Annotated in this window: 66 protein-coding genes and 2 pseudogenes (2 of these 68 running past the window's edge); 32 read left to right on the top strand and 36 right to left on the bottom strand. The window is 30.1% G+C overall.

What is annotated here, in order from left to right; genetic code table 11:
• On the bottom strand, positions 1-1,070 hold the 5' portion of the coding sequence (gene aspS, locus AJN58_RS03705) for an aspartate--tRNA ligase (protein ID WP_070233238.1). The gene continues 682 nt to the left of window position 1, outside the view; 1,070 of the gene's 1,752 nt are visible here — the first part of the coding sequence; its start codon is at positions 1,068-1,070; its stop codon lies beyond the left edge, outside the window.
• Between the two features lie 90 nt (positions 1,071-1,160).
• Between aspS and AJN58_RS03700 the strand changes: the two genes are divergently transcribed.
• From AJN58_RS03700 to mrdA, 12 genes are all read left to right on the top strand, one after another.
• Positions 1,161-2,021, top strand: coding sequence for an NAD(+) kinase (locus tag AJN58_RS03700; protein ID WP_070233167.1), 861 nt, complete (start codon positions 1,161-1,163; stop codon positions 2,019-2,021).
• A complete protein-coding gene (locus AJN58_RS03695; RefSeq protein WP_070233169.1) occupies positions 2,021-3,544 on the top strand; it encodes an AAA family ATPase in 1,524 nt (507 codons plus the stop codon). Before AJN58_RS03700 ends, AJN58_RS03695 begins: the two co-directional genes overlap by 1 nt.
• A 103-nt stretch (positions 3,545-3,647) precedes the next feature.
• The gene (gene cbrR, locus AJN58_RS03690; protein ID WP_070233171.1) at positions 3,648-4,892 is read left to right on the top strand and encodes a bile resistance response regulator CbrR; all 1,245 of its coding nucleotides are present in this window, start codon (positions 3,648-3,650) and stop codon (positions 4,890-4,892) included.
• Positions 4,883-5,698: a TatD family hydrolase gene (locus tag AJN58_RS03685; protein WP_002861342.1), complete on the top strand. Its 816-nt coding sequence runs from the start codon at positions 4,883-4,885 to the stop codon at positions 5,696-5,698. The genes cbrR and AJN58_RS03685 overlap by 10 nt, the downstream gene beginning before the upstream one ends.
• On the top strand, positions 5,698-6,816 hold the full coding sequence (locus tag AJN58_RS03680) for a lytic transglycosylase domain-containing protein (RefSeq protein WP_004305487.1): 1,119 nt from the start codon (positions 5,698-5,700) through the stop codon (positions 6,814-6,816). The genes AJN58_RS03685 and AJN58_RS03680 overlap by 1 nt, the downstream gene beginning before the upstream one ends.
• Positions 6,776-7,603 carry a septal ring lytic transglycosylase RlpA family protein gene (locus tag AJN58_RS03675; protein ID WP_070233173.1) on the top strand — a complete coding sequence of 276 codons (828 nt, stop codon included), beginning with the start codon at positions 6,776-6,778 and terminating at the stop codon, positions 7,601-7,603. The genes AJN58_RS03680 and AJN58_RS03675 overlap by 41 nt, the downstream gene beginning before the upstream one ends.
• A gap of 5 nt (positions 7,604-7,608) precedes the next feature.
• On the top strand, positions 7,609-8,097 hold the full coding sequence (locus AJN58_RS03670) for an HAD-IIIA family hydrolase (RefSeq protein ID WP_002866504.1): 489 nt from the start codon (positions 7,609-7,611) through the stop codon (positions 8,095-8,097).
• Entirely contained in the window at positions 8,088-8,603 is a 516-nt protein-coding gene (locus AJN58_RS03665; RefSeq protein ID WP_070233175.1) for a hypothetical protein, read from the top strand. The genes AJN58_RS03670 and AJN58_RS03665 overlap by 10 nt, the downstream gene beginning before the upstream one ends.
• The gene (locus AJN58_RS03660; protein ID WP_002852252.1) at positions 8,585-9,046 is read left to right on the top strand and encodes an LptA/OstA family protein; all 462 of its coding nucleotides are present in this window, start codon (positions 8,585-8,587) and stop codon (positions 9,044-9,046) included. Before AJN58_RS03665 ends, AJN58_RS03660 begins: the two co-directional genes overlap by 19 nt.
• Positions 9,043-9,639, top strand: coding sequence for a ribosome biogenesis GTP-binding protein YihA/YsxC (yihA, locus tag AJN58_RS03655; RefSeq protein WP_002893924.1), 597 nt, complete (start codon positions 9,043-9,045; stop codon positions 9,637-9,639). The genes AJN58_RS03660 and yihA overlap by 4 nt, the downstream gene beginning before the upstream one ends.
• On the top strand, positions 9,636-10,130 hold the full coding sequence (locus AJN58_RS03650; protein ID WP_002855248.1) for a membrane protein: 495 nt from the start codon (positions 9,636-9,638) through the stop codon (positions 10,128-10,130). The genes yihA and AJN58_RS03650 overlap by 4 nt, the downstream gene beginning before the upstream one ends.
• Entirely contained in the window at positions 10,131-11,936 is a 1,806-nt protein-coding gene (gene mrdA / locus AJN58_RS03645) for a penicillin-binding protein 2 (protein ID WP_070233177.1), read from the top strand.
• A 120-nt stretch (positions 11,937-12,056) separates the two neighbouring features.
• Here the strand turns inward: mrdA and AJN58_RS03640 are convergent, their stop codons facing one another.
• From AJN58_RS03640 to AJN58_RS03595, 10 genes and pseudogenes are all read right to left on the bottom strand, one after another.
• Entirely contained in the window at positions 12,057-13,847 is a 1,791-nt protein-coding gene (locus AJN58_RS03640; protein WP_070233179.1) for an aminopeptidase P family protein, read from the bottom strand.
• A gap of 15 nt (positions 13,848-13,862) precedes the next feature.
• A pseudogene (locus AJN58_RS03635) lies at positions 13,863-15,415 on the bottom strand (peptide MFS transporter).
• A 172-nt stretch (positions 15,416-15,587) separates the two neighbouring features.
• Positions 15,588-17,105: pseudogene (locus AJN58_RS10480) on the bottom strand (peptide MFS transporter).
• Between the two features lie 126 nt (positions 17,106-17,231).
• Positions 17,232-17,780 (bottom strand): hypothetical protein, encoded by a 549-nt coding sequence (locus AJN58_RS03625; RefSeq protein ID WP_002855032.1) that lies wholly within the window; start codon positions 17,778-17,780, stop codon positions 17,232-17,234.
• Positions 17,773-18,879: a hypothetical protein gene (locus tag AJN58_RS03620; protein ID WP_074468912.1), complete on the bottom strand. Its 1,107-nt coding sequence runs from the start codon at positions 18,877-18,879 to the stop codon at positions 17,773-17,775. Before AJN58_RS03620 ends, AJN58_RS03625 begins: the two co-directional genes overlap by 8 nt.
• Entirely contained in the window at positions 18,866-19,741 is an 876-nt protein-coding gene (gene era / locus AJN58_RS03615; protein ID WP_070233182.1) for a GTPase Era, read from the bottom strand. Before era ends, AJN58_RS03620 begins: the two co-directional genes overlap by 14 nt.
• Positions 19,738-21,057, bottom strand: coding sequence for an ATP-dependent protease ATPase subunit HslU (gene hslU, locus AJN58_RS03610; protein WP_002861360.1), 1,320 nt, complete (start codon positions 21,055-21,057; stop codon positions 19,738-19,740). The genes era and hslU overlap by 4 nt, the downstream gene beginning before the upstream one ends.
• On the bottom strand, positions 21,054-21,596 hold the full coding sequence (hslV, locus tag AJN58_RS03605; RefSeq protein ID WP_002776411.1) for an ATP-dependent protease subunit HslV: 543 nt from the start codon (positions 21,594-21,596) through the stop codon (positions 21,054-21,056). The genes hslU and hslV overlap by 4 nt, the downstream gene beginning before the upstream one ends.
• Complete coding sequence (rplI, locus tag AJN58_RS03600) at positions 21,596-22,039, bottom strand: 50S ribosomal protein L9 (RefSeq protein WP_070210743.1); 444 nt, start codon at positions 22,037-22,039, stop codon at positions 21,596-21,598. The genes hslV and rplI overlap by 1 nt, the downstream gene beginning before the upstream one ends.
• Before the next feature lie 12 nt (positions 22,040-22,051).
• Positions 22,052-23,272 carry an argininosuccinate synthase gene (locus tag AJN58_RS03595; RefSeq protein WP_070233185.1) on the bottom strand — a complete coding sequence of 407 codons (1,221 nt, stop codon included), beginning with the start codon at positions 23,270-23,272 and terminating at the stop codon, positions 22,052-22,054.
• A gap of 154 nt (positions 23,273-23,426) precedes the next feature.
• Here AJN58_RS03595 and AJN58_RS03590 point away from each other — a divergent pair, with 154 nt between their 5' ends.
• From AJN58_RS03590 to AJN58_RS03560, 7 genes are all read left to right on the top strand, one after another.
• Entirely contained in the window at positions 23,427-23,672 is a 246-nt protein-coding gene (locus AJN58_RS03590; protein ID WP_070210754.1) for an RNA-binding S4 domain-containing protein, read from the top strand.
• Complete coding sequence (gene tsaE / locus AJN58_RS03585; RefSeq protein WP_044778954.1) at positions 23,669-24,076, top strand: tRNA (adenosine(37)-N6)-threonylcarbamoyltransferase complex ATPase subunit type 1 TsaE; 408 nt, start codon at positions 23,669-23,671, stop codon at positions 24,074-24,076. Before AJN58_RS03590 ends, tsaE begins: the two co-directional genes overlap by 4 nt.
• Complete coding sequence (gene lptB / locus AJN58_RS03580; RefSeq protein ID WP_070233240.1) at positions 24,069-24,797, top strand: LPS export ABC transporter ATP-binding protein; 729 nt, start codon at positions 24,069-24,071, stop codon at positions 24,795-24,797. Before tsaE ends, lptB begins: the two co-directional genes overlap by 8 nt.
• Positions 24,797-26,047: an RNA polymerase factor sigma-54 gene (locus tag AJN58_RS03575; protein WP_004316775.1), complete on the top strand. Its 1,251-nt coding sequence runs from the start codon at positions 24,797-24,799 to the stop codon at positions 26,045-26,047. Before lptB ends, AJN58_RS03575 begins: the two co-directional genes overlap by 1 nt.
• Before the next feature lie 165 nt (positions 26,048-26,212).
• Positions 26,213-27,637: an anaerobic C4-dicarboxylate transporter gene (locus AJN58_RS03570; protein ID WP_070233187.1), complete on the top strand. Its 1,425-nt coding sequence runs from the start codon at positions 26,213-26,215 to the stop codon at positions 27,635-27,637.
• Between the two features lie 245 nt (positions 27,638-27,882).
• The gene (locus AJN58_RS03565) at positions 27,883-28,932 is read left to right on the top strand and encodes a DNA cytosine methyltransferase (protein WP_002875392.1); all 1,050 of its coding nucleotides are present in this window, start codon (positions 27,883-27,885) and stop codon (positions 28,930-28,932) included.
• Positions 28,925-30,955 (top strand): ATP-binding protein, encoded by a 2,031-nt coding sequence (locus AJN58_RS03560; protein WP_070280514.1) that lies wholly within the window; start codon positions 28,925-28,927, stop codon positions 30,953-30,955. The genes AJN58_RS03565 and AJN58_RS03560 overlap by 8 nt, the downstream gene beginning before the upstream one ends.
• A gap of 65 nt (positions 30,956-31,020) precedes the next feature.
• Here AJN58_RS03560 and AJN58_RS03555 read toward each other — a convergent pair whose 3' ends face one another.
• From AJN58_RS03555 to AJN58_RS03540, 4 genes are read right to left on the bottom strand one after another with little or no spacing between them, the layout of a single operon-like run.
• Positions 31,021-31,989: a phage late control D family protein gene (locus tag AJN58_RS03555; RefSeq protein ID WP_002870152.1), complete on the bottom strand. Its 969-nt coding sequence runs from the start codon at positions 31,987-31,989 to the stop codon at positions 31,021-31,023.
• On the bottom strand, positions 31,983-32,174 hold the full coding sequence (locus tag AJN58_RS03550) for a tail protein X (protein WP_002910020.1): 192 nt from the start codon (positions 32,172-32,174) through the stop codon (positions 31,983-31,985). Before AJN58_RS03550 ends, AJN58_RS03555 begins: the two co-directional genes overlap by 7 nt.
• On the bottom strand, positions 32,167-32,541 hold the full coding sequence (locus tag AJN58_RS03545) for a phage tail protein (protein ID WP_002789966.1): 375 nt from the start codon (positions 32,539-32,541) through the stop codon (positions 32,167-32,169). The genes AJN58_RS03550 and AJN58_RS03545 overlap by 8 nt, the downstream gene beginning before the upstream one ends.
• 1 nt (position 32,542) lies before the next feature.
• A complete protein-coding gene (locus tag AJN58_RS03540) occupies positions 32,543-34,507 on the bottom strand; it encodes a phage tail tape measure protein (RefSeq protein ID WP_052858104.1) in 1,965 nt (654 codons plus the stop codon).
• A gap of 29 nt (positions 34,508-34,536) precedes the next feature.
• On the opposite strand from AJN58_RS03540, the gene AJN58_RS03535 reads away from it, so the two are divergent.
• Positions 34,537-34,767 carry a hypothetical protein gene (locus AJN58_RS03535; RefSeq protein ID WP_002789978.1) on the top strand — a complete coding sequence of 77 codons (231 nt, stop codon included), beginning with the start codon at positions 34,537-34,539 and terminating at the stop codon, positions 34,765-34,767.
• 107 nt (positions 34,768-34,874) lie between these two features.
• Here the strand turns inward: AJN58_RS03535 and AJN58_RS03530 are convergent, their stop codons facing one another.
• From AJN58_RS03530 to AJN58_RS03475, 12 genes are all read right to left on the bottom strand, one after another.
• Positions 34,875-35,111 carry a phage tail assembly protein gene (locus AJN58_RS03530; protein WP_002789979.1) on the bottom strand — a complete coding sequence of 79 codons (237 nt, stop codon included), beginning with the start codon at positions 35,109-35,111 and terminating at the stop codon, positions 34,875-34,877.
• A 10-nt stretch (positions 35,112-35,121) separates the two neighbouring features.
• Positions 35,122-35,637, bottom strand: a complete 516-nt coding sequence (locus AJN58_RS03525) for a phage major tail tube protein (protein WP_002865794.1) — start codon at positions 35,635-35,637, stop codon at positions 35,122-35,124.
• A gap of 146 nt (positions 35,638-35,783) precedes the next feature.
• On the bottom strand, positions 35,784-36,974 hold the full coding sequence (locus tag AJN58_RS03520; protein ID WP_070291986.1) for a phage tail sheath family protein: 1,191 nt from the start codon (positions 36,972-36,974) through the stop codon (positions 35,784-35,786).
• A gap of 18 nt (positions 36,975-36,992) precedes the next feature.
• Positions 36,993-38,000, bottom strand: a complete 1,008-nt coding sequence (locus AJN58_RS03515) for a hypothetical protein (RefSeq protein WP_052805454.1) — start codon at positions 37,998-38,000, stop codon at positions 36,993-36,995.
• A 123-nt stretch (positions 38,001-38,123) separates the two neighbouring features.
• On the bottom strand, positions 38,124-38,495 hold the full coding sequence (locus tag AJN58_RS03510; RefSeq protein ID WP_052790186.1) for a DUF1353 domain-containing protein: 372 nt from the start codon (positions 38,493-38,495) through the stop codon (positions 38,124-38,126).
• Positions 38,492-38,998 (bottom strand): DUF4376 domain-containing protein, encoded by a 507-nt coding sequence (locus AJN58_RS03505; RefSeq protein WP_002875277.1) that lies wholly within the window; start codon positions 38,996-38,998, stop codon positions 38,492-38,494. Before AJN58_RS03505 ends, AJN58_RS03510 begins: the two co-directional genes overlap by 4 nt.
• Before the next feature lie 24 nt (positions 38,999-39,022).
• Positions 39,023-40,054 (bottom strand): phage tail protein, encoded by a 1,032-nt coding sequence (locus AJN58_RS03500; protein ID WP_052797177.1) that lies wholly within the window; start codon positions 40,052-40,054, stop codon positions 39,023-39,025.
• Between the two features lie 131 nt (positions 40,055-40,185).
• A complete protein-coding gene (locus tag AJN58_RS03495; RefSeq protein ID WP_002855112.1) occupies positions 40,186-40,806 on the bottom strand; it encodes a phage tail protein I in 621 nt (206 codons plus the stop codon).
• 97 nt (positions 40,807-40,903) lie between these two features.
• Positions 40,904-42,070, bottom strand: coding sequence for a baseplate J/gp47 family protein (locus AJN58_RS03490; RefSeq protein WP_070291983.1), 1,167 nt, complete (start codon positions 42,068-42,070; stop codon positions 40,904-40,906).
• On the bottom strand, positions 42,067-42,357 hold the full coding sequence (locus AJN58_RS03485) for a GPW/gp25 family protein (RefSeq protein ID WP_020836806.1): 291 nt from the start codon (positions 42,355-42,357) through the stop codon (positions 42,067-42,069). Before AJN58_RS03485 ends, AJN58_RS03490 begins: the two co-directional genes overlap by 4 nt.
• Positions 42,354-42,986, bottom strand: a complete 633-nt coding sequence (locus AJN58_RS03480) for a phage baseplate assembly protein V (protein WP_070291981.1) — start codon at positions 42,984-42,986, stop codon at positions 42,354-42,356. The genes AJN58_RS03485 and AJN58_RS03480 overlap by 4 nt, the downstream gene beginning before the upstream one ends.
• Positions 42,983-43,447 carry a DUF1804 family protein gene (locus tag AJN58_RS03475; protein ID WP_002865847.1) on the bottom strand — a complete coding sequence of 155 codons (465 nt, stop codon included), beginning with the start codon at positions 43,445-43,447 and terminating at the stop codon, positions 42,983-42,985. Before AJN58_RS03475 ends, AJN58_RS03480 begins: the two co-directional genes overlap by 4 nt.
• 130 nt (positions 43,448-43,577) lie before the next feature.
• Here AJN58_RS03475 and AJN58_RS03470 point away from each other — a divergent pair, with 130 nt between their 5' ends.
• The 12 genes from AJN58_RS03470 (at position 43,578) to AJN58_RS03415 (ending at position 52,294) form a co-directional block, all read left to right on the top strand.
• Positions 43,578-44,609 (top strand): phage protease, encoded by a 1,032-nt coding sequence (locus tag AJN58_RS03470; RefSeq protein ID WP_070276120.1) that lies wholly within the window; start codon positions 43,578-43,580, stop codon positions 44,607-44,609.
• On the top strand, positions 44,609-45,496 hold the full coding sequence (locus AJN58_RS03465; protein ID WP_070276121.1) for a Mu-like prophage major head subunit gpT family protein: 888 nt from the start codon (positions 44,609-44,611) through the stop codon (positions 45,494-45,496). Before AJN58_RS03470 ends, AJN58_RS03465 begins: the two co-directional genes overlap by 1 nt.
• The gene (locus tag AJN58_RS03460; protein ID WP_014517220.1) at positions 45,496-45,807 is read left to right on the top strand and encodes a hypothetical protein; all 312 of its coding nucleotides are present in this window, start codon (positions 45,496-45,498) and stop codon (positions 45,805-45,807) included. The genes AJN58_RS03465 and AJN58_RS03460 overlap by 1 nt, the downstream gene beginning before the upstream one ends.
• Positions 45,804-46,157 carry a hypothetical protein gene (locus tag AJN58_RS03455; protein ID WP_002790896.1) on the top strand — a complete coding sequence of 118 codons (354 nt, stop codon included), beginning with the start codon at positions 45,804-45,806 and terminating at the stop codon, positions 46,155-46,157. The genes AJN58_RS03460 and AJN58_RS03455 overlap by 4 nt, the downstream gene beginning before the upstream one ends.
• A gap of 127 nt (positions 46,158-46,284) precedes the next feature.
• Positions 46,285-46,650 (top strand): hypothetical protein, encoded by a 366-nt coding sequence (locus AJN58_RS03450; RefSeq protein ID WP_002790266.1) that lies wholly within the window; start codon positions 46,285-46,287, stop codon positions 46,648-46,650.
• On the top strand, positions 46,640-47,029 hold the full coding sequence (locus AJN58_RS03445) for a YcbK family protein (RefSeq protein ID WP_002922136.1): 390 nt from the start codon (positions 46,640-46,642) through the stop codon (positions 47,027-47,029). Before AJN58_RS03450 ends, AJN58_RS03445 begins: the two co-directional genes overlap by 11 nt.
• A gap of 10 nt (positions 47,030-47,039) precedes the next feature.
• Positions 47,040-47,381 (top strand): hypothetical protein, encoded by a 342-nt coding sequence (locus tag AJN58_RS03440; RefSeq protein WP_002854893.1) that lies wholly within the window; start codon positions 47,040-47,042, stop codon positions 47,379-47,381.
• Positions 47,378-47,626 carry a hypothetical protein gene (locus AJN58_RS03435; protein ID WP_070280988.1) on the top strand — a complete coding sequence of 83 codons (249 nt, stop codon included), beginning with the start codon at positions 47,378-47,380 and terminating at the stop codon, positions 47,624-47,626. The genes AJN58_RS03440 and AJN58_RS03435 overlap by 4 nt, the downstream gene beginning before the upstream one ends.
• 111 nt (positions 47,627-47,737) lie before the next feature.
• Positions 47,738-48,052: a phage holin family protein gene (locus AJN58_RS03430; RefSeq protein WP_002790261.1), complete on the top strand. Its 315-nt coding sequence runs from the start codon at positions 47,738-47,740 to the stop codon at positions 48,050-48,052.
• Between the two features lie 89 nt (positions 48,053-48,141).
• Entirely contained in the window at positions 48,142-49,668 is a 1,527-nt protein-coding gene (gene terL, locus AJN58_RS03425) for a phage terminase large subunit (RefSeq protein WP_002865465.1), read from the top strand.
• Positions 49,665-51,047, top strand: a complete 1,383-nt coding sequence (locus AJN58_RS03420) for a DUF935 family protein (protein WP_002909830.1) — start codon at positions 49,665-49,667, stop codon at positions 51,045-51,047. The genes terL and AJN58_RS03420 overlap by 4 nt, the downstream gene beginning before the upstream one ends.
• A 116-nt stretch (positions 51,048-51,163) precedes the next feature.
• The gene (locus AJN58_RS03415) at positions 51,164-52,294 is read left to right on the top strand and encodes a phage minor head protein (protein WP_070291979.1); all 1,131 of its coding nucleotides are present in this window, start codon (positions 51,164-51,166) and stop codon (positions 52,292-52,294) included.
• Between the two features lie 132 nt (positions 52,295-52,426).
• Here AJN58_RS03415 and AJN58_RS03410 read toward each other — a convergent pair whose 3' ends face one another.
• The 9 genes from AJN58_RS03410 to AJN58_RS03370 form a co-directional block, all read right to left on the bottom strand.
• The gene (locus AJN58_RS03410; RefSeq protein ID WP_052780838.1) at positions 52,427-52,948 is read right to left on the bottom strand and encodes a PH domain-containing protein; all 522 of its coding nucleotides are present in this window, start codon (positions 52,946-52,948) and stop codon (positions 52,427-52,429) included.
• Positions 52,949-52,986: 38 nt separating this feature from the next.
• The gene (locus tag AJN58_RS03405; RefSeq protein WP_029588834.1) at positions 52,987-53,466 is read right to left on the bottom strand and encodes a phage virion morphogenesis protein; all 480 of its coding nucleotides are present in this window, start codon (positions 53,464-53,466) and stop codon (positions 52,987-52,989) included.
• Positions 53,453-53,644: a hypothetical protein gene (locus tag AJN58_RS03400; RefSeq protein WP_002790256.1), complete on the bottom strand. Its 192-nt coding sequence runs from the start codon at positions 53,642-53,644 to the stop codon at positions 53,453-53,455. Before AJN58_RS03400 ends, AJN58_RS03405 begins: the two co-directional genes overlap by 14 nt.
• 51 nt (positions 53,645-53,695) lie before the next feature.
• Positions 53,696-54,124 carry a hypothetical protein gene (locus AJN58_RS03395; RefSeq protein WP_002909839.1) on the bottom strand — a complete coding sequence of 143 codons (429 nt, stop codon included), beginning with the start codon at positions 54,122-54,124 and terminating at the stop codon, positions 53,696-53,698.
• Positions 54,121-54,300 carry a hypothetical protein gene (locus AJN58_RS03390; RefSeq protein ID WP_002864977.1) on the bottom strand — a complete coding sequence of 60 codons (180 nt, stop codon included), beginning with the start codon at positions 54,298-54,300 and terminating at the stop codon, positions 54,121-54,123. The genes AJN58_RS03395 and AJN58_RS03390 overlap by 4 nt, the downstream gene beginning before the upstream one ends.
• 113 nt (positions 54,301-54,413) lie before the next feature.
• On the bottom strand, positions 54,414-54,866 hold the full coding sequence (locus AJN58_RS03385; protein ID WP_052780837.1) for a YopX family protein: 453 nt from the start codon (positions 54,864-54,866) through the stop codon (positions 54,414-54,416).
• A complete protein-coding gene (locus tag AJN58_RS03380; protein WP_070291977.1) occupies positions 54,863-55,135 on the bottom strand; it encodes a hypothetical protein in 273 nt (90 codons plus the stop codon). Before AJN58_RS03380 ends, AJN58_RS03385 begins: the two co-directional genes overlap by 4 nt.
• Before the next feature lie 71 nt (positions 55,136-55,206).
• A complete protein-coding gene (locus AJN58_RS03375; protein WP_002872701.1) occupies positions 55,207-55,692 on the bottom strand; it encodes a host-nuclease inhibitor Gam family protein in 486 nt (161 codons plus the stop codon).
• A 106-nt stretch (positions 55,693-55,798) separates the two neighbouring features.
• Positions 55,799-55,905: the final stretch of a DUF4406 domain-containing protein gene (locus tag AJN58_RS03370; protein WP_070291975.1), read on the bottom strand. The gene runs 235 nt beyond the window's last position; 107 of the gene's 342 nt are visible here — the last part of the coding sequence; its start codon lies beyond the right edge, outside the window; the stop codon is at positions 55,799-55,801.

Here is a 55,905-nt window from a genome sequence, read left to right as displayed (position 1 = left end):
TGTATGAAAGCTAAGCCCTGAGCGCCAAATTTACGCACAAATTCTTCAAATCTTTGCATTTGTCTTTTTGAAAAAATAGTATCGCCTTTTGGAACGCGTATGGCTTTGATGCGATTTTTCTTTGTATCTTTGGCGATATTTGCAAAAATTTCATTATTTGACTTAGCAAAAATATCAATCACATCAATAAATTTAAGATCGAATCTTAAATCCGGCTTATCAGAGCCATAATTCTCCATAGCGTCTTTGTATTGCATTTGTCTAAAAGGGGTTTGAATTTCTTTGCCGCAAGCTTTGAAAATATCTTTTAAAAAAGTTTCGGCTACATTGATCACATCTTTTTGTTCGCAAAAACTCATTTCAACATCAATTTGTGTGAATTCAGGTTGGCGATCAGCTCTTAAATCTTCATCTCTAAAACATTTTGCGATTTGAAAATAACGATCAAAACCGCTACACATTAAAAGTTGTTTGAAAAGCTGAGGGCTTTGTGGAAGAGCGTAAAATTCACCCTGATGCACACGAGAAGGTACGAGATAATCTCTTGCGCCTTCAGGGGTAGCTTTGGTAAGAATAGGGGTTTCAACTTCTAAAAATCCCATATTTGCCAAAGAATTTCTAGCTGCTATACAAGCTTTAGAACGCAGGGCAAAATTTTCATAAAGTTTAGGATTTCTTAAATCTAAAAAGCGATATTTTAAACGTAATTCTTCATTTACACTTTCATCAGCGATAGCAAAAGGAGGCACGGCACTTTCATTTTCTATGGTAAGTTTAGAAACAACTACTTCGATTTCTCCTGTTTTTAATTTAGGATTTACAAGTCCTTCACCACGTGGACGAATAGTACCTTCTGTAATAAGTACAAATTCATTTCTTGCATTGGAAGCGATTTCATGAGCTTCTTTACTATCATTTGGATCGCAAACAAGTTGGATAATACCACTTCTATCTCTTAAATCTATAAAAATAACTCCACCATGATCGCGGTAGCTATTTACCCAACCGCAAAGTTTAACGCTTTGACCAACATGGGAAATTCCCAAGTCTGTATTATAATGACTTCGCAAATTTATTCCTTGAAAAAGATTTTTTAAGATAATGAGCAAAATTATAGTATTTTTATTCTTTTGCTTTGCTAAGATTTGATATAATTTTTTATGCAAAATAAAATAGATCATAAAAATATTAAAAAAATTGGACTTGTTACACGACCCAATGTGAGTTTAGATAAGGAAATTTTAAAACTTCAATCGATTTTATCTATATATAAAGTTGAACTTGTATTATTTAAAGAAAGTTCTGAAATTTTAGATTTGCCAAAGTATGGATTGGATGATTTGTTTAAAATATCTGATTTTGTTATTTCTTTAGGTGGAGATGGGACTTTGATTTCTTTATGCCGTAAAGCTTGTGAATACGATAAAGCAGTTTTAGGAATTCATGCTGGACATTTAGGTTTTTTAACAGATTTTAAAGTTGATGAAGCTGAAAATTTTTTTCAAGCTTTTTTTCAAGGAGAATTTAGAATAGAAAAGCCTTATTTGTTAAGTGTTTTTTTAGAAGATAGGCAAGGAAAAATTTTAGAAAAATTGGCTTTTAATGATGTGGTTATTAGTAAAAATAATCAAGCTTCTATGGCTCATATAGAAGTTTTTAGAAAAGAAAAGAAATTTAATGAATATTTTGGAGATGGGCTTATTATTGCAACTCCTGCGGGTTCAACAGCTTATAATTTAAGTGCAAATGGGCCCATAGTTTATACTTTAGCTCAAGCTTTTATCTTAACTCCTGTTTGTTCTCATTCTTTAACACAACGCCCTATTGTCTTACCAAAAGGTTTTGAAATAGAGATTATGGCAAAGGATTGCATACTTTGTATTGATGGGCAAGAAAATTATAAAATGAATAATTTTAAAAGTATAAAAGTGGGTTTAAGTGATAAAAATGTGGCTTTAATTCACCCAAAAAATAGAGATTATTTTCAAATTTTAAAAGAAAAATTACACTGGGGAAATTGATGATAAATAGAATTTTTATGAAAGAAAATCTTGGTTTTAAAAAGGCTGAGCTTGAAATTTCTAAAGGACTTACCGTTTTTACAGGGTTAAGTGGAGCTGGAAAATCGGTCTTGTTTAAAGGAATTTTATCCGCATTTTCTTTGAGTGAAAGTGAGGCTAAAATTGTCGAAATAGAACTAGATGATAAATTAGATTTAGAAAGTTTTGGCATAGAAAGCGAAGAGGAGAATGTTTTTAAGCTTTTAAAAGAAAAAAACACAAAATATTTTATTAACAATCAAAGCATAGCGAAAAAAAGTTTGCAAAATTTAAGTAAAACTTTTATTAAGTATTTAAGCGCAAAGGAAAATAACGAATTTGGAAATGAAAAATTTTTAAATCTCTTAGATGCCTTGGAAATGCAAGAAAATACAAATTTTGTTTCCTTTTTAGAAGATTTTAAAAAAGATTTTAATGCTTATAGTCAAATTTCTAATGAGCTTAATGCAATTTTAGAAGAAGAAAAAAAAGTAGAAGAATTAAAAGAATTAGCTAGAGTACAAATTGAAAAAATTTCAAGCATTAATCCTAAAATAGGCGAGTATGAAGAGCTTTTAATACTTAAAAAGAAGCTTTCTAAAAAAGATAAATTAGAAGAAGCTTGGAGTAAGGCAGAGCGTATTTTTGAGCTTGAAAAAGTTGTTATTGAAGCTTTAAATTTAAGCGAAGTTGATGCGAGTTTTTTTAGTGAATGTTTAAATGAATTGCGTGTGATTTGTGAAAATCAAAAAATGGAAGATTTGGATTTTGATGTGGAGACACTTTTAGATCGTATTGAAAATTTATCCTATCTCATCAAGCGTTATGAAAGCATAGAAAATGCTTTAGAAGTTTTAAAACAAAAAAAACATGAACTAGAACATTATGAAAATTTAAGTTTTGAAAAAAAAGAACTTGAAAAAAAATTTCAAGAATCAAAACAAAAATTAGAAGAAAAAGCACAAATTTTAACTCAAACAAGAAAGAAAAACCTTAAAAAATTAGAAAAATGTTTAAATAATTATCTTAAAGAACTTTATATGAAAGATGCAAGTTTGACGCTTAAAGAAAGTGAAAAAATTTCAATTTTAGGCAAAGATGAGATAATGCTAGATATTAATTTAGCTCATTTAAAAAATTTAAGTTCAGGTGAATTAAATCGCTTAAGACTTGCTTTTATAGCCACAGAATGTAAAATTTTAAATGCAGGTAAAGGGATATTATTTTTAGATGAAATCGATGCAAATTTAAGTGGAAAAGAGGCTATGAGTATAGCTAAGGTTTTAGAGGAGCTTTCTAAGTTTTATCAAATTTTTGCTATTTCTCATTTGCCTCAACTTTCTTCTAAGGCGCATAATCATTTTTTAGTTGAAAAAAATGGCGAAGAAAGTAAGGTAAAAAAGCTTGATCAAAAAGAAAGAATTAAAGAGCTTGCTAGGATGGTAAGTGGAGAGCTTGTTAGTGATGAAGCAATCGAATTTGCTAAGACCTTGTTTAAGAATTAAGCGGATTTTTTATTTTACTATGTTAAAATATATAACTATAAAATTTCCTTTCTTTTGAAATAAATATATTAAAAATTTTAGATATAAAGGTATTTTACACACTATGAATAAGAAAATTTTAATTATTGATGATAATAAAATGCTTGGCAAACTTTTAGCTAAAAAAATTCAAATGACTTTAGATTATGAGGTAGATATTGCTTTTGATTTTGCTGAAGCCAAGGAGTTAATGAACAATAATTATTTTTTAGCTTTTGTGGATTTATGTTTGCCAGATGCCCCAAATGGTGAAGTTGTGGATTATGTTATAGAAAAGAAAATTCCTGCTATTGTTCTTACGGCTAGTGGTGATAAGGCTACTAAAGAAAAATTTATGGATAAAGATATATTAGATTATATTTTTAAAGAAAGTGAAACTTGCATTGATGAGATTATTAGTTCTATTATAAAACTTAATCAATATGCAAAAACTAAAGTGATTTTAGCTATGAGCAAGCTACCTGAACGTAATGAAATTAAAAAAATACTTACTCAAAGACAATTTAATGTTTTAGCTGCAGCTCATGGTGAAGAAGCAATGAGTTATTTAAATGATAATAATGATGTTAAGCTTATTATAGCAGATGTCAATATGCCAGTAATTAGCGGTTTTGAGCTTTTAACTCAAGTAAGAGAACGTTTTAGTGATGATGAATTAGGTGTGATTCTTTTGGGGGATCATAATGATTCATTTGAAGCGAATTCTTTTAAAAATGGAGTTAATGAGTATTTGTTTAAGCCTTTAAGCAAAGAAAGTTTTAATTGTCGCTTAGATCGTTGTTTATCTTACATGGATGATAAAAAATTTTTAAGCACTTATAATGTTTTAGATCCTGTATCTGGGGTTAAAAATTATAATGCTTTAATCGATGGAATAGATGATTATTTTAACGAAATAGCAACAAAAGACGAGGAATTTGCTTTTGCTTTCTTAGATATAGATAATCTTCAAATGATTAACGATGAATACGGCCGTGAAGTTGGTGATGAAGCAATTAAAATCTGCGCCAATGAAATAGTTAATGAAACTAAAGGAAGAGATCTTGTAGGTAGATATAGTGCAGAAAAAATTTGTATTTTACTTAAAAATATATCCCAAGAAAGAGCGATTAAAATTTTTTCTCGTATACGAGTAAATATAAAAAAAGCTGGTGTTTTAGTTAATTTAGATGAAGTCTTTTTTACAGCTTCTATAGGCGTGGTTTTTGGAAAAAGTGGAGATAAGATTGATTCTTTGGTTGATAAAGCAAGTAAAATATTGTCTCAAGCAAAAGATAACGGCAAGGATAGAGTTGAAGTATGTTCTTAAATCTTGATTTTCAAGATGGTTTAAGGATTGTTGATACGCATTGCCATCTAGACAGTGAAGCATTTAAAGATGATTTAGATGAAACTTTAAATCGTGCTTTTAAAAATGGTATAGAGAAAATCATCATACCTGGTGCTGATATAAAAGACTTGCCTTATGCAGCTACAATTGCTCATAAATATAAAAATATTTTTTTTGCAGCAGGGGTGCATCCTTATGAAATTGATAATTATGATGAGAAAATTTTAAGGCAGTATTTATGCGATGAAAAGTGTGTAGCTGTAGGTGAATGTGGGCTTGATTATTTCCGTTTTAAAAGTGATCTTGCTGAAGAAATTCAAAAAGAAAAAGAAAATCAAAAAAAGATTTTTATCGCACAGCTTGAACTTGCTATTGAATTTAAAAAACCTGTTATCATTCACTCAAGAGAAGCAAATCATGATACTTATGAGATTTTACATGGGTATTCTAAGGATCTTGTAGGAGGAGTTTTACACTGCTTTAATGCAAGCGAACATTTGCTAACTCTTTTTGAAGATGGATTTTATTTTGGTATTGGAGGAGTTTTAACTTTTAAAAATGCTAAGAAATTAGTTGAAATTTTACCTAAAATTCCAAAAGATAGACTGCTACTTGAAACTGATGCTCCATATCTTACTCCAGAGCCTTATCGCGGTAAAAGAAATGAACCTTTGTTAACTCAATTTGTAGCAAACAAAATGTGTGAAGTATTGAAATTATCAAGAAAAGAGCTTTTAGAAATTTGTTTTAACAATTCTGAAAAATTATTTTTTAAAGGTTATTGATGAAAAAAATTTTATTGTGTTTTTTAATATGTTTTAATTTTCTTTTTGCACAAATTAATACTCCTGAATTTTATGAAAGACAAATGAATGTTTTAAGAAATTTGGATATTAATCCAAGTTTTATTAGTGATTTGATTTTTGTGCAAACTCAACAAGATATAAAATCAAAACACGCTCAAACTTTAATAGATAGTATGCAAAATTTTTCAAAAGTTACTCCTATGATAAGAAAAATTTTAGCCCAGCAGGAAGTTCCTGATGAGATTTTGTATCTAGCTATGGTTGAATCAGGCTTGAAAACTCATAGTGTTTCTAATGCCAAGGCTGTAGGGGTTTGGCAATTTATGCAACCAACAGCTAGAAATTTGGGTTTAAGAATCGATGCTTATGTTGATGAAAGGCGTGATCCGGTCAAGTCAACTTATGCCGCTACAAATTATTTAAAAGAGTTAAAAGAAGAATTTGGCAAATGGTATTTAGCGCTTTTAGCTTATAATTGTGGAAATGGTAAACTAAGACAAGCTATCAAGCAAGCAGGAAGTGATGATTTAAGTGTTTTATTGAACCCTGATAAGAAATATCTTTCTTTAGAAACTAGAAATTTTATAAGAAAAATTTTAACGCTTGCTTTTTTAGCCAATGATAGGGATTTTTTACTAGATAAAGATGCGTCTTTAATGAATTATGCTTTAAGCAACGAATTCGCAAAAGTTGATGTGCCTTCTTCTGCATCTTTAAAAGAAATAGCTAAAAATTTAAATATGGATCTTGCAACTTTTAAGAAATATAATCCACAATTTAAACATAATTTTACGCCTCCTGGTAAAGGGTATTATATGTATATACCACTTAATAAAGTGGCATTTTTTGATAAAAATTTTAAAGCAGAAAAACTTGCGAAGGTTGATACAACTATACCTATGACAAGAACTTATACCGTTAAGTCTGGTGACTCTTTATATAAAATAGCAAGAAATTATAATATAAGTGTTGATGAAATTCGAGAATTTAATAAAATAGCAAAAAATCATCTTAGTATTAATCAAAAATTAATTATACCAATCAAGGAGAATAAAAATGCAAATAAAAACAATTACACTAAAGTTGTCAGCCGTTAGTCTAGGGGCTTTATTTTTTAGTGGTTGTTTAGGCACTAGTTTTTTTTCTAGCTTGGATAATGCTCAAGTGTATTATCCTTCAAATGATTTTAAAAGCAGTCCTAGTTCTTCAGGGACTAAAGGAACGATGAAGCCTTATACTATCAATGGTAAAACTTATTATCCCACTGTTGTAGCAGTAGGTGAAACTGCTGATGGTATTGCGAGTTGGTATGGGCCAGGCTTTCACGGCAAGAAAACCTCTAATGGTGAAACCTATAATCAAAATGCTTTAACCGCGGCTCATAAAACTTTACCTATGAATACTATCTTAAAAGTAACTAATCTAAATAACAATCGTCAAGTTACCGTTCGTATAAATGATAGAGGTCCTTTTGTGAATAATCGTATTATAGATTTATCAAAAGGAGCTGCTAGTCAAATTGATATGATTGCTTCAGGAACAGCTCCAGTAAGGCTTGAGGTTATAGGGTTTGGATCAAGTAATTCGGGTAATAATATTGTACATTCTAATGTAAACTATGGAAATAGTGGAGAGATTGCAAATAATGGACAAATTTATGAAGGTGGAAATTTCATGGTTCAAATTGGAGCCTTTAAAAACCCAGCTGGAGCACAAACGATAGCAGCAAGATATAAAACTTATAGAACTTATAGCTCTACTATACGCACAAGCTCAGTGGATGGGTTAAATCGCGTTTTCTTAACAGGCTTTAGAAGTGAAGATGAAGCAAGGGATTTTGCTGCAAGTGGTACATTTGCAGGTGCATTTGTTGTAAGAGAGTAGAAATTATGACAGAATTGATTTTTTTGGATGTAGATGGCTGTTTAACTGATGGGAAGATTATTTATACTTCTAATGGAGAATTTATTAAAGAATTTGATGTAAAAGATGGAGCGGCTATCGAGGCTTGGCTAAAGCTTGGTAAAAAAATTGCTATTATTACAGGTAGAAATTGTCCTTGTGTTGAAAAAAGAGCTAAAGATTTAAAAATAGAAATTTTATATCAAGGCATCAAGGATAAGTTAGCTTGTGCAAAAGAAATTTTACAAAAACTTAATTTAGATTTTTCTCAGTGTGCGGCTATTGGGGATTATTTTAACGATAAGGCTTTGCTTGAAAGTGTAGGACTTAGTTTTAAGCCAAAAGATGGTCATAAAGATTTAAATGTAGACATAGTGCTTAGCAAAAAAGGTGGTAAGGCTGCTGTAGCACAGATGATAGAAATTTTAGTAGAAAAAAATCATCTAGAAGAAGAATGGAATAAGCTTTGGCTATAAAAATTTTTGGAATTTTAATTGCTCTTTTTACAATTACTTTTACGATTTTAAGTTTGCAAGATCCATATTCTTTGAATTTGCAAACTAATGCTTTAAATTTTAAAAATATTGAGGCTAAAAATTTGAAAGCTTATGAGAGTAATACTAGTACAATTAAGGCATATTATAAGGCAAATTCTTGGGTGAGATATGCAGATAGAGATGAATTTAATGATTTTATTACTTTAAATTTAGATTTTAATCTTAGTGCAAATCGTTTAGAATTTTTTAATAAAGATATGAGCAAGGTTTTATTTGAAGGAAATGTTACTTATATAGGTACTAATAATGTCAAAATTATTTCCCAAGAGGTAGAATACGAACCTAAGAATAAAGTTCTATATACAAATACTGATTTTAAAGCTCTAATTAATGGAAGTATTATTAACGGAAATACTTTAAACTATGATGTAAAAAACAAAATTTTAAATATCCAAGGAGTAAACGCGTGGTTGCAAGACAAATAATTTTATTGTTAGTTTGTGTAAGTGTAACTTGGGCAACTCAAATTGAAGTAAAAGCTTTAAATTTTTATTCAGATGAAAATAAGGGTGAAAGTATTCTTAGTGGAAATGTAGAAGTAATTAGAGGTGATGATATTTTAAATTCTGAAAAATTGATTATTTATACGGATAAAAATCGCAAACCTATTCGTTATGAAGCAATGCAAAACGCTAGGTTTAAGATTGTTTTAAAAGGTAAAACTTATAAAGGTAGTGGAGATAAATTTATTTATAATGTTATTAAAGATACTTACGAGATTAATGGCCATGCTTATATAAATGAGCTTGGAAGCAATCAAAAACTTTTTGGTGATAAAATAATAGTCGATAGAAAAGCTAATATTTATCGAGTAGAGAGCAAGGATCAAAAACCTGCTCGTTTTGTATTTGATCTTAAAGACAAATGATAATTAGTGCTAAATTTATCACTTCTTTAGTGAAATTTGATGAGAATTTGAGCTCAAATTTTAGTGAAGTAGCATTTTTAGGGCGTTCCAATGTCGGAAAAAGTTCTTTAATCAATTCTTTGTGTAAACAAAAAAATTTAGCCAAAAGTTCGGCAACTCCTGGAAAAACTCAGCTTATAAATTTTTTCGAAGTAACTTGCAAAAGAAATGAAGAAAAATTTAATATCAATTTTATCGATTTGCCAGGGTTTGGTTATGCAAAGGTTTCTAAAAATTTAAAAGAAATATGGAATCAAAACTTAGATGAATTTTTAAAATTAAGAACCTCGATAAAGTTATTTATACATTTAATCGATTCAAGACATACTCATTTAGAGATCGATGTAAATTTAAATGACTATTTGAAAAGATTTTTACGACCTGATCAAAAAATTTTAAAAGTTTTTACCAAATGCGATAAATTAAATCAAAGTGAAAAAGCTAAGTTAAAAAATGAATTTAAAGACTCTATTTTAGTTTCAAATTTGAATAAATTTGGCCTTGATTCTTTAGAAGATATTATTATCAATCAAACTTTAGGTCTTGATAAATGAGAAGAAATTTAAGTGCTTATAAAGCAAAATTTAATGGAGCTTATGTCTTTTTAGGATTTTTTTTTCTAATCTATCAGATTCTTGGTTCGACTTTTATATATGCTCCGTTACTTTATGGGATTTTTTTCTGTTATATGTTTTGCTTACTAGAAGAGAGAGAAAGAACTTTTTCAAAGCTTGATTTTAGATGGTATTTTTCTTTATTTTTTTTATTTTTTACTGATATAACTTATAATTTTTTTATTTTTTCATCTTGGTTGGCATTTTTTATTTTTTATTATCTTTGTGCAGATTGGATTAAGACAAATTTAAAAATTGGTAAATTTATCCCTGTTGTTTTTGTGCTTTGTGCTTACGGCATTATTTTGTTTTTGGATATGATATTGTCTTATATTGGAGATGAAAAAATTAAAATTTTAGGATGGGCGTATATTGTTTCAGTTTTTATAGAATGTTGTTTAGCTTATGTGTTTTTTAAAGGTAAAATTTAAATGAGAATGCGTTTAGTTGTTGGATTTATACTATTGTTTTTTATATTTTTATTAAGTCGTGTGTATTATTTGAGTATAAAATCAAATGTATATTATGAAGAACTTGCCAAACAAAATGCCATAAAAACTGAATTTTTACCACCCGTTAGGGGTCAAATTACAGATAGAAATGGAACTTTATTAGCTATTAATGATTTGGGTTTTAGTATCTCTATTAAACCTTATTTAAGTATTAAAAAGTCAAATAAGGGAATTTTAGATAAAGAATTATCTGAACTTACAAATTTATTTCCCGATTTAAATGCTAGTAAATTAGCAGAAATTTATAAGAGAAATGATTCTTACTATAATCAAGATTTTATTAAAGTTGTAGATTTTATACCCTACGATGAGATTATTCCGCATTATTCAGAGTTAAATCTTAATAAAACAATAAAAATAGATCCTGTTGTAAAAAGAAAATATCCTTTTGGAAAATTGGCTTCGCATATTATTGGGTATGTAGGTAAGGCAAATTTGCAAGATGTTCAAGAAAATGAAATAGCAAAACTTTCTAACTATACGGGAAAAAGCGGTATAGAACGCTATTATAATGATATTTTACAAGGAGAAAAAGGAACCAGGGTTTATAAGGTTAATGCCTTAAATCAAGAAGTAGAACAGCTTTCTTACACTCCTGCTAAGTCTAATGATATAGAACTTACGATAGATATAGAGCTTCAGTCTTATTTAACTTCATTGTTTGAAGGGAATGCTGGAGCTGCTATAATTATGAATGTAAATGATGGATCTATTTTGGCTGCAGGGAGTTTCCCTGAATATGATCTTAATCCTTTTGTAACAGGGATTTCTTTTAAGGATTGGGATGAGCTTTCAAATAGTCTTGATCATCCTTTTACAAATAAACTTATAAATGGATATTATCCTCCAGGCTCTGTTGTAAAAATGGGAGTAGGGCTTTCTTTTTTAAATTCTAAAAATATTAGCCCGTCGACTCAATATGTTTGCAATGGAAGCATTGAGCTTGGAGGCAGGTTTTTTAGATGTTGGAATCGATCAGGCCATGGACCTGTGGATTTAAAACATGCGATAAAATATAGTTGTGATGTTTATTTTTATAATGGCAGTTTGCAAGTTGGAATCGATCAAATAAGTGAAACTTTATCTCGCATTGGCTTTGGAGCGAAAACAGGGGTAGATTTACCTAGTGAATTTTTAGGAACTTTACCAAGTAAAGAATGGAAGATGCAAAGATATAGACAATCTTGGTTTCAAGGTGATACTTTAAATACAGCTATAGGTCAAGGTAGTTTTCTTGCAACACCTATGCAAATTGCTAGATATACAGCTCAAATCGCAAAAGGTGGAGAGGTTATACCTCATTTTTTAAAAAGCATAGAAAATAATAATACAACTATAGAAAATCAAATGGATGAAAATAAAAAAGAAATTTTTACTTTATTTGAAAAGAGTCAATTACCTTATATAAGAGATGCAATGTATGCTGTTGCCAATGAGCAAGGAGGAACCTCTTATCGTTATTTGCATAATCTTGATGTGAAAGTTGCAGCAAAAACAGGAACTGCTCAGGTTGTGGGATTTTCACAGACAGATAAAAATAGGGTTGATGAAAAACAATTTGAGTATTATACTAGATCTCATGCGTGGCTTACTTCTTATGCTCCTTATTCTAAGCCAAAATATGTAGTTACCGTTCTTTTGGAGCATGGTGGGAGAAATATTACTTCAGGGGCAACTGTAGCTAAAATTTATCAAAAAATGATTGAACTTGGATATTTTAAATAATTTCTAGTTGTAAATTAAGTTTTTCAAAAAAAACTTTTTTAGCAATTGGTTTAAAAACCTTGTATTAAACAAATTATAAGTTTAATACAAGGAAAATTTATCTATATTAACAAAAGTATCTTAAAAGATGGCTTTTGTTCTTTTTTCAAGCCAAACTAGAGCTTTTGGATAATCACCTAGCTTAGGAGAAAGTTTTTCAAATACTTCTTTGTGATAATCGTTTAACCATTTTTTTTCTTTTTCATCTAACATTTTTGTATCAATACAAGATATTTCAAAAGGACAAAGAGTAACAGGTTTAAAGTATAAAAACTCTCCAAAATCTTTATTTTTAGGATTTTCTACTTTGGTATGAATAACTAAATTTTCAAGTCTTATACCCCATTTACCTACTTTATAAATACCTGGCTCTATGGAGGTTAGCATACCTTCTTTGACTTTTGTTTTTTCAAGCACAGGGGATAGATAAGATAAAACTTGTGGACCTTCATGGACATTTAAAAAATATCCCACGCCATGTCCTGTGCCGTGTATATAGTCAATTTGTTCTTTCCATAAAGGTGCGCGTGTAATTGCATCAAGTAAGGGCATAGCTATATCTTTTGGAAAAATTGCACTGGAAATGGCAATATGTGCTTTTAAAACCAAGGTATAGTCATGAATTTGTTCTGCATTAGCCTTTCCTATTGGTACAACGCGTGTAATATCTGTTGTGCCGTTTTTATATTGTCCACCAGAATCAATAAGTAAAAGCCCATCTTTTTTAAGATAAGCAAAACTCTCTTTTGTGGCTTTATAATGTGGATATGCTGCGTTTTCGTTAAAGCCTGCTATAGTGGCAAAACTATCACTTATGTAGTGCTTGCTTTGTGCTCTAAATTCGCTTGCTTTAGCATCTATGTCTAATTCGCTTATTAATTCTTTATTTTCTATCGCTTCTTCAAGCCATGCAAAAAATTTACATAAAGCCACTCCATCTTCTATCATAGCATCTTGTATATGCGCTATTTCTTTTGTATTTTTAACTGCTTTTAAGTGAGTGCTTGGATTAATTTCTTGAATGATTTTTACGCTTTTATCTAAAGAATTTATGAGTAAAGCGGTCATTTTTGAAGGTTCAATAAGCAAATTTGTATTTGCAAGTTTTTCAAGCTCCATGATGATTTCATCATAATTTTTAAGCCAAAGCCCATCTAAATTTAATTTTTTTTCAAGTTCTGAATTTACTTTTTTCTGATCAACAAAAAGCAAAGCTTTGTCTTCCAAGATTAGCAAATGACTTAAAAATACAGGATTATAATTTACATCATTCCCTCTTAAATTTGTAAGCCAAGCTATATCATCAAGGCTGGAGATTAAATGAGAAGTAGCATTTAAATTTTTCATTTTTTGACGCACTAATGCTAATTTTTCTTTTCTTGAGTAAGAGCAGTATTCTAATTCGTGTTCATAAATTTTTTCTTGTGGTAAAGTGGGACGATCTTTCCAAAGTGGACTTATCAAATCTATATGTTTTAAATTTGCCTTGCAATTAATCTTTAAATCTTTTTGCAAAGATAAAGGTAAAAGTGCAAAATCGATGCCTAAAATTTGATCTTCGCTTAAATTTTTTTCCAACCATTTGGTAAAAGTATTTTTAGCATCTTGCTTTTGTAAAAGTATGCCACTACCTTCTAATTCCTTTTGTGCTTGAAGCCAATATCTTCCATCTACCCACAAAAAGCCCTCTTCTTGTGTGATAAGAACTGTTCCAACAGAACCCTTAAAGCCACTGATAAAGACTCTGTTTTTGTAATATTCTGGTAAATATTCGCTCAAATGCGGATCCGCGCTTAAGATGAGATAGGCGTCAATATTATTTTCTTTCATTAATCTTCTAAGTTCTAATACTCTTTGTTTGTAAATACTCATATTTTCTCCTTAATATTAATTTTTTAGTATTTTATTGATAGGTTTTTTGAGTATAAGTAAAATTATAACAGCACCAAGTAATATCCACATACATTGGTAAAATAAATTTGGCAAATAAGCTATATTTTCTTCACTTGCTTTACCACCTATGAATCCAGCTAAAGCATTGCCTAATGCACTTGCTACAAACCAAAGTCCCATGACTTGAGATTTAATTAAATTAGGTGCAATTTTTGTCATTATAGAAAGTCCCACAGGAGAAAGGCAAAGCTCTCCTAAAACCATAAGCAAAAAGCTACTGACAAGCCACCAAGGTGAAACTAAAATAATTTGTGATGAATTTTCTAAATTTTCTCTTAATGTATTAGCATCACCATTTAAACTAATCGCATGATTTGAAGCTAAAGCCATTATTAAAAATGCCAAAGCCGCACCCAAAAGTCCTAATGCAAATTTAATAATAGATGAAATTTCTTTATTATTTTTGGCGCATATAGTCCATATAAAAGCACTAAAAGGTGCAAAAAGTATAACAAATAAACCTCCAAGAGATTGAAACCATATTGTAGGAATTTCATAATTTAATATGGTTTTATCCGTTAATTTTTCTGCAAAAAAATTAAAAGAAGTGTATTGTTGCTCATATACTGACCAAAATAACGCAGCCGCTAAAAATAAAATAATAAAAATAATTAAATTTCTTTTTTCTTCTATTTTTAAAGAAGTAAAAGCGAAAAGATATAAAAAATAAATTCCAGCACAAGCTAAGATAGTTAAAATAATATTTTTATTAATAACTTGTGCATCTAATTTTATAAAACCATCAAGGATTAAAAATATTGCTCCAAGTAAAACAATACCTGATACAATGATGATGTAAAATGCATTTTTGCTTTTTTTGCTTGGTCTATCCCAAGTAGAGTCTATGCCAACTTTTTCATCAAATTCTTTTAAATCAGGCATAGTTTTTAGGTAGAAAATAATTACCGCTAAAAGCATACCAATCCCACCTGCACCAAAACCAAAATGCCATCCGTATTCTTTTTGTAAAAAGCCGCAAATTAAAGGAGCTACAAAAGCACCAAAATTAAAGCACATATAAAAAAGAGTAAAACCAGAGTCACGCCTTGCATCATTTTTTTTATAAAGCATTCCAACCATTACAGAAGCACAAGTTTTAAAAAGTCCTGTACCTATAACCAAAAAAACATACCAACAAAAATCATTTTATTGTTAAAATAAGAAAAGGCTATGCACAAATGTCCAAATGCTATAGTTAAAGCACCTAGTAAAATTGCTCTTTTTTGTCCTAAGTAATTATCCGCAAGCCATCCACCTGGCAAAGCAGCAAGATATAAACAACTTGCAAAAATTCCCATAATTGCACTTGCTTCTTCAGGTTTTAAGTTCATTCCGATTTTTTCAAAACTTGCTATCATAAAAAGGTAAAGCAAGGGACGAATTCCGTAAAAAGAAAATCTTTCCCAAAGCTCAGTAAGTGAAAGAGATAAAAGTGGTTTTGGATGTCCAAAAAATGAAGTATCTAAATTTTTTACATTTTTACTCAATTTATATCCTTTGTGTATTTTTATTTATAAATTATAGACAAGAAATTAAAAAAATATGTATAACTTTGTAATATTTTTAAATGATTTATATCATAATGTTACTTTTTTGCAAATATAAAAAAAAGAAATATTAAGATCAATTTTCAACTTTGGTGTATTTTGTATTTTAAGTTTAGTTAGATAATTGCTTATTTTTTTCGTTAAGAATTTTATAAATTGGTTTTTTAGCAATAAAAAGTAAAAGCGCTATAACAAAAAGCATCCACATGCATTGTCCAAAAATATTAGGAAGTTGATCGATGTTTTTAATATTGACATTTCCTCCTATAAGTCCTGCAACAAAATTTCCAAGTGCACTTGCTACAAACCAAAGTCCCATGACTTGATTTTCGATTAAATCAGGGGTAATCTCAGCCATTATAGAGAGTCCAATAGGAGACATGCATAATTCCCCAAGTGTTAAAAAGAATATACTTATGATAATCCAAGCCATGGATATTGGCAAACCATTGTTGTTTATTAGATTTTGTGAAGCAAAGGTCATCATCATAAAACCAATGCCGGCAAATAATATTCCTAAAGTAAATTTTCCAATGGAAGAAAAATATATATTTTTTTTCTCTAAAAATATCCAAATATAACTTGCTATAGGAGCAAGTATGATGATAAAAATTGGATTAAAAGATTGAAACCAGTTTGTTGGAATTTTCCAATCAAAAATATTTCTATTTGTAAAATCTTGCGCAAAAAGATTATAAGCGGTAGGTTTTTGTTCAAAAGTGCTCCAAAAAAAAGTGGCTACAAAGAATAAAACAATTAAAATTGTTAATTGTTATTTTAAGGCTTTAAAAACAAAAAGATATATGAAATAAATTACCAAACATAGTAAAATTACAATTAGAAGTTTTTTTGATAGTATTATGGGATTAATATCTGCAAGATTAATAAAAATTAGAAAAAATCCAATAATACTTAACAAGCTTATACTTAGTATAAGAGTTAAATTTTTACTTTTTTTAAATGGTTGTTCCCAGTTTTGCCTTAAAGTACAATTTTTATGAAATTCTTCAAGTTCAGGGATAGCTTTAAAATATAAAATAAGCAAAGAGATTAGCATACCTAAACCTCCTATGCCAAATCCTAAATGATAATTCTATTTTGCTTGAACAAAACCACATATAAGAGGAGCAATGAATGCTCCAATGTTAATTCCTATATAAAAAATCGTATAGCCAGTATCGCATCTTGTATCATTTTGTTTATATAACATTCCAACTGTTACAGAAGCACTAGTTTTAAAAAATCCAGTACCAATAACGATAAAAGTAAGTCCTAGGAAAAATATAGGTGTGCTTAGAATAGATAAGGCTATGCTAATATGTCCTAAAGCTATAATAAAAGAACCTAGAAATAAAGCCTTTTTTTGCCCTAAATAATTATCAGTAATCCAGCCTCCAGGAAGTGCTGCTAAATACAAGCATCCTGCAAAAATGCCATAAATTGCCGAGGCGTATTCAGTGCTTATTCCAAGTCCACCTTTGCTTATGGTTGTTGCCATGAAAAGCACAAGTAAAGATCGTATGCCATAAAAAGCAAATCTTTCCCAAAGTTCTACCATTGATAGAGAGAATAAAGGCTTGGGATGACCTAGGAAATTTGCATCGAGTTTTTGTATTTCTTGTTTAGTCACTTCTCAATACCTTTCTTTTTTATGCTTAAAATATTTTAACTAATAGTAATAGAAAAATAATTAAATTACAATATTTTTAAATATTTTTTTTATAATAATATTTAAAAATATAACATTTTAATATTATTATAAATTAACAAATTTAAACATTAAATCAAGCTTTAATTTTAAACCCTGTGTATTGTATAGTTTTATTTTATCAATTTTTAAAGCTATAGGAAGATTTTCTAAATTTTGTATAAAATTGAGCAAGTCTTTAAAGTTGCCATTTAAACTTAGAGAAACATAATTATAGTGGATAAAATTTTTGTTTTCTTGGGAAAATTTTATTTCATTAATGGTTAAATTTTTGGATAAATTATTGATTTTTTTATTGAAAAAATCTTTATCATAAGAAAATAAATGCAATTTTTCTTTATAGTATTTTAATTTTTCTTCCTCTGTTTTTATCTGTTTTGTTAGCTTTGTTTCTATTTCTTTAAGATGTGAATTTTCTATTTTTGCTTCATTTAATGCAAGGTAATTATGTTCTACTAATGTTTTTTGAAAAATATCTTCCAAAAAGTGATCGTGAATTTTAAAAGCTAAAAACAAAGCACAAAGACAGATAAAAGAAATAAAAAGAAATTTTTCCCTAGGATTTAAATTCTGCAAAAATACTTCTATTTTATTCATGTATGACTTCTAATATGATATTCAATGTTTCTTCATTTTTATCAAGAATTTTAAAAGCAGAATTTAGATTTTCTAATGCTCTTTTAAAGTGGTTTTCATCGATAAAAGAAAGAATGATTTTTGTTTGTTTAAATTCAAGATTTGTGATTTTAAGTTCATTGGAGTTAAGCCATGATATGATTTGATTTAGAATGATTGCTTTATTTTTGTCTAAATTGATTTCTTTTGTTATGGTGGATAAAATATGAAATTGTTGTTGTGTAGATGATATTTTATTAGAAAGAGTAAAGTTTAAATCTTGTATGTTTGTTAATAATTTTTGCTTATCTTGTTTTAGTTTAGAAATTTCTTCTTGTATGATAAAATTTTTATTTTGAATTTCCTTATTTTGTTTGTATTCTATAAAATCTTTAAATAATAAAATCATCATACTAAGACTAAAGCTAAAAATAAATATTAATATAATTTTAAAAGAAATAGATATTTTTATTTTATTATGCTTGATAAAATTACAATTTTGATCTAGATTTTTTATACTATATGAACTTAATTTCAATAAACTATTTTTATCAAGAATATCATTTAGATTTAAACATTTTATTTGAGATGAGAAGTAATGTTTGATTGTATCCAAATCCTGATAAAGTAGCAATTTGCTTTCATAGTGTTTTAAAAGTTCTATAAATCGATTTTGTTTAAAAAATAAATCCATATTACTTGGGTTGAAATTTTCGATTTTTTTAAGATTGATAAATTTTCCCTCTTGGTAAAAATATAAATATAAAGTTTGATCATATAAATTTAAAACACAATAATCACTTTCCTCAATAAATCTTTCATCAAACAAAGCTTGAAAAATTAAAGGCTCAGGAAAGCAAAAACGACTTTTTTTCAATTTGTAAACAGGCGCTAAAAAACAATGATAAATTTCATTATGTTTAAAAAAAGCTATTTGGTAGTCAAAGGGTTTGCTTAGCTTAAAATCTGCAGTTAAATTGTTAAAAAGTTCATCTTCTTTGGATATTCCTGTTCTTTGAGCATAAAGCAAATCTGTAGATTTTATAAAATTTATTTTATTTAATGAATTAATTTTCATCATTTAAAAGTTTTTTTAAAAATTCTTCATCTTTTTGCCAGTTTTTTTTCACTGTTACGAAAAGCTTTAAAAGTACTTTTTTTTGTGCAAGTTTTGAAATTTTAAAGCGTGCATCTTTGCCTATTCTTTTTAAAGTTGCCCCTTCTTTTCCTATAAGCATACCCTTGTGAGAGTTTGTATCTGTGATGATATTGGCTTCTAGGATTAAAAGATCGGGAGTATCTTTGGTGCGATGGATAAGCACTTCGCTACTATAAGGAAGCTCATCGCTTAAATTTTCATAAATACTTTCAAGTATAAAATCTCTATAAAGTTCTTTTTCGCTACTCGCACTTAAAAATTCAGGATCATAAAAATACTCATGTTCATCAAGGTATTTTACTATCTCATCTAATAAATCTTTTTTATAGTTTTTTTTCTTGGAGGAATAAGGAATGATAGCCTTAAAATGTTGGCTAAATTTTGCATATTCACTAAGTTTTTTTAAAAGCGTAGCATTATCGGTTAAATCTACTTTATTTAAAGCGATGATATGTGGTACTTGTGGGCTTAGACTAAGAAAATTTTCATAGTCTTTTGTGTTATCAAAAACACTTGCCACAAATAAAATCATATCACAATCCCTCATGGATTTAATAGCACTTTGGACAAGCAGTTGATTAAGCCTAGCACCGCTTTCGTGAAGTCCTGGGGTATCGATGAAAATGATTTGATTTTTTTCATGCATCACTATGGCTTTGATTTTACGCCTTGTGGCATTTTGTTTGTGAGAAACTAGGGCGATTTTTTCTTCTAATAAGGAATTGATTAAAGTACTTTTTCCTGCATTAGTACGCCCTATGATGCTAACAAAGCCACTTTTCACAAAATATACCTTGCAAGATCTTTATTTTCTATGATATCTCCGAGTTTTTCTTCTACCATTTTTTTATCCACTACGAATTTTTTACCTGCATACTCATCAGCTTCAAAGCTTAAATCTTCAAGTAATTTTTCTATCACAGTATGCAAGCGTCTAGCACCTATATCTTGCATTTCTTCATTGGCTCTTGAAGCTATTTTTGCTATTTCTTTAATTGCTTCATCGTCAAAATCAAGTTCTAATTTTTCAGTTTTTAAAAGCTGAGAGTATTGTTTTAAAAGCGAATTTTTAGGGCGTGTTAAAATTTCATAAAGAGCTTTATCATCAAGACTATCTAATTCCACTCTTAAAGGAAAGCGTCCCTGAAGTTCAGGGATAAGATCACTTGGTTTGCTAAGATGAAAAGCCCCTGCAGCGATAAAAAGAATATGATCGGTTTTTAAAGTGCCTATTTTTGTTTGTACATTTGATCCCTCGACTATAGGAAGTAAGTCTCTTTGCACCCCTTCTTTACTTGGATCTTGGCGGTTTGAATTTCCGCTTGAAACAGCGATTTTATCGATTTCATCAATAAAAATAATACCTTCATTTTCCGCCCTTTTTAAGGCTTCGCTTTTGATACTTTCTTGATCTAGGATTTTTTCTCCTGCTTCGTTTTTTAAAGCATTTTTAGCGTCTTTGATTTTCATTTCTTTTTTGACTTTTTTACTGCCAACGCCTATAACCTTAACTATATCTTGCATTGCACCCATTTCAGGAGGTAGGTTAGGATTGGTATCAAACATATTTTGTGAAATTTCTATCTCTATCGTGCTTTCATCAAGATCGCCATTTCTTAGTTTAGTTCTCATTTTTTCAAGACTGTTTTTATATTCTTCTTGTTTTTCATCGCTGATACCCTTTGGTAAAGGTGGTAAAAGTTTTTCTAAAATTTTATTTTCTATAAATTCATCGATTTTATCTTTGTTTTTTTCTCTTTGCTCATTTTTTACCAAATTTAAAGCTGCATTGGCAAGATCTCTTACCATGCTTTCCACATCACGACCTACAAAACCTACTTCAGTATATTTACTCGCTTCGATTTTGATGAAAGGAAAGCCCATCATTTTAGCTAAACGCCTAGCGATTTCTGTTTTTCCCACACCTGTAGAACCTATCATTAAGATATTTTTAGGCACGATATCATCTTGCAACTCAGGGCTAAGTTGCATTCTGCGGTAGCGATTTCTTAAAGCTATAGCTATGATTTTTTTAGCTTTTTTTTGTCCTATAACATAATCATCTAAAAATTTAACAATTTCTTTTGGAGTTAGATTCATTTCTCATCCTCGATTACATAAGTTTTGATATTGGTATTAGTATAAATGCAAATTTCACCTGCGATTTGAAGGCTTGATTTTACAAGTTCTTCTTCATCTAAATTTGCATGTTTTGCTAAGGCTCTAGCAGCTGAAAGTGCATAGTTTCCACCACTTCCTATAGCTGCGATTTGCCCATCTTCAGGTTCGACCACATCGCCTGTACCAGAAAGTAGAAAAATGTGATTTCTATCAAGTACAAGCATCATGGCTTCAAGTTTTCTTAGGTATTTATCTTTTCTCCATTCTTTAGAAAAGTCAATCGCTGCTTTTAAAAGATCGCCTTTAGAACTTTGAAGGAGATTTTCAAACATATCAAAAAGATTAAAAGCATCAGCTGTTGATCCTGCAAAACCTGCTAAAACTTTTCCATTATTAAGTTTTCTAATCTTTACAGCATTGCCTTTTAGCACCGTATTTCCAAAGCTTACTTGTCCATCTCCGCCGATTACGGATTTATTTTTACCTTTGTAAGCTAAAATCGTTGTTGCGTGAAACATTATTCTGCCTTTATATTTATGTTAAATTTAGCATGGATTGCGTGTCCAAGTTTTACGCTTACTTCGTGGATTCCTAAGCTTTTTAAGGTGTCGCATTCTAAGCTTTTTTTATCGATTTCTATATGGCTTTGTTCTTTTAGGGCGTGAGCGATTTCATCTTTGGTTACGCCACCAAACAAACTTCCATTTGCACCTACGGGTTTTGAAATTTCAAGAGTGATTTTGCCAAGTTCTTCTTTGAGTTTTTCTAAATTTGCGATTTCAAAGCGTAAATTTTCAGCCTCTTTTTTCTTGTCGCTTTCGTATTTTCTTAAAACTTCATTAGTAGCTGCTTTAGCAAAGCCTTTAGCGATTAAGAAATTTTGTCCGTAGCCGTCTTTTACTTCTTTTACTTCTCCTGCTTTTCCAAGTGCTTTTACATCTTTGATTAATAATACTTTCATTTTATTCCTTTATTAAAATTTTCTTCCATTTTTTCCTGCAACGATAAAACGCAAAGCATTAAGCTTAATAAAGCCTGCTGCGTCTTTTTGATTATACACTTCATCTTCTTCAAAAGTACAATAAGCTGCGTTAAACAAGCTATCATTTGCACTTTCGCGTCCTATAACCATCACATTGCCTTTATAAAGCTCGAGTTTTACTCTACCATTGGCATGAATTTGAGACTCATCGATTAAGGCTTGAAGCATCATTCTTTCAGGCGAGAACCAATAGCCATTATAAATTAAACTTGCGTATTTTGGCATGAGTTCATCTTTTAAGTGTGCTGCTTCTTTATCAAGCGTGATGCTTTCAAGAGCTCTGTGTGCTTTTAAAAGTATAGTACCGCCTGGAGTTTCGTAACAACCACGACTTTTCATTCCTATATAGCGATTTTCTACTATATCAAGGCGTCCTATACCATGTTTGCAGCCTAGTTCGTTAAGTTTGGTTAAAAGTCCTGCAGGACTTAGTTTTTCTCCATTTATCGCTACTAAATCTCCTTTTTGGAAATCAAGTTCTATAATTTCACTTTCATTTGGAGCGTCTTTTGGGCTTTTACTCCATCTCCACATATCTTCTTGGGGTGCGTGTGCAGGATCTTCTAAAACAAGTCCTTCATAAGAAATATGAAGTAAATTTGCGTCCATAGAATAAGGAGATTTTCCTTTTTTCTTAGAAATATCAATACCGTGTTTTTGTGCATAAGCAAGGAGTTTTTCGCGACTGTTTAAATCCCACTCACGCCATGGAGCGATGATTTTTAAATCGGGATTAAAAGCAAGATAACCAAGTTCAAAACGCACTTGATCATTTCCTTTGCCTGTGGCACCATGACTTACCGCATCAGCACCTGTTTGCAGGGCAATTTGTGCTTGAGTTTTTGCTATAAGTGGTCTTGCTATACTTGTTCCTAAAAGATATTCTCCTTCATAAATCGCATTGGCTCTAAACATAGGAAATACATAATCTTTAACAAATTCATCTCTTAAATCTTTAATGAAAATATTTTCTTCTTTTATACCTAAAGAAAGGGCTTTTTTTCTTGCAGGTTCGAGTTCTTCGCCTTGACCAATATCTGCTGTAAAAGTTACAACTTCACAATTATACTCATCTTGAAGCCATTTTAAAATGATGCTCGTATCAAGCCCCCCAGAATACGCTAAAACTACTTTTTTTACTTCATTTTTCATAAGATATCCTTTGCTAAAATAGATTTGAAAATTGTAAAATTGTATCCAAATTTCATTAAAGAAAAGTTTTTACTTGCTATTTTCTTAAAAAATAAAGCAAAGGCGTAAGCAAATTTTGTTCCAAAAATTGATTTTTTTTGCTAAAATTGCTTTTATGAGAGTAGATAAATTTTTAAATGTAGTTAATATCACGAAAAGAAGAGCTATTTCTGAAGATATGTGTAAAAGTGGCATAGTGGGGATTAATGGCGTTATTGTTAAAGCGAGTAAAGAGATTAAGGTGGGTGATATTATCACTTTACATTTTATTGAATACACTCAAAAATATAAAGTCCTAGCTATACCTAGCACGAAAAGCATTCCTAAAAATGCACAAAATGAATATGTGGTAAAATTATGAAAGAATTTATTTTAGCAAAAGATGAGATCAAAACGATGCTTCAAATAATGCCTAAAGAAGGTGTTGTTTTGCTTCAAGGAGATTTGGCTAGCGGAAAAACAAGCTTGGTGCAAGCTTGGGTTAAATTTCTTGGTCTTGATGCAAGGGTAGATTCTCCAACTTTTTCCACTATGCAAAAATATGAAAATCATGATATTTGCATTTATCATTATGATATTTATCAAGAAGGTTTAGAAGGACTTTTAGCGAATGGTTTATTTGAAAATTTTTTTGAAAAAGGTTTACATTTGGTTGAATGGGGCGGTGAAAATTTGAAAAAAACTTTAATGAAATTTGGAATTTCTACTATCCAGATTAAAATTAGCATTAAAGATAATAAAAGAAAGTATGAAATTTATGAGTAAATTAGAAATTGTAAATTTAGAAAAAATTATTAAAAAAACTAAGATTATACATGGAATTTCTTTAGAGGTTAATAGCGGAGAAGTTGTAGGACTTTTAGGGCCAAATGGCGCAGGAAAAACAACAACTTTTTATATGATATGTGGACTTATTTCTCCAAGTAGTGGAAAAGTTCTTTTAGATGGTTTGGATGTAACAAAAGATCCTTTAAACAAAAGAGCTAGATCAGGGATAGGTTATCTACCTCAAGAAAGTAGTATTTTTAAGGATTTAAGTGTAGAAGATAACCTGTTTTTAGCGGCTCAGATTTTTTATAAAGATAAAAAAATTTTACATGATAAAGTTGAGCAAATGCTTGAACTTTTAAGTATAGAACCTATTCGTTTAAGGAAAGGTTTAAGTTTAAGTGGAGGTGAAAGAAGGCGTTGTGAGATCGCTAGAAGCTTGATGTGCGAACCTAAGTTTTTGCTTCTTGATGAGCCTTTTGCAGGTGTTGATCCTATAGCAGTGGCTGAAATTCAAACTTTGATTAAAGAGCTTAAAAGATTAGGGATTGGGGTTTTAATTACCGATCATAATGTGCGTGAGACTTTGGCTATTTGTGATAGAGCTTATGTTATAAGATCAGGTTCTTTGCTTGCTAGTGGGAATGCTGATGAAATTGCAACCAATAAAGACGTGAAAAAGTATTATTTAGGAGCGGAGTTTAAACTCCTTGATTGATGTTAAAGCAAAAAATCACCCAAGCACCCAAGACTAAAATTTCTCAAACTTTACGCTCTTGGTTGCCGATTTTACAAGCAAACATAGAGGATTTAAAAGAAAATTTAGATAAATTTGCTGAGGATAATCCTTTCTTAAATGTTCAAGATTCGATACAAACTCATGATAAGGGTAAGAATTATTTTGATTCATTTTATAAACATAATGTAAATTCGGCTTTTGTGGATAGTAAAGGACTTGCCAAAAAAAGTGTTTATGAGCTTTTAAATGAACAGATTCTTCCTCCTTTGTTTCCTACAAACAAATCTCAAGAACTTGCAAAAAAAATTATAGAATGCTTAAATGAGGAAGGATATTTTGAATACGATGAAGAATTTTTAAAAGAGTATTCTTTGGAAGAAATTGAGCGAGTAAGAGCAAGATTTAAATTTTTAGATCCTGTAGGAGTGGGAGCTAAAGATTATAAAGAAGCATTTTTATTTGCTCTTGAAAATATGGAATTAGATGAAGATATTGATGAGTTTTGTAGAATGTTGATTATGGATTTTGAAAATATACAAAACTATACCAAAGAGCCTTTATATAAAGAAGCATTAGCTGTACTTAAGCGCTTTAGCACTCCTCCTTTTTTGGAATATTTTGAAGATTCTCGTATAATTGTTCCTGATATTTTTGTTTATAAAGAAAATGGTGAAATTAAAGTAAAAATCAATGATGATTATTATCCTGAAATTTCAATCCAAACTGATGGTTTAGAGCATGATTTTTTAAGTCATTACATCAAAGAAGCAAAAAATTTAGTCGATGCTCTAGCGATGAGAAAAGCTACTCTTTATAAAATAGGGCTTATGATAGTAGAATATCAATATGATTTTTTCATGGGAAAAGAGATAAAACCTATGACTTTTAAGGATTTAGCACTTGATTTAGAACGTAATGCTTCGACTATATCAAGAGCTGTGGCAAATAAATATTTAAGTTGTGAAAGAGGACTTATTCCCTTGCGTGATTTTTTTGCTTTTGCTCTTGATGAAGAGGGAGAGACTTCAAATGTAGGTGTTAAAGAATTTGTGGCAAATTTAGTAAAGAATGAAGATCGCAATAAACCTTTAAGCGATAGTAAAATTTTAGAATTAATCAAAGAAGAATTTAAGGTCGATATCGGACGAAGAACTATTACAAAATATCGCAAACATCTTAATATAGCAAGCTCTACAGATAGAAAAAAAATATATGAACTTGAAGGATAAAATTCTATACAATCTGTCAAACCCATTACGCTTGTGTTTTATATTTAAATTTAATTTAAATAATTTAAAAAATTATTATTTTTATTTTTATAAATATTATTCTTTAATTTAAAAATGTGATACAATAATAACTGTTTTTAAATATCAATTTTCAAAGGAGTTAAAATGGATTTTTTAACAAGCCTTACCGAGGGAGGGCAATTTGCAGTCCAAATCATTATCGTTTTAATTTGTCTTTTTTACGGTGCAAAAAAAGGCGGTATAGCGCTTGGTTTGCTTGGTGGTATAGGTATTTTAATGCTTGTATTTGCTTTTCATATAAAGCCTGGAAAACCAGCCATAGATGTTATGCTTACAATTTTAGCGGTGGTGGTTGCGAGTGCAACTTTGCAAGCGAGTGGTGGTTTAGATGTTATGCTTCAAATAGCAGAAAGAATTTTAAGACGCAATCCTAAGTTTTTAACAATACTAGCACCTTTTGTAACCTGCTTTTTGACTATACTTTGTGGAACAGGACATGTGGTTTATACTATTATGCCTATTATTTATGATATAGCGATTAAAAATGGTATTCGCCCTGAGCGTCCAATGGCAGCAGCTTCTATATCATCACAAATGGGTATTATTGCATCTCCTGTATCTGTGGCTGTTGTGAGTTTGACTGCTTTGCTTTTAAATGCTAATCATAAATTAGCAGGTTTTGATGGTTATATCAATCTTCTTCAAATTACTATACCTAGTACATTATTTGGTGTATTGTGTATAGGAATTTTTTCTTGGTTTAGAGGAAAAGATTTGGGTAAAGATGAAGTATTTCAAGAAAAACTTAAAGATCCTGAATTTAAAAAATATGTTTATGGGGATTCTAAAACACTTTTAGGTGTTAAACTTCCAAAAAGCAATTGGGTTGCAATGTGGATTTTCTTAGGAGCTATTGCTTTAGTAGCTTTATTGGGTGTATTTGATTTTTTGCGTCCAAACTGGGGACAAGTTGTAAAAAATGGCATTCCTCAAGTAGATGCTTTAGGTAACCCTAAAATGGATGTTTTATCCATGGTTTCAGTTATTCAGATGTTTATGCTTTTAGCAGGTTCTTTGATTATCATCTTTACTAAAACAGATGCAAAGAAAATCGGCTCTAATGAAATTTTTAAATCAGGCATGATAGCGCTTGTTGCGGTTTTTGGAATTTCTTGGATGGCTGATACTATGTTTGCAGTTCACACTCCTATGATGAAAGCAGCACTTGGAGATATAGTAAAAGAGCATCCTTGGACTTATGCTGTAATGCTTCTTTTAATTTCAAAATTTGTAAACTCTCAAGCAGCAGCTATTTCGGCTTTTGTTCCTTTGGCTTTAGGAATTGGTGTTGAACCTGGTGTAATTGTTGCCTTTGCGGCTGCTTGTTATGGATATTATATTTTACCAACTTATCCAAGCGATTTAGCTACTATACAATTTGACAGATCAGGTACTACTCACATCGGTAAATTTGTTATCAATCATAGTTTTATTTTACCAGGTCTTATAGGTGTAATCACTTCTTGTATAGCAGGATATTTTATTGCTATGGCAGCGGGTTATCTTTAACAATTTTTAGCAGGATTTTTCCTGCTAAATTTTTCATTTGTCTTTTTATTTAATATATATAAAACCGCTTTTCAAATCAAAGTCATTTGATACTTAAAATCAAAGTATTGTTTTTTGAATTTGATTTCTAATGCAAAAAATATCATTAATGTTGTCTAAGGTGTTATTAAACATTTAGCTAAAAGTCTTTTAAGCATCTTATATAAAAATTAATTGTATAATTTAAAAAAGAGATAAAGTGTTTTATGAAAGAAAGTAAAGTAATTGATTTATTTTGTGGTGTTGGTGGATTAAGCTGTGGTTTAAAACAAGCTGGCTTTGAAATAATAGCAGGATATGATTTGGATAAAACTTGCAAATATGCTTATGAAAAAAATATAAAAGCACAGTTTATAGAAAAAAATATAAAAAATATTTCTTCAAATGAGATCCAAGAATATTTTGGTGATACAAAATATAAGATTCTAGTAGGATGTGCTCCATGTCAAACATTTTCCAAATACACCAAAGGCAAAAATAATGAAAATGATGAGAAATGGACTTTACTTAATGAATTTCTTAGATTAATAATTGAAATAAAACCTGAAATTATTAGTATGGAAAATGTGCCTGATTTGGAAAAATATCCGATATTTAAAAATTTTATTAGTACTTTAAAAAAACATGGTTATTTTATTGATTATAAAATTATATTTTGTCCAGAATATGGCATGCCTCAAAATAGAAAAAGATTAGTTTTATTGGGATCTAAAATTAAAGAAATACACATTATAAATAAAACACACCACAAAGAAAATTACAAGACAGTAAGAGATGCAATAGGCTTTCTACCTAAGATTAAATCAGGAGAACAATCTAAAACAGATCCATTACACATAGCTAAACCTTTATCAGGATTAAATTTAGAAAGAATTAAAGCTACTCCTAAAAATGGAGGTAGTTGGAAAGATTGGCCTGAGCATTTAATACTTAAATGCCATAAAAAAGAATCTGGTAAAAATTTTGGTAGTGTATATGGAAGAATGAAATGGGAAGAACCTTCTCCTACAATGACTACTTTTTGCACGAGTTTAGGAAATGGTAGATTTGGACATCCTGAACAAAATCGTGCAATAAGTTTAAGAGAGGCAAGTTTATTGCAAACATTTCCTTTAGATTATGATTTTATTGATAATGAAGTTGGAATTAAAACATCTGTTATCTCAAGACATATAGGAAATGCTGTTCCTCCAAGACTTGGGGAAATAATAGGAATAAGCATTAAAAAACATCTGATAGGAGAAGCGTATGGCTAATACAATTGAATTTTCTATAGCAAATAAAGCTGTAAATCATTTAGGAAGAAAACTGTATAATAGCAATCCTCCAGCAATAGCAGAACTAATAGCAAATTCTTATGATGCTTATGCAACACAGGTAGATATAGTTCTTAATGAAACCTTTCTTGTAGTAGCCGACAATGGGAAAGGTTTAAATGTTGATGAGCTGCAAAAAAAATATGCAAAAATAGGAAGAAACAAGGATAAGGAAAATCCTATCAATAATCTTAAAGAAAGACTTCCAATGGGGCAAAAAGGAATTGGAAAACTAGCTGCTTTTAGTTTGGGAGATATGTATACCGTATATACAAAAAGTATTAATTCTGATAAGTGGATTACTTTTACATTAAAATATGAAGAACTTTTAAGTGAAGAAAATACTCATAATGTTGTCTATCAAGAAATTGAAAATTTACCGACTGAATTTAGTCAATATAACTCTAATCAATCTGGAATGATTGTCAAAATAGAACATTTAAGAAGAAGGGTGATAACTTCAACTACAGATAATTTAAAAATTCATTTATCTAGAAGATTTTATATTGCATCTAGCAAAGATAACTTTAAAGTTAAAATTAACAATGATGAAGTTAGTTTAGAGTCGCACATATATTATGATAGCATAGAGTTATTGGTTTATTTTGGATATAGCACAGAAGAGATTAATGAATTATTTCCCAATGTTGATGTATCTAAAAAAATCCCCTATAATAGAGATCAAAATGTTATTAAATACTTTAATGAAAATAAAATAAAAGGATGGATGGGAGGTGTTGCAGAGCTTAAAAAAATTCAAACTAAAAATTTTGACTTTAACAATGTAATCGTATTCATTAATAAAAAAATTGCTGATGAAAATATTTTTAAAGAAAGTGCTAATGCAAGAATTGCTAGTCAATATTTAGTAGGAGAAGTTCATGCAGATTTTTTTTATTCTGAAAATGACTCTCCAATTACATCAAGCAGACAAGGTTTAGATATTTCTGATGAATATGTAAGCGAATTTATTGACAATTTAAAAGACGTAAGAAATGTTTTTGTAAATAAATGGCAAGAAATTAGAACCAAAGATTCAATTAGTTATATTCCAGAGGACATTAAAAACAATGAAAGTTATCAAAATTGGCTTAAATCTTTAGATGATAGAAAATTAAACATACATAAAAAATTTTTACACATTATGATCCAAGGAATTGATGAACAAGATAAAGAAGATGAAGAAATTTACCATAAAAATATCAAACAAATGATAAGTTCAATTGTTCATACTATCAATAACGTTGATATCCAAGAACTAGAAAATAGCTTAAATAGAAACAATAATTCATTTACAGAATTATTAAATACTCTAATGTCTAAAATTGCAAACTCTGATCACTTAAAGGTTTATGAAATAGCAAAAAATAGAATTTTGGCAATCAAAAAACTTCAAGAATTAATGAATGAGAATAATACTCCAGAGAAATTTTTTGAAGATCACTTGTATGAACATCCTTGGTTAATTAATCCTTATTGGAGTAAAAAATTAAATAATCAAGAATCGTTTAATATAGTACGTCAAAAGTATTATAGGGAAATTGATAAAGAAGGTGAAATACATAGAAATTTTATTGATATTTTAATTAGTATAGCCGAAGAACAATATCCCATTATAGTAGAATTAAAAAAAAATACTGCTACGGGACATGCAAAAATTGAGAGTGAAGATATTAGTAGACAAATTAGAAGATATAGAACGGCATTAATGCAAAATTTACCTCACAATATGAAACCAATAAAAAAAGAAGATATTAAGGCATATTTTATTATTTCAGAAGATGCTGGAATAGAGGGAAGTGGAAATACTATCCAATTAGATGCTACGGACATTAAATCTCTTGAAGAAAATTACAAAATCAAGCTATTAAAATACAATCAGATTATTGACAATGCACTATGTATTTATGAAGAATTTGTCAAGATAATAGAAAGTGAAAAAAATATCCCTTGTTTTAATTAATTCAATATAAATAGATTTGATTAGTTTGCTAGTTTTTAGAAAAAGGAAGGCTTTAGTCTTCCTTATTACCCTTCAAAATTAACACTTATAGTATATCCACTCAAAGAAAAGTCATGTTTTACATCTTTAATACTAAAAATAACCTTTTCATCAATGCCTTTTATTTCTAAATTCGCTCCTGCTTTGATATTTTTCCCTATCATGCTAAAACTTCCTTCAAAAGAGCCTTTATTTAAAGCATTAAGCTTAGCATTTGCCAAGTTTAGTGCCTCACTATCATTCTTTACTCCAGCAATCTTTAGCTCATAAACACAACCCTTATCATTGCCACTTAAAACGCTTTTAACAATGCCTTGTTCTATATCTTGGTAAGTTAGTTTAACGCCTGTATAATCATTGCGATTTTTAATACTGATATTTAAATCACTAAGTTCGCTTATATCTAAAGTATATTTAATGCCACCCTCTTGCTTTCCGCCACCCTTTACACCCTCTTGTGCTGCCTCTTTTTGCTCTATGATGATAAGAGTTTGTTCTTTTATACAAGCTAAAAAGCCATATTTTGCACAAAGAGTATAAATAAACTCAATATCGCTTACATTGTTTTGAAGTTCATGTTTGATATAAGCTTTGTTTGCATTATTTGTTTTTGCTTTTAAATTATTTTCCCCAGCAATTTTTAAAGCAATATCTGCAAGATTGGTATTTTCCCAAGTCCTTGATTTTTTGTTTTTAATATTGCTAGCAAAATTAATCGCAGTAGCTTTAATATCTGTTGTTTTAGAGCTATAATTTTTACTAAAACTATTAATGCTAAAAGTACCACATTTAAAAAGTTTTTCATCAAATCCAAGCCAAAGTTCTAACTTATCGCCAAAAGGAGCTCTTGCATAAAGTCCATTTAAACTGATGCTTATCTCATCACTTTCATCCTTGGCCTTATCATCAAAGCTTAGATTAATAAGATTAAGACTTATCTTTTGTGTAATATCTTTATCATTTGCTTTTATCTTAAAGCTAGGATGATTTACCATAAAGTTTCTTCCTTGTTTTCTTGAATTTCAATATTAGGCAAAATCACTTTATCTCCTGTTTTTAAAAGAGGCTCTAATTTTGGATTGGCTAATAAAACTTGATCAAAATACAAAAGCGTTCCATAATGCTTATAAACCACACTATCAAGCCTTTCATTGTTTTTTGCAATGTAAATCTCACTCATCAAAATCCCTTTGTAAATTAAGTTCAAAACTTTGTGTTAAAAAGCCACTGCCTTCTAAAAAAGCACTTTGTTTTTCGCTGATACTTAAAATCGCAAATTTTCCAAAATAAACTCCACTGGCACTACACATTGCATAGCTTTTATTTTGAGAAGCCATTTGCTTTAAAGTATCTAAATAAGTGTTTTTATCTTTACTAAGCGGTAAAGTTTTGCCACTTATTTTAATACTTTCATTTGCTTTAGCAACGCTGATTAAAGCATTATGATTATTAATACGTTCAATGCTTCTAATGCCGTATTCATAATTTTTTTCAAGCTCATCTACATTTAAAGCTTCAAACTCAAACTCACCTAAACAAAATATCATTTTAACCCCAAATTGTTGTCTGCACTTTTTTATCTGCATTTTTATTTAATGCACTTAAAACACTATTTTCAACTTCTTTTGCGAAAGCTTTTAAATCAAACACTCCATTATTTGAACTTATATTAAAAGTTCCATTAATATTTACATTGATTTCATTTTTTTTAGAAATATCACTTCTTTTGGATAAAGCGGCAATTTCAGCTTGTCTTGCTTCATGCTTTGGAGCACCTGATCTTACTATGCCATGATGGGTTCTAGAATTATCATTTTGTAAATTTTGATATTTTTCTCCATCAACTTTTTTATCATTATCACTAAAACCAAAAAAAGAGGCCACGCTTTTAGCTATATCTTTAATCTTTGCAAATGCTTTGCTTAGCCATTCAAACTTAGAAGCAAACCAATTAAATAAACCACCCCATAAAGAGCTAAAAAACTCGCCAAATCCGCTAAAAACGGAACTAATTTTATCTATAAATCCAATGAAAAAGGTTTTAACTTTATCCCAGTTCATGATAACAAGCGTTGCAATGGCGGCAATTGACATTAAAACAAGCCCTATAGGATTGGTTAAAAAAGCGATTTTTAATATATTAAAAGCAGTTCTTATAGCATTAAGCGTAAAAGCAAATTGCGCTCCTGCAATTTTTGCAACCAAAAATCCTACTTTTAAAGCACTAAGTGCGACACTAGCTATAGTTAAAGAAACTACTAAGGTGCCTATAACTTTACTTAAATTTGGAAAAGCATCAATAATCTCTCTAATAAAGTTAATCAAAGATGAGATACTATCCATGACAAAGCTTAAAGCAGGTGCTAAAGCTTCGCCTATGCTTGCACTAAGATTTGCCATACTGGCACTAAGTTTTGCAAAGCTTGTGTTAGTGGAGTCTCCTAACTTTTTAAATTCATTATTTAAAGCACCCATTTTTGTATTTTTTAAAGATTTTAAAGCTTGTTCATACTTATCTGTATTGTCGACTAAATTTTGCATCATGCCTGCAGCACCCGTCCCAAAAACTGAATTTAAAAAAGAGACCATCTCATCTTTTGGTAAGGTTTTTATCTGATTTAAAAGTACTTTAACCGCACCACTTGCATCTTGTTTAAAATAAGCACTTAGTTGTTCTGTACTAAGCCCCAAGCTTAAAAACTTGGTTTTCATATCATCACTTGCATTATTTAAATTACTCATAACGCTAGTCATTGCTTTAAAAGTTCCAATCGCTTCGCCTTCATCTTTAGTCGCACTTGCAAAAGCAGCACTTAAAGCTGCCGCACCCTCTGCACTCATACCAATAAGCTTTGCATCGCCTCCTACTTCATTCATTATCTTAGCAACACTTGAAGCACTTACATTGCTTGCTTTAGCTACACCAATTATCTTATCTCCAAGATTTTGCATATCTTTGGTATTTAATTTATAAATATTAGAAAGCTTACTCATGAAATTAATACTTTCTTCATTATTTAATTTAAAGACTTTGCTATACTTAGCACCAAGTTCGCTAAATTTTAAAAGCTCACTTTCGCTTTTTATCCCAAGCCTTGCTCCTGCTTCACCCAATTTAGTAAGCTCATTAACATTAATTCCTATATTAGAACTTAGTTTTAAAAAGTTTTTTCGTAAAAGATTTAAACTTTCATTATTTGTATTTAAAAAGGCGTTTATATTATTCATATCATCTTCAAGATTAGCACTGATTTTTACAGGCACACCGATAGCTAAAGCGCTTGCGCCTTTAGCCATAAGCTCACCTTTTAAAGCGCTAAATTCTTCACCTATTGCTTTAATCTTTGCCTTGGATTTTTCTAATGCATCAATACTTTTATTTAAGGCTTTTACACTTTTATTGCTTTGATCCAAATTAGCACTAAACTTTTTTAAAGCTTCAGTGTTTTTAGCAAATTCTTTAAAGCCTTTAAAGGCTAAAGATATACCAAAGCTAAGTCCTAAATCTTGCATATTTTTCCTTTTTATTGTAAAATCTATTTATGAAAAAAATAGACAATGCTTTTAATGCTAAAATCATCTTTTTAAAAAACTTTAAAATCGTTTTTAAAGCCTTTTTAACACTCGGTATTTTTGTCGCTTTTATGCTTTCTTTTTTAAGTGATGATTATTTAGCAGGTTTTGTTAATATCACTTCATTTTTTGTGCTTTTTTCTTTAATACTTTATATTGTAACCTTTATCTATTGTTTTTTTAAGCTTAAACACTCTTAGCGATTTTTAAACTAATATCTAAAAATTCAAGATAATCTTTTATGTTTAAACTCATAATTTCACTATAAGAAAAATGCAAATAATGAGCTATTAACGCAATAGCTTCATTATTCAGTGCTCCCACTGGGAGTTTGGTAATTGTTTAATTCATTGCTTAAAAGAGTAATGTCTTCAAGACTTAAATTATCAAGCTCTTCTAAACTCATATTAGTACATTCTCCTATCATATAAAAAGCTCTCGAACCTTCGCCTTTTTGCATATCCATAGAACGACGCAACATCCCAGCTGTTGGGGGATTAAATTTAACTTCATTTCCATTTGATAATTTGATTATTTTTGACATAATTTTCTCCTTATAGACTTAAATTTGCTTTTACTTTTGCCATTTTATCAATGCCATTAAATTCTAGAATAAGATTTTTTATATCAGCTAAAAATAGTCTTTTGCCATCCATTGTGATTTTTATAAAATGCACATTGATTTTTATTTCACTTGTAAATTCGCCACCTGCTACAATAGAAGGGGGAGTCATAGATGTAAATTCTCCATTTAACTCCACTACAAAAGGCACTTGTTTTCCTGATCCGCTTTGATGAATACTTGCTTTAAAAACAAGTGGGATTTTTGTTTTAGAAAAAGTATTTACTCCAAAAGCTTCAAAAGCTTGTTCTCCCATCTCGCTAATTTTAAAAGAGCATTCCATTGCTTTAAATACACCCGTGCCATAATTTGCACTCAGCGCTCCTTTGCTTTCTAATACTTCTTGTTCTATAATAGGCAAAGTAATATCTCTTGCTACCCCAGCATAACCATACCCATCTATAAAACAATTTGCTTGTTCAATTACTTGAGGTACTTTATTAAACATGTTATTCTCCTTCTTTTAACTTCGCGGTGGAAGTAAATTCCACCTTGCAACAAGGGATTTCATCCCCTTGACCCCTCTCTTGTGCTTTACACTCTCTTTAAGCTTGTGCTTTGCACTCTCTGTGAGAAAGCCCCAAAAGCCACCTTTTACTCTGCACTAATAGTTTTAATCAAATCACTCGCCCATTCATCAGAGTAGATGAACTCTAAAGTGATTTGTTTAACGATTGGATTATTCATCATTTTTATATTTAGATAAAACTTACCAGCACTCACATTGGCATCTGTGTTTCTTTCTTCATCCCAGCTTACCTCATAGCCAATTAAAACCTTAGCTCCTTTTAAATCTCTTAGCAATTCTTCAATGCTGATTTTTATAAAATATAATTCACTTGCTTTTTTATCAATAGCCTTAAAAGCTGCTTTTTGTCCTGCTAGGGCTATACGATCAAAAGTTCTTACACGAGCTAAATCTTGCCAAATCGTATCTTCATGACTAGTCTCCCCACCCCAAGAGCGATAACCTTCACCTAAAATACAAGTTGAAATGTGAGCATTTCTTAATCTTTCTGCATCACAATCAAAGCCATTGATAAACTCTATAAAATGCTCTGTGCCAGTAACCCCATTCATCACTCTATTTGAGTAAGAATCACTGAAACCATATTCTTTATCCCCATCTGTATGGGCTATTAAACCTGCGATGATAGGAGATTGTGGAACATAAGCGTATTTTCCTTGTGTATTTAAGATTTGAACCTGTGGCCAAGTGGCAATTAATCTTTTGGAGCTAAAAGCCTCCATTGTATTAATAGCTTCGCCAACATTTGTAGCGTAAAGATCCACAATAGCTGTGATATTCATAGAACTTGCCACACTTTCAAGCTTAGCCTTTACTCCTGCTTCATGTGAGTAATAAGGAGCAATGATTAAATCAGGACTAAAACCTGTTTTGTGCTTTGCTTTTTTAAAAGCTTCTATGGCATTAACAATATTGGTTAAAGTGTTTTCACTTTCATCGCTTTCTTCAAAAAAACTAATAATAATTACATTACTTACATTTTGTAGATTGATACATTCTAAAGTATCTAAAAGTCTAAAATCTTGTAAGTTATTTTCTTTGATTAAATCGTTTACAAATTCTTTTGCTTTACTTACATTTGAAAAGGCAAAGATTGGAAAGCTATCCACGCTTTCATAACCAGCCTTTGTGTAAATCATTTCTTTACTTGCACCTTTTATAGCCCCAGCAATACCAATAGGCGTATCACTTTGCACTTTAATAGGACTTGCTGCACCATTGCTGATATTAAAATTAACTCCATAATTTGCTGCCATTATTCACTCCTTATTTCTTTACATTTTTTTGTATTTTTTTGTTTTTTTAGGATTTAAATTAAGCTCTTTTTTTATAACAATTTGATCTTGTTTAGAAATTTCAAATAAAAAAGCATAATCTCCATAAGTATCAGAACTAGCTTCTAACTTTTCAACATTAAAATCTTCACTTTGAATTTCTTGCTCACCTATAAAAATGGATTTTTTTACTCTTACATTGGTAATTTCTGTTTGACCATAATATCCATTACCTCTAGCAAAAAGCTTATTAGGCATTGGTGTATTTTCAAGTTCTATGCTTACCTCTCTACTTCCTGAACTAGACCATAAGCAACACTCATCAGAACCACCATTATATTTTTTAAACACATGGGCGATTTTGTGATAGGTTTCTTGATAAATACCACTTGTCTTAATCGTTCCTAAAATTTGGTTTTCTCCTGCAATAGGATTAGAATCTATAGTAAAATCGCTTCTATTAAGACCATTACCATCTTTAGTCATAGTAAATTTTGCGTTTTCATACTCATCTTGAACTTTATTTGGAGTAGCAAAACCATTTTCAAAACCAAGTCTTAAATCACTCATACAACCCCCATATTGTCCACCTGTGGTAGTGTTATCAAATGTGATAATGATTTTTTCTTTAGGGACAATATCATTGCTACCATCTCCTAGTAAATCAACCCAGCTTGTAAAATCATTATCATTAGCAGTGCAAATAAATAATTGTTTTTTACTTTCTACAACCGCCCAAATTTCTCCTACTTTAGCTTGTGTATTGTAGTTAGGTGGGGTTTTTGATATTTTTATGTTTGTATTTTGGAAATTTTGATCTTGTAAAATTTCCTCAATGAGACTTTTAAGCTCCTCTTTATTAACAAGCTCTTCTTTAAAAAGCTTTAGTTTTTTATCTATAAGCTCATTAACTTTTTGAGCATTAAGCTTATCACTAACTATAGGTTCACTTGGCTCTTTTGAGCCTTGATTAATATCTGGAATAAAAGAAATTCCATAATCTTTCATTTTAACTCCTTTTTATGCTTTCACTTTGTGCGAATAAAATCCGCCCAAAGTCGCTTTTACTCTTGTGCTTTGCACTCTCTTTGAGAAAGCCCCCGTCCCACTGCGTGGGTAGCTCACCTTTTTTTATTTTCCTTTTATCAAGCATTTTATTGCATGATAAAGATTGCAAGAATGATAAAATACAAAGATTTTAAACTTAGAACATCCAAGCAAAGTCATAGCTTCTTTTAATGCTAAATCAGCTGTCCTATAATCAGTTCTTGAATTTGCTTTTTCGCATAAAAAATCATGCACCACACAAGCGCTAAAATACTCACTTTTAAAAGGTGGAAACAAAGACCAAAAAAGGCGTGGGATACTTGCACCATCAGTTTTAAATCCTTTTGGCACAATGCCTTTAAAACTAAGCAAAGCAAACTCATAATCTTGTATCACTTCAAACCTGTCCTTATCGTATGGCTTTACGCATACTCTTTTTAATTCTGCTTTAGTCATTTTTCACTCTCCCAAACAATTAAATCAAGTTCTTCTTTGCTTTGTGCATTTCTAGCTTTTTCTTTTAAAGCACTTGCTTTAAAAATAGTCTCTTGCACAAAATAAGCCATGCTACTTGCAAAGAGTTTAAACTCATCTACGCTAAATCTTGTAGTTGTATTATCAAGCGCAATCCAATCAATATAAGGAATTAAATTAGGATTAACAAGAGCATTGGTTACTGCTCCATTAATTCTTAACTGATCTTCATTAGAACTTTGATAGATTTTACCTTTAAAAGAAAATCCACCATTTAGAATATTTTCTTTTTTTGTATTAATCTCGTTGATTTTTAACTCTTTTGCCTCGTTTAAAAGCTCTTCTTCGCTTTTAGGAGGATTTATTAAAGAGTTAAATTCTTCTTCGCTAATAGGTGTTAAGCCTGTTTTAATTTGCTCATCGCTCACTTCATCCTCATAAGCATAAATTTGATTATTATCGTTTTTGTCTATAAAATATTTCATTTTTTCTCCTTATTTGCTTGATGCTCATCTAAGCTCCATAAAAGATACAATGCTTTTACTTGGATACCATCCGCTGTGTTCTGGTGTATTTAATCTGTATTGCCCATTTGGTGGAATGATTCCAAAACCAAAATAAGTTCGACTTACTCCACCATTGGATAATGAAGTTTGATGCATAGAAACTACAAATTGCTCACTACAAGAAAAACTGACATCCCCACTTGCACTAGCATTAACTTGAAATTTGGCTGCTATGGGTTTTCCTGTATTATTTGTATAAGCTACATCAAAGGCTCTCGAAACATTTTGCCAAGCTTGATTTACTCCCAATCCTCCTATTAAGCTAGGAGCTTGTTCTTTTAAGGTAGCTAAATTTACAAATTGATTGTCATTTGTAGCTTTTATAGAGCTTGTAGGTAGTTTGGTAAAGTCTTTAGCTCCTGTAATGGTTTGATTAGTAGCTAAAGTAACATATTTGGCAATTTCTGTATTAAATTTATTTTCTAAAAGATATTTAGCAAACTCATCCCATACTTTTTTAAACTCTGCATCATATTTTTGCGTTAAAGCATCAATTTTAAGATTGAGTTCCACTTTAATAGCATCCACATAATCACGACTTGCCATAATCACACTAGGATCTAGTTTTAAAATAACTTCCTCTGCATTAGAAAGCTCCATAACAATTTTTATCATAAGCTCTTTAGCGCTGCCTTCTTTTAAGATAGGTTTATAAGTGCGTGGGACATTTCCAACTGCAAGCAAATCTCCTGCTTCATCATAAACGCCTACTGCATTAACTTCAAACCCGCCCACATCGCTTGGCACATGACACATTAAATTCACATAGTTTGGATTGCTTTCATCCACGCTTTTGCTACTAATATTAGCTTCATATACAATCTCTTCTAAGCTTTGCATTTCTTCACTGGGCAAAATAACTTTTGAACTTAATTTAAAGCTTTTTAAATTGATACCATTTCCACTTGCTCTTGCGGCAATAAATTTAGCAATGCCAATTTTTGTTAGTATGGTATAGTATTCACTTTTTGCCATTAATACACTCCTTTTTGACTTCGCGGTTGAAATGAATTCGCCCTTGCGACAAGGGATTTTATCCCCTTGACCCCTCTAAAGGCTTCCCGACCCAAACACTGCGTGTTTGCCCCAAAAACATTTAAAATCATCTAATACACTCCTTTAAAATCAATATTAGTTCTTGTTATTTCACACATAAAAACACCCATTGCATTTAAACTTGGTTTCTGGTTGTTTTCAATTTGCGTGGTTTGAAAAGGTAAGATTTCTATAGTTTCTCCACTTATTTCTACACTAGCATTAAAACTATCATTTTTACTTTCAATCTCTATTTCAATTGCTTCTAAAACGCTTCTAACATTTTTAAAATCATAAATTAGTCTTTCTAAAGTATTAAGCGTTCTTTCATCAAAGCTAACATTAGTTGTGCTTACTTTAACTTTAAAAAAATAAGGCTTTCCACCATAATTAAACCACTCTTTAACCACTGCAGTAGGAAATACGGCTCTTAAAGCTTCTTTTATAGCCCAAGTTGTGCCGTTGTATCTATCTAAAAGTAAGGCTTTAGATATAAGCTTTCTTGCTTCTTTTGTTTCTAAACCATCTATGCTTACATCATAAGCATTAGCTAAAATTGGCAATAATCTTTCATCGCAATTTAGAGCTAGATTTGTGATACTAGCTAAATTTAAATCTTCAAATCTTGTTTTAGCACTTAAATCAATGGCTTTGCTTTGTTTTGGATGGTGGTTTAGTATTAGTGTATTCATAGCACCGCCTTTTTTATGCTATCACTTTGTGCAAACGAAGTTCGCCCAAAGTCGCTTTTACTGAAGGCTTCCCGACCCATTGCTACGCAATGCCCCTTCATAGCACCGCCTTTTCATAGCTAAGTAAAAAGCTAAGGGTTGCAAACTCATCATCAGCTATTATTATATTTTCTAAGGGCAAGTCTCTTAATTCTTGCTCTTCTTCATTTATGATTTTTTCTTTAATGCTTAAAATTTCGCTTTTATAAACTCCGTCCTGATGGAGGCATTGATAAATAAATCCTAGTGCTAAATCCACACTTAAATCAAAGTCCTTTTGTAAAGCATTAATCTTCTGGCTTATTTCATTAGCCCTAGAAAGCTCTAAAAGTAAAAGTTTGGCATCTACGATAAACTCTCTTTTTTTAGCTAACTCAACGCTCACTTCATCAGTTAAAGGTCTTCGCTCATCCGCACTTAAATACTCTTTAACCACATCAACGCTTAATTCATCTTCACTTTTAATGATAACTCTTACTTTTCCTGCTCCATTGTTTAAAGCTTTTATGGAAGCGACTTTTGCACTTGCGCTTAAAGCGTGATAGATATAGCCTTTTTCACTTCCTGCGGTTGAAAAACGATGTACACTCATTACAGCCCTTTCTCTTAAGGCTTCATCGCTTTCCTCACTGGCTCCATCTTTGAAAAATTCTAGTTGTTTAATCTTAGCCACAAAAGGCAGTGGGGTTTGTAAAAACTCGGTTTTACTTTCTTTGCTTTGAATAAATTCATCAAGTTCCAAAATACCTTGTGCTTTACTTTGCCCTTTTTTAATCACCACTTCTTCTTTTAAAGTGGCAAGGTCTGCTTTTTCATTTGAAAAAATTGCACCTTTTGGGATGATGACATCATAAGTAAGTAAGGTATTTAATTCAAACTCTACTTTAGCTGTGGGCTTAACCCCTTTAAGCCTTTGTATCAAATAGCCATTAGCTACTACATTATCTAAATCACTTCCCTTTGCATAATGAAGATAAGTTGCTTTTATACTCTCATTAATTCTTGCTCTAATTATCATTTCTCTATAAGCTAAAGCTTCTAAAATGGCTTTAAAAGGGTCAGATTCTAAAAGCTCTACATTATCTTTTAAAAAGCTTTTAAAAAGTTCTTCATAGGCTTTTAAAAGCTTCTCATAGTCTTGCTCTTCTATGATTTGTGGATAAGGGATATCCTTTAAAAAGCTTTGTTTAAAATAGCTATCATTTGCACTTAAAAGCTCACTCATTTGCCTAGCTCCATGGTTAAATCCCCATAATTTTCAAAAAGCAAGGTAATGCTTAATTTATTGTCTTTACACTCATTAAGTCTCACACCTTTTAGCTTTACTCTTTTTTCCCACTTTGAAATTGCTTCTGCAGTGTATCTAGTAAGCTTTATCTTAAAATCATCATCGATTTTTCTATCTATGAGTGTATAAAGTAAAGAACCATACTCAGGTCTCATTACTCTTGAGCCTAAAGGAGTGATTAAAATGTCTTTGATACTTTCTTCGATGCTTGTTAAATATTTCATCTACTTACCGCCGTAGCACCATCTGTGCAAGAATGAGTATGACTTGTTAAATCACCTTTGCTATCGCTTATATTTCCACTAACTTGTAAATTGCCTATTAAGTTTAAATTTCCTTTTATGCTAAAAGTACCACTTGCCCCACCTTCACCACTTGTAGAAATTGCTCCTGCAATTTGAGTATTACCATTTAAATTAATACTTGGAGCGTTAAGCGTTATGGTATTAGCGTTTGTAGTATGATTTTTAGTATTTAAGGTGTTGTTTTGGTTATGGGTGGTTTTATCTACACAAGTGATATTTATATCTTTAACCACATCAAGTTTTAAAGTACTACTCTTAGAGTTGTATTCTAAATGCGTTCCATCTTCAAAATCTATATTAAAAGTATTTTCATCTGTGTTTTTTGCTCTATGTTTTTCTTGGTAAAGCCCACGCAAAATAACTCCACTATTTAAATCCCCACGCACAGGTATGACTAATACTTGCTCTCCTATTCTTAAAGGAGAAAAGCTCACTGCATAAGAATTAGCTAGACTTTGAAAAACACTTAAAAAATCCGTTACCATATCTCCAATAGCAACCTTAGCTTTACCTTCTTTAATGTCGCAAATGATGCCAAGTTCGTTCATTTTAAAACCTTTGAAATAATTAAATCACTATTATCACTAAGCCATTCACAAACTGCTTCATTGGTGCTTGCTAACTCAATAATAGAATCAATAGTTTTTTTACAAGTTTGTAAATTTAAAGCCTTAACATCTACTTTTTGTGGAGCTTTAATAGTCCAATAAGTTTTAGCGTATTTATTTAAAGCTTCTAAAGTATCAATATCAAGCTCATTTTTACTAGCGCTTTCTAAAAACCTCTCAAACTCACCAATCAATGCGTTTAAAAACATAGCTTCTTTATTTTCTAAATCTTTTTCATCTCTTAAAGCGGCTAATTTTAAACTCTCCCAATCAATACCCTTGCTAAAATCATCTTTTTTCATACAGTATATACCCTGTCTGCTAAGACCTGTTAAAACACATATATCTTTGATACTTTTTCCTTGTATGAAAAGACTTTTAGCAAGTTCTTTTTTGCTCATATTTTTCCTTTAGAATTATTGCTTGAAATTATATTTTTTTATTTTTTTAAAATCAGTCTATATATACTTTAAATAGGTGGTTTAAAAGCATTTTTTATCTTATGATTATGCGAAAAAATAAAGGCTTTTGATGCGTGATTTATTATTAGAGCTTAATACAAAACTCACAAATGAAAAAGTAAAAATTTCTCCTATTGGAATAGCCAAAGGACTTGATGGGAGAGTATTTAAGATAGATGGGGAAAAATTAATCAATAATATACAAAAAAATGGACTTGATATAGCGTTAAATCTTAATCATCAAGGAGGAGAAGCTTATGGCTGGTTTGATAGAAATTCATTAGAGTTAAGAGAAGATGGCATTTATGCAAGTCTTGAGTTAACGCCCAAAGGGAAAGAACTTGTTGAAAATAAGGCTTTTAGATATTTAAGCCCTGAATATTATGTGGATGATGATAAAAATGTTATTCATTTAGACGCCATGGGACTTGTAAATCAGCCCAATCTTTTAAACAGGGCTTTAAATAAAGCTAGGTCATTAATCAATAGCACCAAAAATTCAAAGTTAAGCACTAGGACAGAAGCTAAAAAAGGCAAGGTCGAGCATGGTCTTCAGGTGGGTGCAGGGAGTGAAACTCCCACTCGCAAGGATGATTTTAGTTCATCCGCGAAATTAAAAAAAGAAAGGAATACAATGAACGAAGAAGAATTAGAAGAATTACAAAAATTAGCCGAGCAAGTAGAAGAACAAGCTGAAAATGTAGAAGAATCCGTACAAGAGACAAAAGATTGTGTAGGTGAAGGTGAAAATCCAGACAGCGAGTTAGAAACTTTAAGACAAGAAAATGAAGAGTTAAAAGCACAAATTGCAGAACTTAAAGCAAAACTTGAAACTGCTTTAAACAAAAATGAAGAAACAGAGATTGAGCTTAATAAAAAACGCCTTGATTCTCTTTTGCAAAATGGACTCATTTTACCAAATCGCTATCAAAAAGCTCTTAATATGAAAGGCAGAGTTTTAGAAGATTATCTTGATGTTTGCAAAAAAGAAGCAAATATTGTTTTAGGTAAAAAAGAACTTAATTTTACAAACAAAAGAAAAGAACTTAATGCTTATGAGGCAAAAGTTTTTAAACAACTTGGAATCAAAGGAGGCAAATAATGGCTTTTACAGAATTAAGCACTGCTTACATGCAAGCAGTGAATAAGGGATTTTCAACCATTTTTAACAATGCTCTTGAAGGTGGAAATAAAGATTATGAAAAATTTGCAATGGTAACCAATGCAAATTCTTTGGTTGTAGAATATCAATTTTTAGCATCTTTACCAAAAATGCGTGAATGGATAGGCGATCGTCAATTTAGCAAACTTAAGGGTCAAGGTTATACTATCACTAAAAAAGATTGGGAAAGTTCCATTGAAGTACCACGAGATGTAATAACTTACGATAATTTAGGAATAATAAGACCACAAATTGAAATGTTAGCTTACGAAGTACAAAATCATTATAGTGATCTTATTTTTACACTTTTAGAGCAAAATCAAACTTGCTTTGATGGAAAAGCATTTTTTGCAAATGATCACGATATTGGTGGTGTGAGTTTTTCAAATCTTGGAGATAAAAAATTAAGTGCTGCAAGTCTTATGGAGGCTAGAAAAAACATGCGTGCACTGACTAATGAAAGCGGACGCACTTTAAATATCAATCCTGCTCTTTTGGTTGTACCATTAAGCTTGGAAGCAAAAGCACTCGAGATTGTAAATAGCGATTTAATCAATGGTTCAAGCAATGTTTTTAAAGGCGTTGTAGAAGTATTTACAAGTCCAAATTTAAGCGATCAAGACGCTTGGTATTTAATTGACAATACCAAACCAATCAAACCTTTAATTTTGCAAATCAACAAAGGAGCTGAGTTTGTTGCTAAAGATAATCCTACTGATGAAGCTGCTTTTATGCGTAAGACTTTCCAATATGGAATCGATAGCGAAGACAATGCAGGTTATGGACTGTGGCAATTAGCTTATAAATCAAGCGGAAAGGCAGAATAATGGACAATATAGTTTCAGCTAATAAACTTAGAAATCAAAATGCAATTTTAAATCCAAAAGAAAATGACGATCAAAAAGCTTTGTTTTTAAAGGAAAAGCAAGAGTTTGAAAAAGAAAAAGCTTTGTTTTTAAAGGAAAAACAAGAGTTTGAAAAAGAAAAAGCTTTGTTTTTAAAGGAAAAGCAAGAGTTTGAAAAAGAAAAAGCTTTGTTTTTAAAGGAAAAACAAAAGACTTTAGAAGAAAATGAAGAAACTATAATAAATGAGTCTTTAAAAAACAAAGAAACAAAAAAAGGAAAACAAGATAAATGATAGCCTTGCTTTCTCCTCCTAAAATGCTAGCTCTTACTTTAAAAGAGTTAGCACTGATGAAAAGAGCACAACAAAACTTAGCAAATATCGATGAAATTACAAGAGAAGTAGTAGCTAAAGCAGCAAAAGATGCAGATGATATTTGCAAAAATAAAGATATTGCTGATTTTATTTGGGAGGATTTTGCATACATTCGCATAAAAATTTATCTTAAAATCGTCTTAGATGATGAAGATAAAATCCTTCTAGATAATGCTTTAAAACGAATTGAAAATGCACCTTTGATTGATAAAGAAGGAAATTTAAGCTCTTTAAGACTTAAAATTATGCAAAGAAAGGACAGGTTTTAGCTTTTTAAGGCAAGACTTTAAGGAGTAAAAGGCGAGGTCGGGCGTGGCCTTCAGGTGGGTTAAGGGAGCGTAGCTCCTTATCGCAAGGATGAATTCATTTCATCTGCGAAGTTAAAAAGGACAGGTTTTGACTTTAGATAGTGTTAGCAAAGATTTATTAAAGCATTTTAATGCGATAGGCATAGCAAATTACGAAGATGTCAAACAAGGCGGACTTTATCTAATGCTTGAAAGCCTAACAAGTATTAATCATCATAAAGATAGTGTGAATTTTTCATTGATTTTTAGTTCTCATACTTTTAATAAAGATAAAGATTCTTTGATTAAAAAAATAGATGAATTAAGACTAAAACTTTTTGAATTTGATACAAGCAAAAAGCTTTTAAGTAGTATCGAAAGTGGTTTTATAAGCAGTTCTTTATTTGCTTATAGGCTTAAATTTAATATAGAAATTTTTTCAAAACCAGAAGGAGAAGAAGAAAATGAAAAATAACCCTTATTTTAAAGAAAGCGAATTTAAATGTAAATGCGGCAAATGTGAATTGCCTCAAAATGTACCAAGTGATGAGCTTATAGACATTCTTTGTGAAATCAGAGAACATTACAATGCTCCTATTATTATAAATAGTGGATATCGCTGCAAAGAGCATAATGCAGAGATTGGTGGAGCCCCTAAAAGCCAACACACTATAGGAAGTGCAGCGGACTTTGTGGTTAAAGGAGTTAAAACAGAAGAAGTTCATCAATATGTTTTAAACACCTATGGCGAAAGAGGTTTAGGGATTGCTATAAAACATAATTTTAATGATCCTTATGCTGGGTTTGTACATTTAGACACTAGAGGCAAAAAAGCAAGATGGACTTATCCATAAGGAAAAGATTGTGTTTAGTTTTATTTTATCAAGGTTTTTAAGTCCTTCAAAAATAGCTTTTTTTGTTCTAATTGCTCTTTGTGGTTTTTTATATTTAAAAAACAATGCTTTAGCTTTAGAAAATGAAAATCTAAAACTTAAAGCTTTGCATTTTAGCAATGAAATCAATGTTTTTAAAGATAAATTAGCTCAGCAAAATAAAGCTATTGATAAATTAAAACTTGATTTAAAGCCCAAAGAGACTTTAAAAGAAGTTTTAAAAGTGGATAAGGTTTTTATTAAAGATAAAAGCTGTCAGAGTGAACTTAAAGCTTATAAAGAATTATTTAATATTTTAGGAGCAAAAAAGTGAATGATAAAATGAGAATTTTCCTATTAATTATACCTTTTGTTTTTTTAAGCGCTTGTGCTTCTAAAGATATTTTGATTAAAACTGAAATCAAAGAAGTTAAAGTTCCTATTAAATGCCCTTTAAAACTTCCTTTAAAGCCTTTAGACAAACAAGACTTAGAAAGTGCTAAAGAAATCTCTAAATATTACTTAGAAGTTGAAAATATAGCCAAGCTTTGCACAGGAGAGAAAGATGAAAGAAAATAATAAAATGATAAATCAAAAAAGCATTGCAAAAGATCTTCTTATAGCTCTTTTGTTTTCAACTTTTGCATTAGCTTTATTATATTTATTTGAAATTTTTACAAGGAACTAGCAATGAAATTAGAAGATATATTTGTATATATGGTTTTAATGATAGTAAGCTTTATAGCTGGACTTGTAGGAATTGTAACAAAAAATAAATTAAGCAAAGCTCTTAATTTAAAAGGTAAATTTACACTCTTTTTAAAAGGTATGCTAGGCTCTATGTTTGTGGCATATCTAGTTTTTGAAATTGTAAATTATCTTAATTTTGGCATAAAGCTTAGCGTTGCAGTGGGTGGTTTTGCAGCTTATATGGGGACAGATGCATTGCTTAAAATTGAGCAACTTGTAGAAAAGCTTATAAATAAAAAATTAGATAAATTGTAAGGCTTTGTATTGACCCTTGTATTTTAAAAGGTTTTAAACGCAATTTAAAGCTTTTTAAAACTATATTTGAAAATAAAAAGAAAGCAAAAATGGATAAGTTAGAAATAAATGAAATTAAATCAAGGCTAAAGGCTTTAAAATTTAATCATAAAGAAGATAAAAATTTAAGAAGAGATAGGATTTTAAAACAAGGCTTTAAGGCTTTTGTTTTTGAATATTTTCCTCATCATATCAATTTTATCAAAAAAGAAAGCTCTAATTTTAGAAATTTTATCTATGATAATATTGATGAATTAGAAAAGAAAAATAATCATCTTTGTTTTAAAGCTTATCGTGGAAGTGCTAAAACAACGCTTTTAGTAAGACTTTTTACTCTTTACTCGCTTTTAAGTAATAAAAAGCAATATGCTTTAATTATATCTTCTACTTTAGACATTGCAAGTGAAAGTATAGCAAGTTTAAAAACAGAGCTTGAAGAAAATGCTAAATTAATTAATGATTTTGAAATAAAACTAGGCGATGAATGGACTAGTGAAGCCATAGTTTTTACAAGTTTTAAAATACATAAAAAAATTAAAGCTTTTGGTAGTGGTAAAAAGATAAGAGGAACGAATTATCTTGGCAAAAGACCTGATTTAATTATCTGTGATGATATAGAAAATGATGAAAATGTAGAAAGTAAAACGCAAAGGGATAAACTTTATAAATGGTTTAATAAAGCCATTTTAAAGCTAGTCGCAAGAACACAAGAAAATTATTTATACTTAGTCGTTGGAACTATTTTACATCAAGATAGTCTTTTAAATCGTTTAAATGATGATAAACGCTTTTTAATTTATGATTTTCCGCTTGTGCTAAGCTTTCCTGACAAACTTGATTTAATCGATAAAAACAATATTTTAAAAAGCGATTTAAAGGGTTTTAAATTAGATGATGAAAATTTAAACAAAATAGAAATTTTAAAAGAATATTTTGCTGATACTCAAAGTTTTTTTAGCGAATATCAAAACAAAGCATTAAGTACTGAAAATGCTATTTTTAGCGAGTATAAAATCATAGAAAAAGAACAAGATTTTGACCTTGTGGTTTTAGGGATTGACCCTGCACTTGGTAAGGCAAAAGGCGATTATTTTGCCATTGCTGAGCTTAAAAAAGTAGATAAAAATAAATTTCATTTAAAAGCAAGTGGCTATAAAATATCTCCTAGCAAGATGATAGATGTGATATTAAAGCTTTATATCAAATACTTAAGCTTAGGAAAAATAGTAAAAATAGCCATTGAAACAATAGCCTTTCAAGAGTTTTTCAAAGATAAGCTCAAAGAAGAGGCTTTAAAACTGGGAATTATTCTAAGTATTTGTGAGCTTAAAAATAAAGTCGCAAAAGAACTTCGCATCGATAGCTTAGCACCTTACATTAACGACGGCACGATTTTAATAGACAATAACTCAAATTTACTTATCGAAGAAATGCTAACCTATCCAAAAGCAGCACATGATGACTTGCTTGATGCAAGTGAGATGGCTTTTAGAATCGCTTGTAGTGCAGCAAATGCAGATTATAAAGCAATCAATAGAATACTTAGCAAAAGAAAGATTAAAAAAGGATTTTTATGAGAATATTAAACAAAACAGCAAGAAAAAGCGTAGCAAGCAGTGTTGATTTTGATAGCATAATCGCTGCTTTAAATAGTGAGAATTTTAGCGAACTTATAAGTATTTATGATTATTTTAAACGCTTTGATCCACAAATAGCAAGCGAAGTAATGAAAAGGCGTTTTAAAATGTGTTCTTTTCCTATGTTTATTACTTGTAAAGACGAGACTCAAAGAATATTTTTACAAAATTATATATCAAAAAGTGATTTTAGGAAATTCGTCTTTGAAATGAGTGCTGCAGTAGTTTATGGTTTTGCTGCTTTTTTACTTGAATGGAAGGTAAAAGATTTAAATGTTTTTCCAAAACTAAAATACATAAGTCCGAGATTTTTTTCGATGGATGATAAAGAAAGGCTATTTATTTATAGCGAAAGTAAAAAACTTTTTGTGGATGAGTGTGATGATATATTTTTGCACTTACATCCAAGCGATTCAGGTTCATTCATAGAACAATCCCTTTTTTATAATGTTGTAAGCATTGCGGTTTTAAAGCAACTTGCTATGAGTAAAAACATTTCTTATCTTGATAATTTAAGTGTGCCACCTATCATTGCAAAAACAACCAATGCAAACAGCGATAAAGAAATAGAAGAACTTTTAATGCAACTTAGTAATTTAAGAAGTGCAAGTGTGGGAATTTTTAACAAAGATGACATGGTCGAGCTTTTAAACTCAGGGCTTTCTACTTCTACTTTTACAGATTTTTTAAGGTATTGTGATGAAGCTATTTCAAAATTAATCAGCGGACAAGTTTTAGCAGGAAATGCAGTGCAAAATGGTACTCAAGCCTTAGGTAATGTACACGAAGAAGTGCGTCTTAATGTGGGTGAAATGGATACACTTTTTTTAAGCAAAAGCATACAAAAATTATTAGAGCAGATTTTAAAACTTAATTTTGCAAAGCCAGCTGAGTTTGAGTTTGTTTTTGATACAAACAAAGAAGTCGATGAGCAATACTTAGCAGGAGTTTATAGCACTATTTCTAGTATGGGTTATGAGATACCTGCTGAGTTTTTAGCAAAAACTTTTAGAATTGAAGGTTTAAAGAAAAAAGAAGTAAGCACTGAAAATTACGCATTTAACTCTTTAATGTTAGAAAAAAATAATCGTCTTAGCAAGGATAAAATAGAACTAAACTCAAGTGCAGAAGATGAGATAAGTGATGAAATTTATGAAAAAATCAAAGCCTTTTGGGAAGAATGTCAAAGCTATGAAGAATTAGAAGAAAGAATTTTTAAAGAATACCCAAATATCAGTTTTGAAAAATTAAAAGAAAGTCTGGATAAAAAAATCGCTCTTGCTTCCATGCAAGCTCTTTTGGATGCTGGCAATGAGTGAATAGGTGGGTCAAGGCAAAACGGGGCTTTTGCGTTAGCAAAAGGGTCGGGTAGCCTTTAGTTGCTTCTTAGGCGGAATTCACTTCCGCCGTTAAAGAAGGTTAAAAAAGGTAAAGAATGAGTAATATTTTTAACAAAAGCGTAGATGAAGCTTATAGCTATTTAGAAAATAAAGGCTTAAAAATAAGCTTTAAATATCACGAAATTAAAAAACAAGCACACGATCGTGCTTTTAGTGCAGCAGGCATTATGAAAACAGATGTATTAAATGATTTGCACGAAGAATTAAAAAAAGCTATGAAAGAAGGAAGAAATTTTAATGAGTTTAAAAACAATTTAAAAGAGCTTTTAACAAGTAAAGGTTGGTATGGTAAAAAAGAAATAACAAACCCAAAAACAGGAGAAAAACGCACTATAAACATCAATGCAAATCGCTTAAAAACAATTTATCATACCAATATGCAAAGTGCTTACGCAAAAGCAAGAGCAAAGCAACTTAGCACTTATACTTACAAAACTTACTGGGTATATAAATGTGCACTTTTAGAAGATTCAAGAAGTGAGCATAAAAAAATGCACAATTGTGCCATACATAGAGATGATCCTTTTTGGAAAACATCCTTTCCGCCTAATGATTATAATTGTAAATGTAAAGTCATAGCAGTAAGCGAAAAAGAAGCAAGGGCTAAATATAAAATTTTAGAAAATCCAAAAAGTATTGCTTCTAAAAACTTTGCTTATGATAAAAGAGAGAATTCACAGATGCCAAAAGAAACGAGAATAAGCCTAGATGAAAGCTTAGAGAATTTACCAAAGATACATGATTATGAAAATTTAAGTGATAAAGAATTAATGGACAAAGTCTATAAAAGCTTTGATGTAAAAAAAGGAGATTTACTTGTTGATAAAATAGGAGATGTAATAAGCTTAGATGATGATTTTTTCTATGATAAGAAAAAACAAATTTCTAAGATAAAAAAGAATAATCGCCACTTTTATATCGACTATCTGCCAAAGCTTGTAAAAGATCCTGATGAGATTAGATTAAGTATAGATACTGACCCTTACTACAAAGGCTTTACCAAAAAAACTTATATTAAATACTTTTATGATAATGGAGTAAAAGCTCTTGTAATGGTGCTAAATCAAAAAGGCAATCAAATCAATAATAAAACTATGTTTTTAAGCGAGAACGACAAGTATTTTAAAGAAGTATTAAGTCAAGGAAAAATTGTTTATAAAAAATAATAAATTTGCAAAAAAGAAGGTGGCTAAACTCTTATAGCCAATGACCCACTGCCACATCGTGATGATACTATAAGAGCATAACAACTTATTTGCTAAAATGATTATATAAGATTTTAAGTAACTTTGCAAGTTTTACATTTTAGCTATAATTTTTTCTTTCATTGTTTTAAATTCTTCTTCAGTAATAATACCTTTATCTTTAAGATTTGATATTCTCTCTAATTCTACGGTTAAATCACTATTAGTGGTAGATATATGATTATTTGCATCAGTATTTTGAGTACACTCTCTAACAAATTCAGCCATTTCTTTGGTTTCGTTTTTTTCCATATTTTTAATTTTAGCCTTATTACCCGAAGCATAAATAACTATCTCGCCAAACATCAAACCTGTACTATATTCAATAGATGAAATTTTATCATAAAGAAAAGTTTCCACCTTTAAGCTAAATATTCCCTTGTCAATAAAAATCAATCTTTTATCAGTAGCTACTAGCAGTCCTGTAGCAAGATTATAAGTGCCTTGTGCTGCTTTTTTTACCTTCTCATTCTCCCATAAAATATCTGGTAAAGCTTTAATTTCTTTTCTTGAGAAAATATTTTTAGCATTTGAAAAATCAGAAATTTGACTTTGTATTTCTTCTAAACTAGGCATTTATACTCCTTTAATAAAATGTCATAGTCTATTGAAGTTTATTTTAAAGTCTGCTTAAACAAAGTCCAAAGCATATCCTTAGTTTCTTCTTCCATTGCTCTGGCTACTCTTTTGTTTATATTTAAATTTTCATCGATAGGTAAAAAAGGTCTTGCTATTACATTTTTAGAGCCAAATTGATGCACTCTGGCATACGCAAAGCCTTTATAGGTGGCATTAAGTGCTACAAAAGCTCTATCATTTTCCACTCCACTATGTAAAGAGCTTTGCATAGAGCCTGTTGCAAAAAGCTTTTTAGTATGCATGATCTTTTGTGCTTTTCTTGAATTTAATGTACTTTGCTTTAAAGGTGCCCATTTTTTAGCATTAGAGTCTTGTTCTTTTTCTAGATTTTCTTTGCTTTCTTTATAAAGTGTTTCAGCAATTATTTCTTTTAAAATAATCTGCTTTTGTTCGTTTTCTAGATTTTCACATTTTTTTAAAAAATTCTCAAGACCCTTTAATTCAAAGCGCTTCATCAAAAAGTCCTTTTTGAGTTTCTTTTATATAGTATTTTGCCCAATTATCTACTTTGATAAGTTCAATAGACATAAAAGTGTATCCGCACTTAAGACATCTTCTAAATCTTTCATTGGTATCTGATTTTATAGTTTTTAAGACTTTAGTTTTTTCATTTGCACATCTAGGGCAGATCAAAATAAATCCTTTAAAAAAGCTTTTAAAGGATTATATCTATTTTTAATTATTTTATTTAGTTTTAGCAATCTTTTCTAAAACTACAAGCATTATAGTGCAGTCTTTTTTGCTAAGAGTTTCAAGAGAGTATATATCTTTTTTTAAAGTTTTTTTACAAAGTTTGTAAAAACTAAAAATAGGCATTTTTGTTTGTTTTAATAAAGCTTTTAAATAAAAAAATTGTTTATTAGAACTAGCTTTTTTAAGCATTAATCTGCCCTTAAAATCAGGTACGAAGTTTATATCATCTTTAATTTTACCATCAAAAATATCAAGCAAGATTTTAAGCTCATCTATGCTTAAATCTTTTGAGCTTAAAACCTCAAATCTTAAAGCTAAAAAATCTTGCCAAGCATTATTTTCTTTATAATATAAATACTCTTTGTGCATGTGTATTTTAGCTAGAAGTTGTTTTCTAAGCATTGCTTGTTTAGGACTCATAGCAAACCTCTTATATAGAGTTCTTTTTTTAAAAAGCTTCTACTAAGCCCACTTACACGAGAGAGCTTGGCTATATTTACTTTGCCATTTTTGTGTTTATAAAAGCCATTTTCATCATTTAAAACATCTTTTAAAAGTGTTTTAAAAGCCCTTAAAGCACCATTTCTTTTACTCATCTTTTCTTTCCTTGCTAAATAAAACTTAATCAAACCCACTAATTAGTGAGTTTTGTTAAATTTTTGGCTTTTTTTAACATATTTCATTTTTATGTTAAAATTTTTAATATTTTTTAACATTTCAAAAGTTCAGGATTTTCATGGATATTGCCAATGACACTCATATTTTTATCTGAAACAAGCATTTTTAACAAATTGATATCAGCAGGATTTTTTTTCCTATAAAGGTTTTCATTACAGTCTTTATCATAGATGATTATTTTAAACATTTTATAAGTATTATCTCTTGTAATATAATAAATTTCTTCAAGCGATTCATTTTTGATAATATCATTTTCATAGATTTTATTTTCATTTTTATCAAAATAGCCAGTCCATAGCTCAATTTCTAAATCATTGCCATTTCCTATAAACATATCTGCAATATCCGCAGTATTTGCGTAAAATCTTGAAATTCGCCCAGCAATCACTCTTTCGTTATCTATTTTAATTAAAGTCGGCTCTTTCTTTAAAAACTCTTCTTTAGTTTTATCCCAAATCCTAAAATCAAAATCTTGTAGTTTCATTTCTCATCTCCATTTATACTTTTAGCAACTTCTTGCCACTCTTCATCGCTTTTAAACTCATTATTAAGTTCTTTTAAAAGTTTAAGTACTTCATCATTAGACAAATTAGAAAGAATAGCTCTTATTCTTTCTAATGGCTTGATATCCTTATGGATAATTCCAAAGAATTCCTCTTGCTCTTTTGTGCTTAAATCTTCAAAAAGTTCAGCCAAATCATGAGCGTAAAAATCTTCTAAATCACTCGCATCTATGCTTACATTGACATACATTTTTTATCCTTTTGTTTTAAATTAAGTTTTAAAAACTTAATCAAATCCGCCTTAGCGGACTTGTTAAATTCTTAATTTTGAATTTCTAAGCTTTCAATCTTTGGCTCTATTCTAAAATTATCCTTTACAACTCTTTTAAGTCCAAGCTTTACTAAAGTAGTATCATCAAGCTCTACAATGGCATCTTTATTAAGTTCTTCTTTGTAAATGATGCATTCATTAAGGTTGTAACTTTTAAAGGCTTTGATTAAGTTTTCTAGCTTTTCTTTCACACGTGGTAAAGATACACTTTTACTTAAGCGGTAACCAATCTTACCAAAGGTGAATTCTTTGCTTCTTTTTTCTGCAAACTCGTGCTTGTTATTTTCACAAAAAGTAGTGATACATTGCTCTATGTATCCAAGCTCATCACTTAAAACCTTAATCTCTCCTGCACGAGCTTCTTTAATCTCATTGCAAGCTAAAGTTACTTCTCCATTAATCTTTTCTATTTTTACACTAAGTTCTGCCACTTTTTTAAGTGCAAGATTTACATCTTCAAAACTATTTATTTGCATTTATTCTCCTTTTAAATTAAATTTATTAATTTGATAATCCCAAAGAATTACGCCATATCTTAAAAGCACTGCGTGTTTAGCTCTTTTCTTGATTATCCTTAAACCCTTATTGTAAGGGCAACTCCAAAACTAGCTCTTTAATGCCAAGCTTTTTAGCTAATGCTAATTCTTCTTGCATTCCCTTAGAATACTTAGCATCTTTATGATTGCTCA

This window comes from Campylobacter sp. BCW_4321 (genome assembly GCF_001763075.1).
GTDB classification, from domain to species: domain Bacteria; phylum Campylobacterota; class Campylobacteria; order Campylobacterales; family Campylobacteraceae; genus Campylobacter_D; species Campylobacter_D jejuni.
This window is presented reverse-complemented; position numbering and strand designations above follow the sequence as displayed.

What these genes read in the sequence shown, in the direction of transcription:
- AJN58_RS03700 (WP_070233167.1), top strand. Translation starts at nt 1,161, where the DNA reads ATGCAAAATAAAATAGATCATAAAAATATTAAAAAAATTGGACTTGTT.
- AJN58_RS03695 (WP_070233169.1), top strand. Translation starts at nt 2,021, where the DNA reads ATGATAAATAGAATTTTTATGAAAGAAAATCTTGGTTTTAAAAAGGCT.
- cbrR (WP_070233171.1), top strand. Translation starts at nt 3,648, where the DNA reads ATGAATAAGAAAATTTTAATTATTGATGATAATAAAATGCTTGGCAAA.
- AJN58_RS03685 (WP_002861342.1), top strand. Translation starts at nt 4,883, where the DNA reads ATGTTCTTAAATCTTGATTTTCAAGATGGTTTAAGGATTGTTGATACG.
- AJN58_RS03680 (WP_004305487.1), top strand. Translation starts at nt 5,698, where the DNA reads ATGAAAAAAATTTTATTGTGTTTTTTAATATGTTTTAATTTTCTTTTT.
- AJN58_RS03675 (WP_070233173.1), top strand. Translation starts at nt 6,776, where the DNA reads ATGCAAATAAAAACAATTACACTAAAGTTGTCAGCCGTTAGTCTAGGG.
- AJN58_RS03670 (WP_002866504.1), top strand. Translation starts at nt 7,609, where the DNA reads ATGACAGAATTGATTTTTTTGGATGTAGATGGCTGTTTAACTGATGGG.
- yihA (WP_002893924.1), top strand. Translation starts at nt 9,043, where the DNA reads ATGATAATTAGTGCTAAATTTATCACTTCTTTAGTGAAATTTGATGAG.
- AJN58_RS03650 (WP_002855248.1), top strand. Translation starts at nt 9,636, where the DNA reads ATGAGAAGAAATTTAAGTGCTTATAAAGCAAAATTTAATGGAGCTTAT.
- mrdA (WP_070233177.1), top strand. Translation starts at nt 10,131, where the DNA reads ATGAGAATGCGTTTAGTTGTTGGATTTATACTATTGTTTTTTATATTT.
- AJN58_RS03640 (WP_070233179.1), bottom strand. Translation starts at nt 13,847, where the DNA reads ATGAGTATTTACAAACAAAGAGTATTAGAACTTAGAAGATTAATGAAA.
- AJN58_RS03625 (WP_002855032.1), bottom strand. Translation starts at nt 17,780, where the DNA reads ATGAATAAAATAGAAGTATTTTTGCAGAATTTAAATCCTAGGGAAAAA.
- AJN58_RS03620 (WP_074468912.1), bottom strand. Translation starts at nt 18,879, where the DNA reads ATGATGAAAATTAATTCATTAAATAAAATAAATTTTATAAAATCTACA.
- hslU (WP_002861360.1), bottom strand. Translation starts at nt 21,057, where the DNA reads ATGAATCTAACTCCAAAAGAAATTGTTAAATTTTTAGATGATTATGTT.
- hslV (WP_002776411.1), bottom strand. Translation starts at nt 21,596, where the DNA reads ATGTTTCACGCAACAACGATTTTAGCTTACAAAGGTAAAAATAAATCC.
- rplI (WP_070210743.1), bottom strand. Translation starts at nt 22,039, where the DNA reads ATGAAAGTATTATTAATCAAAGATGTAAAAGCACTTGGAAAAGCAGGA.
- AJN58_RS03595 (WP_070233185.1), bottom strand. Translation starts at nt 23,272, where the DNA reads ATGAAAAATGAAGTAAAAAAAGTAGTTTTAGCGTATTCTGGGGGGCTT.
- AJN58_RS03590 (WP_070210754.1), top strand. Translation starts at nt 23,427, where the DNA reads ATGAGAGTAGATAAATTTTTAAATGTAGTTAATATCACGAAAAGAAGA.
- tsaE (WP_044778954.1), top strand. Translation starts at nt 23,669, where the DNA reads ATGAAAGAATTTATTTTAGCAAAAGATGAGATCAAAACGATGCTTCAA.
- lptB (WP_070233240.1), top strand. Translation starts at nt 24,069, where the DNA reads ATGAGTAAATTAGAAATTGTAAATTTAGAAAAAATTATTAAAAAAACT.
- AJN58_RS03575 (WP_004316775.1), top strand. Translation starts at nt 24,797, where the DNA reads ATGTTAAAGCAAAAAATCACCCAAGCACCCAAGACTAAAATTTCTCAA.
- AJN58_RS03570 (WP_070233187.1), top strand. Translation starts at nt 26,213, where the DNA reads ATGGATTTTTTAACAAGCCTTACCGAGGGAGGGCAATTTGCAGTCCAA.
- AJN58_RS03565 (WP_002875392.1), top strand. Translation starts at nt 27,883, where the DNA reads ATGAAAGAAAGTAAAGTAATTGATTTATTTTGTGGTGTTGGTGGATTA.
- AJN58_RS03560 (WP_070280514.1), top strand. Translation starts at nt 28,925, where the DNA reads ATGGCTAATACAATTGAATTTTCTATAGCAAATAAAGCTGTAAATCAT.
- AJN58_RS03555 (WP_002870152.1), bottom strand. Translation starts at nt 31,989, where the DNA reads ATGGTAAATCATCCTAGCTTTAAGATAAAAGCAAATGATAAAGATATT.
- AJN58_RS03550 (WP_002910020.1), bottom strand. Translation starts at nt 32,174, where the DNA reads ATGAGTGAGATTTACATTGCAAAAAACAATGAAAGGCTTGATAGTGTG.
- AJN58_RS03545 (WP_002789966.1), bottom strand. Translation starts at nt 32,541, where the DNA reads ATGATATTTTGTTTAGGTGAGTTTGAGTTTGAAGCTTTAAATGTAGAT.
- AJN58_RS03540 (WP_052858104.1), bottom strand. Translation starts at nt 34,507, where the DNA reads ATGCAAGATTTAGGACTTAGCTTTGGTATATCTTTAGCCTTTAAAGGC.
- AJN58_RS03535 (WP_002789978.1), top strand. Translation starts at nt 34,537, where the DNA reads ATGAAAAAAATAGACAATGCTTTTAATGCTAAAATCATCTTTTTAAAA.
- AJN58_RS03530 (WP_002789979.1), bottom strand. Translation starts at nt 35,111, where the DNA reads ATGTCAAAAATAATCAAATTATCAAATGGAAATGAAGTTAAATTTAAT.
- AJN58_RS03525 (WP_002865794.1), bottom strand. Translation starts at nt 35,637, where the DNA reads ATGTTTAATAAAGTACCTCAAGTAATTGAACAAGCAAATTGTTTTATA.
- AJN58_RS03520 (WP_070291986.1), bottom strand. Translation starts at nt 36,974, where the DNA reads ATGGCAGCAAATTATGGAGTTAATTTTAATATCAGCAATGGTGCAGCA.
- AJN58_RS03515 (WP_052805454.1), bottom strand. Translation starts at nt 38,000, where the DNA reads ATGAAAGATTATGGAATTTCTTTTATTCCAGATATTAATCAAGGCTCA.
- AJN58_RS03510 (WP_052790186.1), bottom strand. Translation starts at nt 38,495, where the DNA reads ATGACTAAAGCAGAATTAAAAAGAGTATGCGTAAAGCCATACGATAAG.
- AJN58_RS03505 (WP_002875277.1), bottom strand. Translation starts at nt 38,998, where the DNA reads ATGAAATATTTTATAGACAAAAACGATAATAATCAAATTTATGCTTAT.
- AJN58_RS03500 (WP_052797177.1), bottom strand. Translation starts at nt 40,054, where the DNA reads ATGGCAAAAAGTGAATACTATACCATACTAACAAAAATTGGCATTGCT.
- AJN58_RS03495 (WP_002855112.1), bottom strand. Translation starts at nt 40,806, where the DNA reads ATGAATACACTAATACTAAACCACCATCCAAAACAAAGCAAAGCCATT.
- AJN58_RS03490 (WP_070291983.1), bottom strand. Translation starts at nt 42,070, where the DNA reads ATGAGTGAGCTTTTAAGTGCAAATGATAGCTATTTTAAACAAAGCTTT.
- AJN58_RS03485 (WP_020836806.1), bottom strand. Translation starts at nt 42,357, where the DNA reads ATGAAATATTTAACAAGCATCGAAGAAAGTATCAAAGACATTTTAATC.
- AJN58_RS03480 (WP_070291981.1), bottom strand. Translation starts at nt 42,986, where the DNA reads ATGAACGAACTTGGCATCATTTGCGACATTAAAGAAGGTAAAGCTAAG.
- AJN58_RS03475 (WP_002865847.1), bottom strand. Translation starts at nt 43,447, where the DNA reads ATGAGCAAAAAAGAACTTGCTAAAAGTCTTTTCATACAAGGAAAAAGT.
- AJN58_RS03470 (WP_070276120.1), top strand. Translation starts at nt 43,578, where the DNA reads ATGCGTGATTTATTATTAGAGCTTAATACAAAACTCACAAATGAAAAA.
- AJN58_RS03465 (WP_070276121.1), top strand. Translation starts at nt 44,609, where the DNA reads ATGGCTTTTACAGAATTAAGCACTGCTTACATGCAAGCAGTGAATAAG.
- AJN58_RS03460 (WP_014517220.1), top strand. Translation starts at nt 45,496, where the DNA reads ATGGACAATATAGTTTCAGCTAATAAACTTAGAAATCAAAATGCAATT.
- AJN58_RS03455 (WP_002790896.1), top strand. Translation starts at nt 45,804, where the DNA reads ATGATAGCCTTGCTTTCTCCTCCTAAAATGCTAGCTCTTACTTTAAAA.
- AJN58_RS03445 (WP_002922136.1), top strand. Translation starts at nt 46,640, where the DNA reads ATGAAAAATAACCCTTATTTTAAAGAAAGCGAATTTAAATGTAAATGC.
- AJN58_RS03430 (WP_002790261.1), top strand. Translation starts at nt 47,738, where the DNA reads ATGAAATTAGAAGATATATTTGTATATATGGTTTTAATGATAGTAAGC.
- terL (WP_002865465.1), top strand. Translation starts at nt 48,142, where the DNA reads ATGGATAAGTTAGAAATAAATGAAATTAAATCAAGGCTAAAGGCTTTA.
- AJN58_RS03420 (WP_002909830.1), top strand. Translation starts at nt 49,665, where the DNA reads ATGAGAATATTAAACAAAACAGCAAGAAAAAGCGTAGCAAGCAGTGTT.
- AJN58_RS03415 (WP_070291979.1), top strand. Translation starts at nt 51,164, where the DNA reads ATGAGTAATATTTTTAACAAAAGCGTAGATGAAGCTTATAGCTATTTA.
- AJN58_RS03410 (WP_052780838.1), bottom strand. Translation starts at nt 52,948, where the DNA reads ATGCCTAGTTTAGAAGAAATACAAAGTCAAATTTCTGATTTTTCAAAT.
- AJN58_RS03405 (WP_029588834.1), bottom strand. Translation starts at nt 53,466, where the DNA reads ATGAAGCGCTTTGAATTAAAGGGTCTTGAGAATTTTTTAAAAAAATGT.
- AJN58_RS03395 (WP_002909839.1), bottom strand. Translation starts at nt 54,124, where the DNA reads ATGAGTCCTAAACAAGCAATGCTTAGAAAACAACTTCTAGCTAAAATA.
- AJN58_RS03390 (WP_002864977.1), bottom strand. Translation starts at nt 54,300, where the DNA reads ATGAGTAAAAGAAATGGTGCTTTAAGGGCTTTTAAAACACTTTTAAAA.
- AJN58_RS03385 (WP_052780837.1), bottom strand. Translation starts at nt 54,866, where the DNA reads ATGAAACTACAAGATTTTGATTTTAGGATTTGGGATAAAACTAAAGAA.
- AJN58_RS03380 (WP_070291977.1), bottom strand. Translation starts at nt 55,135, where the DNA reads ATGTATGTCAATGTAAGCATAGATGCGAGTGATTTAGAAGATTTTTAC.
- AJN58_RS03375 (WP_002872701.1), bottom strand. Translation starts at nt 55,692, where the DNA reads ATGCAAATAAATAGTTTTGAAGATGTAAATCTTGCACTTAAAAAAGTG.